Raw genomic sequence first — 57,671 nt, 5'->3', positions numbered from 1 at the left:
ATCCGGCGTGCAAACCGGTAAGCCCGTGACAGAGCTGAAAGTAGGAAATCTCCCGGTCGGAGGTGCCGTCGCCGGCCCGCGGTCACCCTGTCCCCGGCCCCCGCCGCCCCTTGAAGTTGATCTTCATGGTGTCCATGTCCGTCGCGGTGGACCGCAGTTCGCCGTGCCCGTGACCGGCCTTCCGCAGCGCCGTCTCCGCGCGGTCCTCGGCGATCGCGGCAGCCATCTCCTCGCCGTCAGCGGCGTCCGACACCACCACGTACCGGAAGCTGAAGTGCTTGAGCACGCGGTCGTAGGTCAGCGAGCCCTCCTCGCTGAACTGCATCCCGGCCAGGCCGTGCTGCTCCACCTCGGCGAGCAGGCGCTCGCGGGCCGGGTCCGTGAGCCCCTCCCACGTGCCGCGCACGATCACTCGGTACGTGTGCTGCGTGCCCATCGCGTCCCGCCGTTCCTGTCGCATTCCGCATTCCGCAAACCGATCGAGGAGCAAGCCTACGGCGCGGAGGATGAGGCGCATACGGAATATCGTCGTGCTCGACGCCCCCTCCGACCTGGGGCTCCGGCCCCCGGTCCCGTGCCGGCTGCTACAAGCTCGCCGGGCTGAAGATCCCGGTGGCGACCGTCGGGGAGATCCGCGAGCAGGGTGCCGCCGAGCCGGCGGGCGCGATCGTGCAGAGCCTGGAGAGCCCGGTGCTCGACGGCTTCTGGGTGCAACTGGACGCCGATGTGCTCGATCCGTCGGTCATGCCCGCCGTCGACAGCCCCGACGGCGGCGGACCGTCCCCCGGCGAACTGGGCCCCTGCGGTGGATCCTGGTCCGCTCGCCCCTGCGTCGGCCTCGACGTCACGGTCTACGACCCCGATCACGACCCGGACGGCACGTCGGGCGCGCTGCTCACCGACCTGGTGGTCGCGGCTTTTGCCGAAGTCTGACGGCCGATCCCCTGGCCCGGGCGGCGTCCAGCGTGTTCCATGGTCATCGGGGGGCGCCCGGACCTGCGGCGGCCCGCGCGAGGGAGCGAGGTTGCCTTGGCCACCACCGTACGACGCACTGTACTGACCCTGCCCGTGGCGGCGACGGGACCGGAGAACCCGTTGCCCGCCCTGCGGCCCCTCGACGAGATGCATGTCGTCGAGGACCGGGACCGGGCGGGGCTGCCCCGCGACATGGCCCGTCAGCTCGGCCATGAACCTCTCGCCACCGTCCTTCCGGTACGGATCCTCGACGGTTACGGACGTGATCGCACGGCCACGGACCTCGACGCGATCGTCATCGAGAACGACCGGCTGCGGGCCACTGTGCTCCCCGGACTCGGCGGGCGCATCCACTCCCTCTTCCACAAGCCGACCGGCCGCGACCTCGTCTACACCAACCCCGTGCTACAGCCCGCCGACTTCGCGCTCAACGGCGCCTGGTTCTCCGGTGGCATCGAGTGGAACATCGGCGCGACGGGGCACACCACCCTGTCCTGCGCCCCGGTGCACGCCGCCCGTGTCCCGGCGCCCGACGGTGGCGAGATGGTCCGGCTGTGGGAGTGGGAGCGGCTGCGCGACCTGCCGTTCCAGGTCGATCTGTGGCTGCCGGAGGACTCCGACTTCCTTCATGTCGGCGTACGGATACGCAACCCGCACGAACACCCCGCACCCGTCTACTGGTGGTCCAACATCGCCGTCCCGGAGGGCGAACGCACCCGGGTGCTGGCGCCCGCCGACGAGGCCTGGCACTTCGGCTACGAACGGACGCTGACCCGGGTCCCGATGCCCGAGACCGGGGGAGTCGACCGTACGTACCCGCTGCGCAGCGACTTCCCCGCCGACTACTTCTACGAGGTGCCCGACGGAGCCCGCCGGTGGATCGCCTCCCTCGACGAGCACGGCCGCGGACTCGTCCAGACCTCCACCGACCTGCTGCGCGGCCGCAAGCTCTTCCTCTGGGGCAGCGGGCCCGGTGGCCGGCGCTGGCAGGAATGGCTCACCGAACCCGGCACGGTCGGCTACGCCGAGATCCAGGCCGGACTCGCCCGCACCCAGCTGGAGCACGTGCCGCTGGAGCCCGGCGGCGAGTTCAGCTGGCTGGAATCGTACGGGCCGCTGGCCACGGACCCCGTCACCGTGCACGGCGGCGACTGGGCGGCGGCCCGCGCCGAGGCCGAGCACCGGCTCGCCGAGGCGCTGCCGCGCGCCGATGTGGACGCCGCGTACGAGGCATGGCGCCGCTGCGCCGACACGGAGCCCGGCGAGATCCTCGCCACCGGATCGGGCTGGGGCGCGCTCGAAGTACGGCGTGCCGGGTACAAGCTGCCCGGCACTCCGTTCGCGGAGTCCACGCTCGGCGAACAGCAGGAACCCTGGCTCGAACTGCTGGAACAGGGCGCCTTCCCCGCACCGCGCCGCGTCACCCCGCCCGGGCCCACCCTCGTCTCCCCGCACTGGCGCGACATGCTGGAGACGGCCTCCGCCGAGCCGCTCACCGAGTACCACCTCGGCGTCGCCCAGTGGCACACCGACGACCGTGCGCAGGCGGTCCGCAGCTGGGAGCGCGGACTGGCCCTCGCCCCGTCCCGCTGGCCCCTGCTGCGCTGCCTCGCCGTCGCCGCCCAGGAGAGCGGTCAGCGGGACCGGGCGGCGGACCATTACGCCGAGGCGTTCGACGACCTGTGCGCCGAGCGCCGCGACGACGGCGAGGCATGGGCGGCGGCCACGGCGGCCCTCGGCAGGGAGACGGTCGAGGCGCTGCTGACGGCGGGCCGCACCACCGCGGCGCGCGCGGTCTGGGACGGTCTGCTCCCGGGGATCCGCTCCCGGGGCCGCTTCCGTCTCCTGGAGGCGCGCCTCCTGCTCGCGGAGGGCGAACGAGCGGCTGCCCGCGCCCTGTTCGACGAAGGCTTCGAGGTCGCCGATCTGCGCGAGGGTGCGGAGATCCTGGACGAGGTGTGGGCCGAACTCACCGAACGCACCGGTGAGCCGCTGCCGGACGCGTACAACTTCCGGATGCGGCCGCGGGCGTGATGCACGGGGCAGGCCTCAGACCGGCCGGTTGCGGTCGACGTACTCGAAGACCGAGCCGTCCGGATGCATGGCGATCAGGTTACGGCCGACCGGGGTGGGCACCGGGCCCGCGATGACGCGGGCGCCGACCCGGGTCAGGGAGGTGTGGGCCTCGTCCACGTCCTTCACGGCGATCGTCGCGGTCACCTTGCGCAGGATCTCCAGCTCGGACTCGGGGCCGCTCATCAGCAGGAAGCAGCTGATGGCGGCGACGGACACCCCGCCGCGTTCGAAGCGCAGCGCCGAACTCGCCGTGAGGTCCTCGTAGAAGGCCACCGCGGCCTCCAGGTCGTCGACGCAGATACGCAGCGTGGTTCCCAGGATTTCCATGCCGAACAGGGTAGTTGGCCGGTCAGCGCCGTGTGATCGATTCGGTGGACGGGGAGCGGAGGGCAGGGGTGGGGCGGTCCGGGGGCCGGTTCTTCCGGCCGGGCCCCCGGACCCGTGAGATCAGGCCCGGCAGAGGATCTCGCCGTGCGGGACCATGAACCAGCCGTCGCCCTGTCCGCCCCAGGTGCGCCAGGCCTCGGCGATCGCGGTGAGCTCCTCGGGCGTGGCGTGGCCGCCGTCGACCGCCAGCTTCGCGTAGACCGAGCCGACGGTACGGTCCGCCCACAGGCTGCTCCACCAGTCCCTGCTCTGCGGGGTGGCGAAACACCAGGAGGCGGCCGTCGGGGTGATGTCGGTGAAGCCCGCCTCGCGCGCCCAGGAGAGCAGCCGGCGGCCCGCGTCCGGCTCGCCGCCGTTGGCCCGCGCCACCCGGCGGTACAGCTGCAGCCAGCCGTCCATGACCGGCGACTCGGGGAACCAGCTCATGGCCGCGTAGTCGCTGTCGCGGGCCGCGACGATTCCACCGGGGCGGCAGACGCGTCGCATCTCGCGCAGTGCCTGGACGGGGTCGCCGACGTGCTGGAGCACCTGGTGAGCGTGGACCACGTCGAACGAGGCGTCGGGGAATTCCAGTGCGTGGACGTCGGCGACGGCGAACTCGACGTTGTCCAGGTCGCGTTCGGATGCGGCGTCGGCTGCCTGGCCGAGGATCTCCTGGGTGGTGTCGACGGCCGTCACCCGGCCCGGGGCGACCAGCGTGGCCAGGTCCGCGGTGATCGTGCCCGGCCCGCATCCGACGTCCAGCACGCTCATCCCGGAACGGAGTTCGCCGACGAGGTAGGCCGCCGAGTTGGCGGCGGTTCGCCAGCGGTGCGAGCGCAGTACCGACTCGTGGTGGCCGTGGGTGTAGACGGCGGTCTCCTTCGGCATGACCGTGCATCCTCTCTCGAACGCGAACCGCGAAACGCGGGCCGCAAAGCGCTGATCGGTACGGCCACCGTATGCCCTGATGCCGAATAATGAGATGGGCATCTTGCGATGTGGACGCTCAGTGGCCGCTCGGCGTGGGGTGCGGGCTCATGCGGAAGGGCGGCCGACTCGGCGTCGGCCGCCCTTCGTTCATCCGGCCCAGGCCGGCCCCGGGACGGTCCGAGGTGGCGGACCGTCAGTGCGTCAGACCGGCCTCGGGCAGTAGACCGTCAGCGCCTCGGTCAGCTTGTCGATCATCAAGTCGCCCTGGCTGTGTGCCACTTCGCCGTCGTATGCGTACGGGGTGCCCGGCTTCAGGCCGGAGATGCGGATGCGCCGGCGCCGCTCCGCCGCATGGATGGGGGATCGGGTCAGCGGACCGGCCACTGCGGCCGCCAGCAGCCTCAGTCCGGGGGTCCGGCCCCCGTGCACGACGCGTACGTCCAGTAGGCCATCGGCGAGATTGTGCCGTCGGCCGGGCGCCGGGCCGACCCGCTGGAACAGGCCGTTGCCGACGAACAGCAGCCACAAGGGCCGTCTGCGGCCCTCCAGTTCGGCCTCCAGCGGGCGTTGGCCCCGCAGCGCTTCCAGCGCCGCGAGGACACCGGCCGGCCAGCCGCCGATCCGCGGGGACCAGCGCTCGCGGGTCCGTACCAGTTCGGGATAGACGCCCAGGCTGAAGGCGTTGAGGAAGTAGCCGTGGGCGCCGCCGGGTCCGTCCGGTCCGGGCCGGAAGCGGCCCAGGTCCACCCGGACGGCGCTTCCCGTGCCGAGCGCGGCGCTGACGTCGGACACGGTCTCGATGCCCAGGTCGTACGCGAAGTGGTTCAGCGTCCCGCCGGGGAACACGGCGAGCGGCAGGCCGTGCACGGCGGCGACCGCCGCCGCCTGGTTGACCGTGCCGTCGCCGCCGCACACACCCAGCGCGCGGCCTCGGCCGGCCGCCTTCTCCAGTTCGGCCGCGAGTTCCGCCGGGGGGCACTCCACGACTTCCGCGTTCGGCAGCGCGTCCCGGACCAGCGACGCCGTGGCCGTCGCCGTCCCCGACTCCTGGTTGACGACGACCACCAGGTCCTGGCCGTCCGGCAGCGCGGGCGCGTCGGCGGGCGGACGGCCCGGCGCGGGCAACTGCCCCCGGGTCGGCACGATGCCGCGCAGGGCGAACGCCGCCCCTATGCCGAGCGCGGCACCGGCCAGCACATCGCTCGGGTAATGCACGCCGGTGTAGACGCGGGAGGCGGCCACCGACAGGGCGACGGGCGCGACGGCGGCCCCCCAGCCCTTCGACTCCAGCGCCACCCCGGTGGCGAACGCGGCAGCCGACGCGGCGTGCCCCGAGGGGAAGGACGTGGTGACCGGCTGACGCTTCAGCTGCCGTATCACCGGTACGGCGTCCAGTATCGGCCGCTCCCGGCGGACCGCCCCCTTGCCGACCGTGTTGATCGCGGCCGAGGCCACCGCCAGCGACGCGATCCCACGCAGTGCGGCGCGCCGGGCCCGGGCGCTGCCCCCGAAAGCGGCGATGCCCGCTGCGGCACCGACCCACAGCAGCCCGTGATTGGCGCTGCGGCTGAGGCGCGGCAGCACGGGCCCGGCGGCCGGCCAGTGCCGCTGGGCCAGGTTCTGGAACACGGCCAGGTCGCTCCGGTGCAGAACGCCCCGCAGTCCGGCGGGTCTCGGCAGAGGTGAAGGGAAGCTCGGTGAAGACATGGAACAGCGAATACCCTGCTCGCTCCCGCCGAACCGGCAGGCGCGCCCGAACCCGGCACGCGGGCGCCCGTGCGGCAGCGCGGTCTCCTCGTCATATGCGCAGATACCAGGGTGAAAGTGACACGTTTTGCCAGGTATCGGGTGCCGCACGTCACCCCGTCATTGCCCCGGCAAGTGCGCCACGCTTAGCCTGTGTTCGTGATGCCGGTCACTGGCCGGAATGTCGAACACGAGAGGGTGGTGCACGACCATGGGGCGACTCGTCCCCGCGGTGACCCGGGCGCTGGACGTACTCGAACTCTTCCTCCACGGCGACGGTACGCTCTCCGCGCCCGAGGTGACCCGCAAGCTCCAGCTCCCGCGCACCACCGTCCATGAACTGCTGACCACGCTCGCCGCCCGCTCGTACCTGGTCACGATCCCCGACCAGCCCGGCCGCTACCGCCTCGGTGTCCGCACCTACCAGCTCGGCAGCCGGTACGCCGAGCAGCTCGATCTCGCCGCCGAGGGGCAGCAGGTGGCCCGGCAGGTCGCGGAGACCTGCGACGAGACCGTCCACGTGGCGATCCTGGAGGGGACCGATGTCATCTACATCGCCAAGGTGGACTCCACCCACGCGGTCCGGATGGTGTCGGCGGCCGGCCGCAAGCTGCCCGCCCACTGCACGTCGGTCGGCAAGATGCTGCTCGCGGCCCTTCCCGCCCGGGAGCTCGACGCCCGCCTCGACGGGCTCGAACTGACCGGGATGACCCCCGACAGCATCACCGACGAAGAAGAGCTGCGAGCGGCGCTCGCCGCCGTACGGGAACGAGGTATCGCGGTGGAGCACCGCGAGTCCAACCCCGATGTGAGCTGTGTCGCCGCACCCGTACGGGACCGGTCCGGCCGGGTCGTCGCCGCGCTCTCCGTCTCCGTCCCGATGATCCGCTGGAGCGAGGAGCGCGAGGCGGAACTGGCCGCACTCGCGGCCGAGGGCGCCGACGCCCTCTCCGGCCGCCTCGGACACCACCGGAGGGAACTGTGAGCCGCCCGCACCTCGACATCGCCGTACGGGAGCACGCCGCACTCGGGGAGGGGCCGACCTGGGACCCCGTCGCCGAGCGGCTGATCTGGGTCGACATCCTCTCCGCCCGGATCCACACCTACGACCCCGCCGACGGCCGGCGGACCGTCATGGCCACCGAACAGCACGTCGGCGCGGCCAAGCCGCGAGTCGGCGGCGGCCTCGTCGTCAACCTGCGTGACGGCATCGGGCTCTACGACGCGGACGGCGCCTTCCGCTGGCTCGTCCACGACGCCGAGCCGGGACGGCGCGGGAACGACGCCGCGGTGGCGCCGGACGGGGCACTCTGGGCGGGCACCATGCGCTACGACGAGTCGGAGGTCGGCGGCAGTCTCACCCGTGTCGCACCCGACGGCACGGCCACCCGGGTGCTGCCGCTGGTGGCCTGCAGCAACGGCACCGGGTGGAGCCCCGACGGCCGGCTGATGTACTACAACGACACGCCGACCCGCCGGATCGACGTGTTCGACGTGGACGGTGAACAGGTCACCGGCCGCCGTCCGTTCGCCACCCTGGAGGAGGGTGCGGGCTACCCCGACGGTCTCACGGTCGACGCGGAGGGGGCCGTCTGGGTCGCGTTGTGGGACGGCGCCGCGGTGCGCCGCTACACGGCCGACGGCAGGCTGGACCGCGTCGTCGAACTGCCGGTGCGGCGGCCCACGGCCTGCGCCTTCGGCGGCCGGGACCTGCGCGACCTGTACATCTCCACCGCCCGCACCGGTCTCGACGCACCGCACCCGCTCTCGGGTTCGCTGCTGGTCCTGCCGGACGCCGGCCGGGGCCTGCCCGGTACGGCCTTCGCGGGCTGAGCGGCAGTCGGGCGGGTCCGGGCCATGGACCCGCCCGGCTCCGGTTCACCGCGCCGGGAAGCGCCGCAGAGTGCCCGGAAGGCGGGAGCCCAGCGGCGACATGTTCCCGTCGGCGCCGTGCCGGGCCAGCAGATCCAGGACCAGCCGGCCGCGCCGGACCCGCTCGCGCGCCGTCTCCAGGGCGAGATCGCGCAGATGGGCGCCGTACGGGTAGATGCCCGGCGCCTTGGACAGGCCGAACTTGAGGTAGAGCGGGGCGCCGCGCCGGATCAGCTCGGCCGCCTCGTACATCCGCACATAGCCGCCGAGGTCGTCCGGGGCCTCGATGTACAGGTCCATCGGAGCGGCCGACGCCCGCCGGATCTCGGTGAAGTGAGCGAGCGTCAGGTCTGACGGAATGTTGACGGAGTCCGCCCCGAGCTGCTCGTACACGGCGAACGAGGCGGGGTTCACCGGACCGACCAGGGCCGACACCTTGAACATCGTGTCGGCGGGCAGCACGCCCTGTTCGCGCAGCCGGTGCAGGGTCCAGAGCACCCCCTCGTCCGCCACCAGCAGGCACTTCACGCCCAGCGCGGAGGCCCGCAGGGCGTCCTCCACGCACCCGGCCAGGGCGTCGTGGCCGCGGGCGCGCAGCCCGGCGCCGCCCGAATCGGTTCGGAACGAGGCCCCGGTGTCCCAGCTGCCGCGCGGACCGGTGAACAGACAGAGCTCGATGCCGCGTTCGGCGCAGCCCTCGACCATGTCGGTGATCTCGGTGTCACTGAGCATCCAGACGCCGCTGCCCTGGCTGATCCGGTGGACGGGGACATCGAGCCGCGCACTCTCCTTCAGTACGACGGACAGTGCTTCGGGGCCCTCCACGGACGGGATCTCGGTCCGCCACGTGCCGCCGTCGGGAAAGGCGTGCGGGGACGCGTCGGCCGGGACTGCCGCGGGCGCGCCGAGCCCGAGCGCGGTGAGCGCGGGCTCGCCAGGGCGGCGGACGCCGGTACGGGATCCGGACGGGGCGGAGGATACGGAGGTCATGAGCGACCTTTCGTGTTCGGTGGGTCGGACGAGGTTCGGGTAAAGGGGCGGCGGGCGGGACAGGACCGCGAGCCCGGCGTGATCCGGACGGGACAGCCCTCAGGGGCGCATCAGCACCTTGCCCGTCCCCGCGCCGCCGCCCCCGACCAGCGCCACGGCCTCCGCGAACCGCTCCAGCGGGAACTCGTGGGTGATCAGCGCCGCCGGATCGAGCAGCCCCGCGGTGAACGCCCGTACCGCGTACGACCAGGACGCGGAGGACGCCCCGAAGACGCTGCGCACCGTGAGCTGGCTCAGCGACAGGTGCACGGGGTCGATGCCGACCGCCCCCGGCGCGAACATCCCCGTGAGCACGACCCGGCCGCCGCGCCGCGCGAGCAGGCAGGCATCGGCCGCGGTGGTCGCGGCCCCGGCGGTCTCCACCACCAGGTCGTACCGGCCGTGCACCTCGGCGGCCTCCTTGGGAGCCAGGGCCTCGCCCGCCCCGAACAGCAGTGCCTGGCGGGCTCGTTCGTCCCGCGGGTCGATCACCGTCAGCTCCCCGGGAGACACCGCGGCGAGCAACTGGACCGCGAGCAGCCCGAGCGTTCCGGCGCCCACGACCGCGACCCGCTCGCCCGGCTCCGGTGACCCGGCCCGCACGGCTGCGGCAACCACGGCCGCGGGCTCCAGGAGCGCGGCGGCGCGCAGGTCCGCGTCGTCGGCCAGCGGGTGCAACAGTCGTGCGGGCAGCACGACATGGTCGGCGAAGGCCCCGGGCCGGGTGAAGCCCGTCTCGTCGTACCCCGAGGTGCACAGCGAGGTCTCACCACTGCGGCACCGCTCGCAGCTCCCGCAGGAACGGAACCCCTCGGCGACCGTGCGCCGGCCGGTCAGGGCGGGATCGACGCCGGCACCCACGGCCTCGACGGTGCCCGACCACTCGTGACCGGGCACCACGGGGTAGCGCACGTAACCCGGGTCGCGATGGCCGTCGTACACCTCACGGTCGCTCATGCAGATCCCGGCCGCGGCCACCCGCACCCGGACCTCTCCCGGGCCGGGCTCCGGAACCGGCCCGTCCGTCAGCCGGTGCTCGCCCGGCCGGTCGATCGTGATCGCCCGCGAGCGGGCGGGTCCGTCGCTCACTTGGGCTGCCTCTTCTCCCAGCCGTCGGCCCACAGGTCGAACCGGGCCTGCTGCTGCGGGAATTCGGCGGCCGCGTCCACATCGAGCTCGACACCGAGACCGGGGGCGTCGGAGAGCTCGAAGCAGCCGGTCTCCGGGTCGACCTGCGGGGCGCCGCGTACGACCTTCTTGATGTCGGCGTCCGCGAAGTCGTTGAAGTGCTCGAGGATCTTGAAGTTGGGAGTGCAGCCCGCCACCTGGAGGCTGGCCGCCGTCAGCACCGAACCACCGACGTTGTGCGGGGCGATCAGCGTGTAGTGGGTCTCGGCGGTCGCGGCGAGCTTCCGGGTCTCCAGGATGCCGCCGATGTGGCCGACGTCCGGCTGGATGATGTCGGCGGCCTGCGACTCGAAGAGCTCGCGGAACTCGATGCGGTCGTGGATGCGTTCACCCGTCGCGATCGGCACGTCGACCTTGCCCGCCACCTTCGCGAGCGCCTTGAGGTTCTCCGGCGGCACCGGCTCCTCCAGCCAGGCGGGCCGGAACGGGGCCATCTCGTGGGCGATCCGCACCGCGGTCGAGGGGCTGAAACGGCCGTGCATCTCCAGCATCAGCTCGGTGTCCGGGCCGATGGCATCCCGGACCGCCTCGATGAGCGAAACCGAGTACCGGGTCTCCTCCTGGCCCAGCTCGAAGTGACCCGTCCCGAACGGGTCGATCTTCAGTGCCCGGTAGCCGCGCGCGACGACCACCGACGCGGCCTTGTGATACGCCTCCGGGGTCCGCTCGGTGGTGTACCAGCCGTTGGCGTACGCCTTGACGCGGTCGGTGACCTTCCCGCCCAGCAGCTGCCAGACCGGGACGCCGAGCGCCTTGCCCTTGATGTCCCAGCAGGCCATCTCGACACAGGCGATGCCGGACATCACGATCTCACCGGCCCGCCCGTAGTCGCCGTACTTCATCCGGCGTACCAGGTCCTCGACGGCGAACGGGTCCGAACCGGAGATGTGGTTGGCCTCCGCCTCGCGCAGATAGCCGATGAGCGCGTCGGTGCGGCCGAGCATCCGGGTCTCGCCCACGCCGGTCAGGCCCTCGTCGGTATGGACCTGCACATAGGTGAGGTTGCGCCAGGGTGTTCCGACCACATGTGTGCTGATTCCGGTGATACGCACGGGAGTCGCCCCTCGACTTGTTCGATATTTCGGCACTCGTTCGAAATCCTGGCGTGACCGTAATAACGCGGCGGGGCGAGTGTCAATGGGGCCGTCGCGGTGCGGTGCGGTTCCCGAAGCAGCCGGGCGCCCGTGTCGAGGCGGCCCTACGGCCCCCGGGACGGCTTCGCGGTAGCGCAGGCGCCCCGCTCCATTCCCTCGTATAAAGGGCCCGAGAGCCAGTGACCGAGCGGCGGCGAAGGAGGCCCGGATGGGCCGGGAGCGGACCGGACGTCAGGGGCGCGGCACGCCCGGGGTCCGGGAGGACCGCGGGCCCGTACGGTACGGACCGCCCGCGCCGGGCCCCGGACTGCCGGTCCTGCCCGAGCTGGCCGAGGTGCTGGCGGCTGCGGCGGGCGGCGGCGAACCCGAACCGGCCGGCGGCTCGGCGGACCTGCGCGAGGCGGCCCGCGCCTACTGGGACCGGCGCGGACTGCATGGCGGTCCCGAGCACATCGCCGCCGCACCCGGAACCTCCCCGCTGGTGCTCGCCCTGATCGCCGCGCACGGCGGCGACGTACTCGTGCCGCGCCCCTGCCCCGCCTCCTGGATCCCGCAGGCCCGGCTGCTGGGCAGGCCCGCCTACCAGGTGCCCACCCCCGCCGAGTGCGGCGGCGTGCCCGATCCGTACGCGCTGCTGGAGACCGTGCGCCGGGTGCGCGCCGAGGGCGGCAGACCGCGGCTGCTGCTGATCTCGGTGGTGGACGACCCCACCGCCACGGTCGCCCCGCCGGAACTGGTGCGTGAGGCGTGCGAGGCGGCCGTCGCCGAGGGGCTGCACATCGTCAGCGACGAGACGTGGCGCGACACCCTGCACCGGCCGCACGACACGGTGCTGCTCAGCCCGGCCGAGATGTGCCCCGACGACGTGACGGTCGTCTCCGACCTGGCGGGCGCGCTGACCCCGGCGGCCTGGCCGGTCGCCGTCGCCCGGTTCCCGGACACCCGGCGGTCGGCGGTGCGCCACGCCCGTACGCTCGACATCCTCACCGCACTCGGCGCCCTCGTCGCGGGCCCGGTCGCGGCGGCCGCCGCGCACGCCCTGCGCGAACCCGACGCCGTCACCGAACGTGTCCGCAGGGCCGCGGCCCTCCAGGCCCGGGTCGCCGCGGAGGCCCACCGGGCGGTCCTTGCCTCCGGTGCGCTGGCCAGACCCCCGCAGGCGGGCCGCCACCTGTACGCGGACCTCGGCCCGCTCCGCTCGCAGCTCGCCGCCCGCGGGGTCACGGACTCGCTGGAACTCGAGGAGTACCTGACGGACCGGCTGGGCGCCCCGGTGCCCGGCGGCCACCGCTTCGGCGACGAACTGGGCGCACTGCGGGTGCGGCTGGGCACCGGATCGCTGCTCGGGTCGACCGCACAGCAGCAGACGGAGTCCCTCACCGCGGCCGAACCTCTCGAATTGCCGCATGTCGCGGCAGCGCTGAGCATGTTCCGGGCAGCCCTCGACGAACTCCGCTGACGCGCTGCGCCGACGCTCTTGGAGACGGGAGTCCTCGATGACGGACCAGACAGAGCGCTCCCTCACCCGGGCCCCGCGCCCCGTGACCTGCGGCGAGGTGGTCGCCCCGCGCCCCCTCGGAGAGGTGCGGTCCTGGCCCGGCAGCTTCGCCGACCGGCTCACCGCGCCCCTCCCCGGCGTGACGGGCATGTCCCGGCTGGCCCGTGAACACTCCATCCGGCCCAACGCCGAGGGACTGCGCGGCATCCACCGGCTGCCGTACGCCCCCGTGCCGCTGCCCGCCACCCCGGCCGGAACCACCTGCGTCACCTGGGCCGGGCACGCCAGCTGGATCATCCGCACCGGCGGACTGACCGTGCTCGCCGACCCCGTCTGGTCCCGCCGCATCCTCGGCACCCCGGCCCGGATCACCCCCGTCGGCGTCCGCTGGGAGGACCTCCCACGCGTCGACGCCGTCGTCATCAGCCACAACCACTACGACCACCTCGACGCGCCCACCCTGCGCCGGCTGCCCCGGCACACCCCGCTGTTCGTCCCGGCCGGGCTCGGCCGCTGGTGCCGCCGCCGCGGCTTCGGCTGCGTCACCGAGCTCGACTGGTGGGAGACGGCACAACTGGACGGTGTCCGCTTCGACTTCGTTCCCTCGCACCACTGGTCCAAGCGCACCCTCACCGACACCTGCCGCTCCCTCTGGGGCGGCTGGGTGATCGAGGACACCGCCGGCCCCGGCCGGGGACAGCGGATCTACTTTGCCGGGGACACCGGCTACGGCCACTGGTTCACGGAGATCGGCCGCCGCCACCCCGGCATCGACCTCGCGCTGCTCCCGATCGGGGCGTACGAGCCGCGCTGGTGGCTCGCCGACGTGCACGCCGACCCTGAGGAGGCCGTGCAGGCGTACGAGGATCTCGGAGCCCGCGCCATGGCGCCCATGCACTGGGCGACGTTCCTGCTCTCCGCGGAGCCCGTACTCGAACCGCTCACCCGGCTGCGCACCGCCTGGCGACGGGCCGGCCATCCGCGCGAGCGGCTCTGGGACCTGCCGATCGGTGGCTCGCGCATCCTCGACCGGGCGAGTGAACCGCGTACGGTCAGCGGCTGACCGGGACCCCGGCGGTCACCGGCCGGACCACGCCCGCAGCCGGTGCCACACCCGGGTGCCCCGCTGATCAGCAGCGTCAGGCCCGGGCGGTCACCGGCCGGACCATGCCCGCAGCCGGTGCCACACCGCCGGCGCCCCGCTGATCAGCAGTGTCAGGCCGACCGCCGCCACCACGCCCTGCCACGGCTCCGGGAACAGCGATCCGCCGAGGATCCCGATCAGCTGATACGTGGCGGCCCAGGCCAGACAGGCCGGCACATCGCCCCGGGCGAACCGCCTGAGCGGCATCCGGCCCAGCAGGCACGCCAGCATCACCGGGATCCGCCCTGCAGGCACCAGCCGGGAGAGCACCAGCACCATCGCCCCGTGCTCGTCGAGCTTGTGCTGCGCCTGCGCGAGCCGCTCCGGCGCGGCCCGGTCGCTGATAGCCCGCAGCCACTTGGAACCGTTCTTCGACCGCACCCCGCGCTGCCCCAGCCAGTACAGGCAGATGTCCCCGAGGAACGCGGCGGCCGAGGCCACCACGAAGACGATCAGAAGCGCGAACGGCGACGACTGGTGGAACGCAACCACGGCCGCCGAGCTCACCAGCGCCCCCGTCGGCACCACCGGCACCAGGGCGCCCAGCGCCACCAGCAGGAACAGTGAGGGGTAGCCGACGGCCTGCTGCGTCGACTCCGGAGGCAGCTGCGTCGTCTGCCTGAGGAACTCGTGTATCACCCGGTGGCTCCCGGCCGCACGTGCTCGCCGTGGCCCAGCCGGTGCACCGCCACCTGGGGCGCCCGCAGCGCCGCCTGGCGGACGAACTCGTCACCCGGCGAGTGGAACTCGTGCGGCCGGATCCCGTCCATCCCGATGGGCCAGTACGTGCCGTAGTGCACCGGCACCGCCGCGCGCGGCGCGATCCGGGCCAGCGCCTCGGCGGCGCGGGCCGCGTCGAGATGGCTGTGACCCAGATACGGTCCCCAGCCGCCGACGGGCAGCAGGGCCACGTCCACCGGACCGACCGCGTGCGCCATGTCGTCGAAGAGCCCGGTGTCCCCGGCGAAGTACGTGCGCGCCTCGCCCTCCACGACGTATCCGAGCGCGGGGGAGCGGTGCGGGCCGACCGGGAGGCGCCGCCCGTCGTGCAGCGCCGGCACGGCCCTGATGCGTACCGCGCCGACGCGCACCTCGTCGCCCGCCGCCACCTCGGTGATCCGCAGCCCGCGCATCCTGCGCAGCACCCGGAGCCCCGGCACCGCCCGGACCGCGCCCAGCGGGACGACCAGCCGGGCGCCCGGGGCGATACGGGCCAGGGACGGCAGATGCAGATGGTCGGAGTGCAGATGGGAGATCAGCACGACGTCGGCGACCGCGGCCGCCGGGCCGGGCAGTGCACCGCGACGCCGCCGCAGATGCGCGAAGCGCCGTACGAAGAGGGGATCGGTCAGGACCCGCACCCCGGAGTCCTCGATCGTGCAGGTGGCATGACCCCACCAGGTGATCTCCACCGGCACGTGCCGCCTCCTGCTCGTAGGACCTGCCGACGAGCCTACGGGGCGGACGGCACCTCAGAGACTGCCGGGCGCGCCCGTGCGCCCCCTTCCCGCCCTGAGTGCGCCTTCTGGTGCGCGAATCCGGCCGGTAGGGTCGGGGAACGCCTAGCAGGGGACGGTCATGGGGGACGTACGGGTGGCGGCCATCGCCAGTCTCACGCCGCTGGAGGAACTCGACAGCGATCCGTTCCTCGTGGACACCCGCAGCCAGCACGCGATGTGCGCCCGCTGGGCCGCCGACCGGGGCTACGTCGTCACCCGGCAGCTGCGCTTCTACGGACTGCGCCCCGACCACCAGGCGCTCTGGGCCGACATCGAAGGGGGCGAGGTCGAACTCTTCGTCGCCCCCACCGACCGGGTGCTCGCCCGCGCCGTCGCCTCGGTACCGCAGTTCGCCGCAGAGTGCGAGCGACGCGGCGTACGCCTGGAGATCGCCGATCTCGACGAACCGCGGTACAGCGCCCGTACGAAAGCCGGCGTGCACCGCAGGCTCTCCATGCCGACCGCCGGATACGACGGCTGCTGAGCGCCGGACCGCACCCGCGGACGGCCTCGCGGGCCGCCGCCCCCGCTGTGAAAGGCTGGGGCGGGGTCCGGAACGGCGGGACCCGGACGTGAGGTGGCGGCGGCGTGGGTGACGGGCGATGGCGAACAGCCGGCAGCGCCCTGATGCGAGTGATCGTGGTGTGGGCGGTATCGACCCTCACCTTGCTGGTGCTCGCCGGAATTCTGCCGGACTTCCAGCTCCAGTCGGACGACGGCGACAGCGTGACCAAGACCGCGTTCACCGCGGCCTGGGGCGCGGGCGCGTTCGGTCTGCTCTCGGCACTGGTCTGGCCGGTGCTCGTACGGGCCCTGCTCATCGTGCCGGCCCTCGTCCTCGGCATGCTGGTCTTCTTCCTCAACGGCTCGCTGCTCCTGATCGCGCTTCGGCTCATCCCGGACGGGCGCGGCGCCGCCGCCCCGGAGACGGCCGTCGTCGTCGCGGCCGTCATGTCCGCCGTCGCCTCCGCGACCTCCACGGCCCTCGCCGTCCGTGACGACAACGCCTACCGCCGCAGGCTCTCGCGCCTGGCCCAACGGCGCCGCCGCCGCAGCGGCACGCGCGGTACGGACGGCGAGGTGCCGCCCGGCACCGTCTTCATCCAGCTCGACGGCGTCGGCCACGACGTCCTCGCGCAGGCCGCCGCCGAAGGCCTCATGCCGACCGTCGCACACTGGCTGGCAGACACCGAGGGCCACCGGCTCACCCCGTGGCGCACGGACTGGTCCAGCCAGACCGGTGCCAGCCAGCTCGGCATCCTGCACGGCAGCAACCACGACGTCCCCGCCTTCCGCTGGTACGAGAAGGAGACCGGCGACGTGATGGTCTCCAGCAGACCGGCGAGTGCGCTCGAACTCCAGCGCCGCGCCATCGTGCGCACCCGCGACGGCGGACTGCTCACCCTCGACGGCGCCAGCCGCGGCAACCTCTTCAGCGGCGGCGCCGACCAGCTCGCCCTCGTCCTGTCGATGGCCGCCCGGCGGGGCAAGGGCCGTCGCTCCAGGGCCGGATACTTCGCCTACTTCTCCGACCCCGCCAACGCCGTCCGTACCGCGCTCTCCTTCGTCGCAGAGGTCGGACGCGAGATCGGACAGTCGACCCTGGCCCGGGTCCGCAAGGAGACACCCCGGATCAAGCGCGGCGGGCTCTACCCCTTCATCCGGGCCTTCGCGACCGTCGTCGAACGCGATGTGGTGGTCTCCGCCGTCATCGGGGACATGTTCGGCGGACGGACCGCCGTCTACGCCGACCTCGTCGCCTACGACGAGGTGGCCCACCACTCGGGTCCGCGCAGCCGGGACGCCGAGAAGGTCCTCGCCCGGCTGGACCGCTCGCTCGCCCTGATCGTCAAGGTCGCCGAACACACTCCGCGCGACTACCGCATCGTGCTCCTGTCCGATCACGGACAGAGCCCCGGGGAGACCTTCGCCGGGACGTACGGGCTGACGCTCAAGGACCTGGTGCGGGCGGGCAGCGGCCTCCCGGTGCCGCGCAGGGCCCAGCGCACCCGGAGCGGATCCGAGGCACGCGACGCGGTCCGGATCGCGCTCCACCGCCCGGTCGCCGAGGGCGAGGAAATGCAGGTGGCGAAGGCCTCCGACCCGGTCGTCCTGGCCTCCGGCAACCTCGGACTCATCTCCTTCCCCGACATCGACGGCCGCGCCTCGCAGGAACAGCTCGACCGTCGCCACCCCGCCCTGCTCGGCACGCTCGCCAACCACCCCGGCATCGGTTTCCTGCTCGTCCGCAGCGAGAGCGACGGATCGGTGGTGCTGGGGCGGGACGGCGCGCGGATCCCCGTGGCGGAACTGAAGGACGGGCAGGGACCGCTGGCCCCCTTCGGCCCGGGCGCGGCCGACGCCATCCGGCGTACCGACACCTTCCCGCACGTCGCCGATGTGATGGTCAACTCGATGTACGACCCCGAGGCCGGCACGGTGCACGCCTTCGAGGAACAGATCGGCTCCCATGGCGGGCTGGGCGGGGAGCAGGCCCGGCCGTTCCTGCTGTCGCCGCGCGGCATGACGGACCCGCTGGACGCGGCCGCCGCCGAAGGCGGTGAACGGGGGGCCGAACTGGTCGGCGCGGAAGCCGTGCACCGGGTCCTGAGGTACTGGTTGCGCGAGGTCTCTGGACCGCAGGTGCCGGTGGAGCGCGACTGACGCCGTCCGGCTGCCGACCAGGGCGTTGTCAGTGGTGGACGGCAGGATGGGGGCATGACGAACTCAGCTGTTGTGCTCGCCGATACCGCCGCCTACGCCGCCGCGGTCGAAGAAGCGTCGCAGGCCGCCGCCGCGTACTACGCCACGGGCGAGAGCGTGCTCGACGACGACGCGTACGACCGGCTGGCGCGCGGGATCGCCGCATACGAGCAGGACCACCCGCAGGACGTGCTGGCCGAGTCGCCGACCGGAAAGGTCGCCGGTGGCGTCGCGGTCGGGGACGTACCGCACACCGTCCCGATGCTCTCCCTGGACAACGTCTTCTCGGCCGAGCAGTTCGCCACCTGGACCGCCTCGCTGGAGCGCAGGATCGGCCGGCCGGTCGCCGCCTGGAGCGTCGAGCCGAAGCTCGACGGCCTCGCGGTCGCGGCCCGTTACCGCGCCGGCCGGCTGGAGCAGCTGATCACGCGGGGCGACGGCACAGCGGGCGAGGACGTCTCGCACGCGATCGGCACCGTCGTCGGCCTGCCCCGGCAGCTCACCGAGCCGGTCACCATCGAGATGCGCGGCGAGATCCTGATGACGGCCGAGCAGTTCGAGCAGGCCAACACGCTGCGCACCGAACACGGCGGCGCGCCCTTCGCCAACGCGCGCAACGGCGCGGCAGGCACCCTGCGCGCCAAGGACCGCCCTTACACGGTGGAGATGACGTTCTTCGCGTACGGCGTCCTGGCGCTGCCCGAATCGGGGGAACTCACCGCCAAGCTGGCCGAACTGCCCCACAGCGAGACCCTCGGATACGCGGCGGAGCTCGGTGTGCACACCGCGGCGGACACGGAGGTCGCGCCGCGCACCGTCACCACCGTCGAGGACGTCCAGGCTCGGGTCGAGGAAGTCGCGGCGCTGCGCGCCTCGTTGCCCTTCGGCATCGACGGCATCGTCATCAAGGCGGACCTCGCCGCCGACCAGCGCGACGCGGGCTCAGGCACCCGGGCACCGCGCTGGGCCATCGCGTACAAGCTGCCGGCCGTCGAGAAGGTCACCCGCCTGCTCGGCGTCGAGTGGAACGTGGGCCGTACCGGCATCATCGCGCCGCGCGCCGTGCTGGAGCCAGTCGAGATCGACGGATCGACCGTCGGTTACGCCACCCTGCACAACCCGGCCGACATCACCCGCCGCGACCTGCGGATCGGCGACCACGTGATGGTCTACAAGGCGGGCGACATCATCCCCCGCATCGAGGCCCCCGTCGCCCACCTGCGGACCGGTGACGAGCGGCCGGTCGTCTTCCCCGAGGCGTGTCCGCAGTGCGGTTCCGAGATCGACGCCAGCGAGCAGCGCTGGCGCTGCGTCCGGGGCCGCGACTGCCGCCTGGTGGCCTCCATCTCGTACGCGGCGGGGCGCGACCAGCTCGACATCGAGGGCCTCGGCGCGACCCGGGTGGTCCAGCTCGTCGACGCCGGACTGGTCGCGGACTTCGCCGATCTGTTCACCCTGGAGCGCGAGCAGTTGCTCGCCCTGGAGCGCATGGGCGAGACCAGCACCGACAACCTGCTGGCCGCGATCGACGCGGCACGCGCACAGCCGCTCTCCCGGGTCTTCTGCGCCCTGGGGGTGCGTGGCACCGGGCGTTCCATGTCCCGGCGGATCGCCCGCTACTTCGCGGACATGGACCGGATCAGAGCCGCTGACGTCGAGACGCTCCAGCGGGTGGACGGCATCGGCAAGGAGAAGGCCGCCGGCGTCGTCGCGGAGCTGGTGGAGCTCGCCCCGCTCATCGAGAAGCTCGTCGCCGCCGGGCTCACCATGACCGAACCGGGCGCGACGCCGCCGCCGGAGCCGGGCGAGGAGGACGACGCGGCGGCCGGGGGCGAGGGCGGAGACGGGAAGCCGCTGGACGGGATGACCGTGGTGGTCACCGGAGCGATGACAGGGGCCCTGGAGAAGCTCTCGCGCAACCAGATGAACGAGCTGATCGAGCGTGCAGGCGGGAAGTCCTCCTCCAGCGTCTCCAAGCGCACGACCCTCCTGGTGGCCGGCGAGAAGGCGGGCTCCAAGCGCACCAAGGCGGAGGACCTGGGCGTGCGGATCGCCGAGCCGGAGGAGTTCGCCGAACTGATCGCGGAGTTCCTGCCGTCCGAGGTGTGACGGCGTGGCCGCCGGACGCGCGGGTCGTCCGGCGGCCACGGACCCCGTCGCCCGCGGGTGTGTCTCGGGGACGCGGAACCGCTTCTGCCCGGCGCAAGGTTCCCCTGCTCCACGGAGTCCTTCGATGTGGTGGGGGAGTGGCTTTCTTTGCCTCCCTATTGCATAGTGATGGTTCGGCCATGCCTCGCTATCAGCGGGTCACTGGGTGTGTGAACGGCCGCGGTAGCGTGCCGGGGGTGAGGGGCGATGCGTTCTTTGCGCGACGGACAGCCACAGGCTCGCTCCGTTCACCGGCAGCACCGCCCGCATCCGCAGCACCGGGGTCTCACCCGCGGACTCGCACTCGACCTCGGCAGTTCGCGAACGCGCGCCTGGATTCCCGGCCAGGGTGTCGTCGCGGACACCGGATCCGACCCGGCCGGTGACTACGGGCACGGCGGCCGTCCGGTCCGGCGCGGACGCATCGTCGACGCGGATTCCTGCGGCCGGATGCTCGGCCGCATCGCCGACACGGCCCTGGGCGCCGACCGCAGCGACACGGTGATCGTCCTCAGCCACCCCGTCCTCGCCGGATCCGGACACCGCGCCGCCGCGCGGGACCTCCTCACCGCGCTCGGCCCGTCGAGCGTCATCGTCCTGGACAGTGCCAGGGCCGCGGCGGCCTGCGCCGGACCGCAGGACGGCGGCCCGCTCCTCGTCGTCGACATCGGTGCCGAGCTGACCGAGGCGACCCTCCTCGTCGACGGGAGGGTCCGCGACGCCCGCCTGGCCGAGACGGGGACCAGCGACCTGGAGCCCGGCGAGGCACCCACCCTCGTCGTCCGCGCCGTCCTGGACATGGTCATGGGGATGTGGCACCAGGACCGGCACGGCGCGCTGCTCGGAGCCCTGCGCAGGGGCCCGTTGCTCGCCGGAGGCGGTGCGCTGCGCCCGGACATCACCAACCGGATCGCGCTCCGCCTCGGCGCCCCCGTCCTGCTCACGGACGACCCGGCGACCACGGTCGTGCGCGGAGCCGGACTGATCCTCAGCTCCGTGCTCCGCCACGCCTCGGCCGCACCGGCCCTGCCCGGCCGATCGGGGTGACCCCCCTCCCGGGGCCGCCCCTGGGGAACGCGCCTCCCGGGAGCAGGCAGGACGGCCCGGCGGACCACGGACGCACGGCGGCGGCACGGCGGTTCCTCGCCGCGCTGCTCCTCGCCGTCCTCGCCGTCGCGGGCGGCGCACCCGCCGCTGCCGGAGCCGGTCTCCCGGCCCGCTCGTCGGGCGGTCCGGCGCCCACCGCCGAAGGCCCGGCCGGGATCAGGCCGGCCGGCCCCCCTGCCGGCCGCTCCCTCCGCACGGACCGCACCGTGCGCACCCACACCCACCCGGGCGGCCGGGCACCGGGCGACCGCGATGCCCGCGACGCTCTCCGTCGCGCCGGTGCGGTCACCGCAGCAGGCGTCCATCGCTCCGGGCCGGTCACGGCACCCCACCCGTGGGCCGCCGCGGAGCATCCCCGTACCCCGCAGCACCTGCCTCCGCCCGGTCCCGGCACCCTGCCACCGCTCCCGCCCGGAATCCCGGCCCCACACCCCGTCCCCGGTTCCGCGCCCGCCGCACCCACCGCGGCCGGCGACCGATTCCGCGCCGCGCTTCCCGGCGTGCGCGGACCTCCGAGGGCTGCCGTCCACCGGCCCGGGGACCTGCCACCGGCGGTCCCGAACCTCATCACCGCTGTGCCGTTCCCGCCGTCCTAGCGCCCCTCGGGGCGACCGGGGAGGTGCGGCGCGGCCACCCCTCGGAGGAAACACGCATGACCCGCGCCACCATGGTGCGGGCGGTTCTGGCTGCGGCCGTACTGCTCGTCTCCGTGCTCATCACGCTGACCATGTCCCCCAGACTCGGCCTGGATCTCCAGGGCGGCACCCGCATGGTGCTCCAGGCCAAGGACTCCGACACCGCGAAGGCCGACCGGGAGAGCACCGATCGCACCCTTGAGGTGCTGCGCAAGCGCATCGACTCGCTCGGCGTCACCGAGCCGACCCTGACCCGTTCCGGCGAGGACCGGATCATCGTCGAACTCCCGGACGTCCAGGACCCGCGAAAGGCCGCCGACGTCATCGGCAAGACCGCCCAGCTCACCTTCCACGCGGTACAGGGCCCCGGTTCCCCGTCCGGCGACGGACTCGCCCTCCCCGACGAGGAGGGCCGCACCCTCGCGCTCGGCCCCGCCGCGATCTCGGGCGCAGGGGTCAAGGAGGCATCCGCCGCGTTCGACGCCCAGCAGGGTGCGGGATGGACCGTCTCCCTCGGCTTCCACAAGGACGCCGGCCGGGACTGGACCCGGCTGACGGGGGAAGCGGCCTGCCACCCCGTCCAGGACGAGCGGCGCCGCGTCGCCATCGTCCTCGACCAGAAGGTGATCTCCTCGCCGCAGGTCTCCCCGTCCGTCGCCTGCAACACCGGACTGCCCTCCGGATCCACCCAGATCACCGGCTCCTTCAGCGCCGACGAGGCCCGTGAACTCGCCCTGCTGATCCAGGGCGGAGCCCTGCCCGTACCCGTCGAGATCGTCGAGCAGCGGACGGTCGGCCCGACGCTCGGCGCCGACGCGATCGACGCCAGCGCCCGCGCCGCGCTCATCGGCGCCGCGGCCACGGCTCTGTTCATCACCGTCATCTACCGGCTCTTCGGCGCCCTCGCCGCCGTGGCCCTCGGCGCCTACGGGGTGATCTCGTACGCCGCACTGGTCGCGCTCGGCGTCACCCTCACCCTGCCCGGACTCGCCGGGTTCGTCCTGGCCATCGGGATGGCGGTCGACGCGAACGTGCTGGTCTTCGAACGGGCCAGAGAGGAATACGCGCTCCGCCCGGGCAAGTCCCTGCGCTCCTCGCTCACCGCCGGGTTCCGCCACGCCTGGAGCGCCGTCGCCGACTCCAACGTCACGACGCTCATCGCGGCCGGCCTGCTCTTCTTCCTCGGCTCCGGCCCGGTCAAGGGCTTCGGCGTCACGCTCGGCATCGGCGTCCTCGCGTCGATGTTCTCCGCACTCGTCATCGCCCGCGCCCTCACCGAGACGGCAGCCCGATCCCGGTTCGTCAGCGACTACCGGGGCGTCAACGGCATCGCGAGCCCCGGCCGGGTACGCACCTGGATCGCCCGCCGCGACCCGCAGCTGATGCGCTCCCCCCGGCGCTGGCTGCTGATCTCCACCGTCCTGATCGCGGTCGCGGTGGCGGGCATCCTGGTGCGGGGCGTCAACCTGGGCGTCGAGTTCACCGGCGGCCGGCTCGTCGAGTACTCCACCAGCCGCCCCGTCGACGTGGAGAGCGCCCGCACCGCGCTGGCCGGCGCCGGCTTCGGCGACGCCGAGGTCACCACGGCGGGCGCCGGGGACATCTCGGTGCGCACCGGCGACCTCGACAACGACGGCGAACACGCCTTGCGCGCCGCCCTTGCCGAGGAGGGCGGCGAGACCACGAAGGTCCGCGACGAGCTCATCGGCCCCAGCCTGGGTGACGAACTGCGGCGCAACGCCCTGATCGCCCTGGCGATCGCCGTGCTCGTCCAGCTGGGCTACCTGGCGATCCGGTTCCGCTGGACGTTCGCCGTGGCCTCCGTCGGGGCGCTCGTCCACGACGTGATCATCCTCGTCGGGGCCTTCGCCTGGCTGGGGCGCACCGTCGACGGCATCTTCCTGGCGGCGCTCCTCACCGTCATCGGGTACTCCGTCAACGACTCGGTCGTGGTCTTCGACCGGGTCCGGGAGCTGTGGGCGAAGGCCCGCAAAAAGCCTCTCTCCGACGTGGCGAACCAGGCCGTCCTGCAGACCGTCCCCAGAACCGTCAACACCGGGATGGGAGCCCTGTTCATCCTCGTCGCGCTCGCGGTGCTGGGCGGCGACTCCCTCGCGGACTTCGCCCTCGCCCTGCTGATCGGCATCGTCGTCGGGACGTACTCGTCGGTCATGACCGCCGTCCCGGCCGCCCTCCTCCTGGAGCGCGGCAGCAAGGCGCCACCGCCCGCACCCGGCCCGCGCAAGAAGTCCGGGGCCGCACGCCGGGACCCGCTGGACAACGGGGCACGCGTGTAGAGCGCCTTCGTCGCCGGTACGGCCGGCTGCCTGCCCGTCGCCCCTGCGCCGTTCGAGCGGCACAGGGGCGACGCGCACGGGTCCGGGCATGCGGCAGCGGGCATGAAGGCACCATCCTGATCACCCAACCCGTGATCGGAGCGTGCCCGTGTCCATGCCCGTGCCCGTAGTGCTGCGTGAGGCATGGACCACCCTCGTGCCGGACATGAGCGACCGGCACGGACCGCTGCCGCCGTTGATGCTCGCCCTGACCGTCGTCACCGGGCTGGTCGACGCCGTCAGCTATCTGGAACTGGGCCGGGTCTTCGTCGCGAACATGACCGGCAACGTGGTCTTCGCCGGGTTCGCGTTCGCCGGAGCGCCCGGATTCTCGCTGGCCGCCTCGTTCGTCGCCCTCGGCGGGTTCGTGGCCGGGGCGATGACCGGGGGGCGGATCGTCCACCGGTCCCACGACCATCGCGGCCGCATGCTGCTGCACGCCCTGTGCGCGGAAACGGTGTGCGTCCTCGCGGCTCTGGTCGTCACGCTCTTCTCGGGCAGCCCGTACACCGGCGGCGTGCGCTTCACCCTCGTCGCGCTGCTCGCCCTGGGCCTCGGCCTGCAGAACGCCGTCGCCCGGGCGCTCGCCGTACCCGACCTCAAGACGACCGTGCTGACCCTGACCATCACCGGGATCGCCTCCGACGGCCGGCTCGCCGGGGGACCGGGCAGCAAGGCGGGCCGCCGGGTCCTCTCGGCGGCCGCGATGATGGCCGGAGCCCTCGTCGGGGCCGTCTGCGTCCTCCACGGGCATCCGGTCCTGCCGCTCCTGCTGACCGTGGTGATCCTCGGGGTGGTGTCCCTGGCCGCTTACGTCCTGGCCCGGGCCGAGGCCCCGTGGACCCGGCCCGTCGTCAACAAATGAGTGACCGCAGATACGCGGCGGTGGCCGCGTCGGCCGGCAGCAGCGTCTCGATGGCCAGCTCCGCGACCGTCACGTCCATCGGGGTGTTGAACGTGGCGATCGACGCGACGAAGGAGAGCAGCTGCCCGCTGTGCTCGATCACCAGGGGCAGGGCGAAGGGCACCGAGGACGAGGGCGCGGCCCGGTCCGCGTCGCCCGCCGCCTCAGCCGGTACGGGATAGCCCGCGACCTCCTCGTACAGCGCACGCAACTCCGCCGACCGGACCAGCGCGATCTGACGCTCCATCTGGGCCAGCAGATCGGCCCGCCACTCCCGCAGGTTGCGGATCCGCGGGGCCAGCCCCTCCGGATGCAGCGTGAGCCGCATCGCGTTCAGCGGAGGGGCGAGCAGATGCTCCGCCACCCCGTCCAGCATCCGGGTCATCCCCTGATTGGCCGCCACCACGGTGTACAGGCCGTCGACGACGAAGGCGGGATACGGGTCGTACCCCTGGAGCAGCCGGTCCATGCCCTCGCGCAGCGCGCCCATCGCCGGGTCGTCGAGGGCCGTCTCCGTGTAGCGCGGGGCGTAACCGGCGACCACCAGCAGGGCGTTGCGCTCCCGCACCGGCACGTCCAGATGGCCGGCCAGCCGCAGGACCATCTCCTCGCTGGGGCGGGAGCGGCCCGTCTCGATGAAGGAGATGTGCCGGGCCGAGGAGTCGGCGCGCAGCGCCAGCTCCAGCTGGCTGATCCGGCGTCGCTCCCGCCAGCTGCGCAGCAGCGGCCCTACCCCCGTGTCAAGCGCGACAGTTGTCATACCGAGACCGTAACGTCACCGGCATCGCCGCCCCACATTCCCCCAGGAGGAGCCACCGCATGCCCGCCGCACCGCTGCCCAAGGACGAGATCGAGAGCCGGCTGCGCGAACTGCCCGGCTGGACGCTGGAGGGGGACCGGATCAGCCGCACCTACCGGCTCCCGTCGCACTTCGCCGCCGCCGCACTCACGCTGCACGTCGCCCGGATCCAGGACGAGCTGAACCACCACTCCGACCTGACGCTCGGCTACAACACGGTCGCCCTGTCCGTGAACTCCCACGACGCCGGCGGAAAGGTCACCGAGAAGGACCTGGCCCTGGCCGCCAGGGTCGAGGCCGTCGCCCCAGGACACGGCGCGGAGTAGGGCCTGTCCGGCGCATCAGGACGCGGCACCGAAGCGGGGATGCGCGGCGAGCCAGCGCGTGTAGCTGTCGCTGCGCTCCACCGCCTGGGCGTACGCGGCCCGGGTGTGCCCGCTCACCGCTCCGGCCGCCGCCGCCGCGGCCGCGGACCGGGGGTGCCACCCCAGCAGATGGCGCCAGCTGAGCGGCGAGCCGGTCACGGGGCGGGTGACCAGGCCCGGCGTCGGCGGGAACGTCGCCCGGCACAGTCCGACCGCCCGCCCCACCTGCACCAGATGGACCACGGACGCGGTGTCCGTCTCGTACACCGACACCGGGCTGAATCCGGCCCGCGCACAGGCGGCCACGAAGCAGTCCGCGAAGCAGCCGTCGCCCGGCACGTCCGCCCAGCACTCGTCCGCCAGCGCGGAGAGCTCCAGCTCCGCCTCCCCGGCCAGCGGATGGGTCTCCGGCAGCATCACGAAGACCGGGTCGACCCCGATGACCTGCCACTCCAACCGGTCGGCGACCGGCGGCGGACTCTCGCCGCACGCCCCGATCAGCACGAAGTCCAGCCTGCCGTCCACCAGCTGGGCGGCCAGCTCGGCCACCGACCACGAGGTGTACGTGGAGACCGGCGCGGCCGGATGCGCCGTGGCGAGCCGGTCGACGAGCCCGCCGAGCAGCGGGCCGTGCGTGCCGCCCAGCCGGAACCGTTCCATCGCGCCCCAGGCGTTGGCGAACCGCACCGCCTCCTCCTGGAGCTCGCTGACGGCCGGCAGCACCACCCGCGCACGCTCCAGTACCAGTTCGCCCAGGAGCGTCGGCCGCGCACCCGTGTGGTCCCGGTCGAACAACGGCCCGCCCAGCGCCTTCTCGATCCGCCGCAGCTGTGCGCTCAAGGCAGGCTGGGCGAGGCCGAGAGCGGCGGCGGCCTTGGTGAGACTTCCGGTGTCGGCGATGGCACGTACGGTTCGCAGATGGCGCAACTCCAGCTCCATAGCCGCAAGTTATGGCCCCGGTGGCCCACCGGCAATACGGGCGCCGCTTCCACGCCGCCGGCCGCCGCCGTGTCGTACAGTCGGCCGGATGCTGAATTACGACGACGAGGCCGCCACCTACGACGCCACACGCGGTGGCGTGCCGCGGGCGGAGGCCGCCGCCGCTGCGGTGCTCGGCCTGGTCCCGCCCGCCGCCCGCACCCTGCTGGACATCGGCTGCGGCACGGGGCTGGTCACCGAGCGGATCGCCGCCGGCCGCCCCGGCCTTCGGGTGTTCGGCTCCGACGCCGCCCCCGGCATGGCCCGCGTCGCCGGACAGCGCGTCGGTGGCGTGGTCCTCGCCGACGCGCGCCGGCTGCCGCTGCCCGACGCGGCGGTCGACGCGGTGACGGCCGTCTGGCTGCTGCACCTGCTGCGCGAGGAGGGCGCCGTGCGTACGGTAGTGGCCCAGGCGGCCCGGGTACTGCGGCCCGGCGGCGTGTTCGTGACCACTGCGGACAAGGACGCGGGACACGATGTGGGCAGCGACATCGACGAGGCGTTCGCCCCGTATCAGGCGCTCGGCCCGTCCGACGGGACGGAGCGGATCATCGAGTACGGCGCCGCGCACGGCCTCGACGTGGTGGGCAGTGCGGTGTTCCGCGGCCACGGACAGGGCCGTACCCCGCTGAGCGCCGCACACGGGGTGCGGCGCGGCTACTACGCGTCACGTCTCGCCCTGCCCGGGGCGGCGGCCGAACAGCTCGCCCAGGTCCTGAGCGCGCTGCCCGAGCCCGACCGCCGCCGCGCGGACCCGCAGTACCGGCTGCTGGCGTTCCGCCGCCGGTAGGGCGGCCCTCACGCAGCGACTACGCGTCCCAGGCGCCGTCCCGCGCCGCCTCGGCGGCGAAGACGGCGAACGGCTTCGGGTCGCGGCCCAGCGCCTGCTTCACCCCGTCGGTCACCGCCGCGTTGTGCCCGTCCAGCAGGAACGTGAACAGCCCGGCCAGGAAGCCGGCTTCGGCCTCCGGAACACCGTACTGCGTCAGCATCGCCGCGTACTGAGGGCCCGTCACCGCGACGTAGCGCACCTCGCGCCCCGTCGCCCCGGCGAGCTCGGCGGCCGCCTCGGCGAACGTCAGAGCCCGGGGACCGGTCAGTTCGTGGACCGTGCCCGCGCCGCCGTCCCCGCAGAGCGCCGCGACCACCACATCGGCCAGGTCGTCGACGTCCACGAACGGCTCGGCGCTCCCGCCCGCCGGGAACACCACCTCGCCGCCGAGCACCCCGTCGATCAGGGCCCCCTCGCTGAAGTTCTGCGCGAAGAACGCCGAGCGCACCACCGTGAGTTCGGCATCACCCGCCGCCGCTCGCAGCGCCTCCTCCGCCACCACGGCCTGCGGCTCGCCCCGCCCCGAGAGCAGCACCAGCCGCCGCACCCCGCACCGTCGGGAGATCTCCCCGAAGGCGGCCATCGCCTCCGGGGCGCCGGGCGCCGCCAGATCCGGGTAGTACGCGACGTACGCCGAGTCCGCACCGCTCAGCGCGGCCTCCCACCTCGACGGATCGGTCCAGTCGAAGGCGATCTCGCCGCTGCGCGATCCGGCACGCACCGGCACGCCGCGCGCCGCCAGCCGGTCGACCACCCGGCGGCCCGTCTTGCCCGTCCCGCTCGTCACCAGCACCGGGCGCGCGTCGGGGAATTCCTGCTTCTGGTTCTCCGTGTTCCGTGTCATGGCCCAAGACTCTCCGCCCTGCCCCGCCCGCTCCATCCCCGAGCCGCTCAGCTCCCTACGCGTGCGTCTACGCTGCCTCGCATGGACGTACTCGCCGGACTGCTGGACGGGCCGCGGGCCCGGGGCGCCTTTCTGCTGCGGATGGTGATGGAACCGCCCTGGTCCGTACGGATCGAGGACCGGGCCCCGCTCTGCCTGATGTCCGTGACCGCCGGCGAGGCGTGGATCGTTCCCGCCGGAGGAAGCGCACCCGTGCTGCTGCGTCCCGGAGACCTGGCTGTCGCGCGCGGTCCGGAGCCGTACACCGTCGCGGACCTGCCGGGCACCGAACCGCAGGCACGCATCGGCCCCGGCGGCACCTGCACCACTTTGCGCGGGGAGCCGTTGTCCCAGTCCATGGACCTGGGCGTACGGACCTGGGGCAACGCACCGGACGGGTCGGCGACCGTGCTCGTCGGCACGTACCTGCTGGACGGCGAGATCGGTGGACGGCTCCTCGACGCGCTGCCCCCGCTGATCGTCCTGCCCTCCGGCGGCCGGAGCAGACCGTTGCCGGCGCTGCTCGACGAGGAGATCGCGCGGGACGAGCCGGGGCAGAGCGTGGTGCTGGACCGGTTGCTGGACCTGCTCCTGATCGACGCCCTGCGCACCTGGTTCTCCCGGCCGGGCGCGGAGGCTCCTGCCTGGTACCGGGCCATGGGCGACCCCGTCGTCGGACAGGCGCTGAGGCTGCTCCAGGACGAACCCGCCCACCCCTGGACGGTGGCGGCGCTGGCCGGCCGGACCGGGGTCTCCCGGGCCGGGCTCGCCCGGCGCTTCACCGAGCTGGTGGGCGAGCCCCCGATGGCTTATCTGACCGGCTGGCGGCTCGCCGTCGCGGCGGATCTGCTGCGGGAGACGGACGCGACGGTCGAGGCGGTGGCCCACCAGGTGGGCTACAGCCAGGCGTTCGCGTTCAGCACCGCCTTCAAACGGGTCCGCGGGGTGAGCCCGCACGAGTACCGCAAGGGAAGCGGCTTGCCGTAACAGCAACAAAGTTTGCCTGCTGGTCGAGGTGTGGTGAGGCTGTTCCCATGAGCAACCACAGCGGGCACGGTCACCACCACGACGGCAACCACGGGCACGAGCACGGGCACGGCGGTGCGCACGGTGCGCACGGGAACCACCAGGACCCCTTCGACCTCGACTGGGACGTCATGGGCCCGCTGCTGGAGCAGAACGCCGAACTCAGCAGCGAGCAGTACACGGAGGCGGCCCGCTGGATCGCCGGTCTGCCCGACGCCCCGAAGGTGCGCCGGGTCCTGGACATCGGCAGTGGCCCCGGCGTGATCTCCTGCCTGCTCGCCGAGTCGTTCCCCGAGGCGGAGGTCGTCGCCGTCGACGGCACCCCGGCCCTCCTGGAGCGCACCCGTGACCGTGCGCAGCGGCTCGGGCTCGGAGACCGGGTCACCACCCTGCACGCCGAGATTCCGGACGGTCTCGCCGGCCTGGGGCGGGCGGATCTGGTGTGGGCGGGCAACACGCTGCACCACATGGGCGACCAGCGTGCCGTGCTGGCGGGCTTCGCCGCGCTGCTGAACCCGGGCGGCACCGTCGCGCTCGTCGAGGGCGGACTGCAGCCGCGCCAGCTCCCGCGCGACCTCGGCTTCGGCCGGCCCGGTCTGGAGGCCCGGATGGAGGCGGCGCACGCCGAGGCGTTCGAGGAGATGCGCGCGGGCCTGCCCGACGCCCGGCGGGAGAACGAGGACTGGGCCGCCCTGTTCACCGCTGTGGGCCTCGCCCCGCAGGGCACCCGCAGTTTCCTGCTCGACCTGCCCGCACCCCTCGGCGACGTGGCACGCGATCACGTCATCGCCGAGTTCACCCGCCGCCGCGACGGGCTGGGCGACCGGCTCGGCGCCGAGGACGTCGCGGTGCTCGACCGGCTGCTCGACCCCGAGGACCCGGCCGGACTGCACCGGCGCCGCGATACCTACCTGCTGATGGGCCGTACGGTCCATCTGGGCCGCCGCGCCTGAGCGCGACGTCTCAGGAAGTGCCGGACACCGGCTCCAGCCGCCACCACTGGCCGGGGGAGTCGGTGTCTTCCCACTGCTGGACGGACGCCCCCTTCGCCGTGCTTCCGTCGGCGACCTCCAGGACCAGTCCGCTGACGAAGCTCACCAGCGTCACCGTGCCCGGCGCCTCCAGGTGCCGTTCGACCAGCCACTCCTGGGCGCCGAAGTTGTTCGCCCGCCACTGTTGGATCACGGCTCCGTTCTCTGTGGAGGCGCCGCGTACGTCCAGCCGTTTGCCGCTGTGGGCGTTGACCACGTGGTGCAGGGCTGCGCCCTCGTGGACAGGCGTGAACTCCCAGTGCTGGGCGGCCGATCCGTCGGCGGCCTCCTCGTTCTGCTGCACCGGTGCGCCGCCGCCCTTCGCGGCGTCCCGCACCTCCAGCACCAGCCCGCTGCCCACGTTGCGCAGCCGGTACAGACCCGCCCCGACGACGGGCGCGGTGTCCCCGGTCATGTCCGGTCCCTCCCTAGGACGCGTACGGCTTGCGTGGTTTAGGCGGCTCGTACGGCGAAACCGCCGCCCGGCTCCGGGCCGGACGGCGGTCACATGTCTGTCAGCGGCGGTATGTCACGCCATGCGCACCAGCGTTGAACTGCCCACCGGTGTTGAACCACGCACCGGTGTTGAACTACGACGCTGAACTACGCACCGGCGTTGAACTCACCCGGGTTCGGGCCGAGCCGCTTGCCCTCGTCCAGCGCCGCGAACGCGGCCAGGTCGTCGGCGTCCAGTTCGAAGTCGAACACGTCGATGTTCTCCGCGATCCGCGACGGCGTCACGGACTTGGGGATCACCACGTTGCCCGTCTGGAGGTGCCAGCGGAGCACCGCCTGGGCGGGGGTGCGGCCGTGCTTCTGCGCGACCGCGACGACCGTCGGGACCTCCAGGAGGCCCTTGCCCGAACCCAGCGGGGACCAGGCCTCGGTCGCGATGCCGTGCCGGGCGTGCAGCGCGCGCGACTCGGCCTGCTGGAGCTGCGGGTGCAGCTCGATCTGGTTCAGCGCCGGCACCACGGAGGTCTCGCCCAGCAGGCGCTCCAGGTGCTCGGGGAGGAAGTTCGAGACACCGATGGCCTTCGCGCGGCCGTCGGCGTAGATCTTCTCGAACGCCCGGTACGTGTCGACGTACGCGTCCTTGGCCGGCACCGGCCAGTGGATCAGGTACAGGTCGACGTAGTCGAGGCCCAGCTTGTCGAGGGAGGCATCGAAGGCGCGCAGCGTCGCGTCGTACCCCTGATCCGAGTTCCACAGCTTCGTCGTGACGAAGAGCTCCTCGCGGGCGACACCGGAGGCCGCGAGCGCCTTTCCGGTGCCCACCTCGTTCTGGTAGATCGCGGCGGTGTCGATGCTGCGGTACCCGGACTCGATGGCTGTGGCGACCGCTGCCGTGGCCTCGTCGTCCGGCACCTGCCAGACTCCGAAACCGAGCTGCGGCATCTCGACGCCGTTGTTGAGAGTGAGGGAGGGGACCTGGCTCACGAGCGGTCGATCCTAACGTTGTGGAGTGGGACTCCCAGGGAGAACGATCAGCACGGCCCGCACATTCCCGTCCGCGCGCCGTTTTCACCGGAACGGTACTCCCGGGGCGTCCCGCCGGAGCGGTACACGCGGAAGCCGCGCACGGGCCGGGGCCGGTCAGCGGTACAGCGCGTCCACCTCGGAGGCGTACGCCGTCTCGATCGCCTTGCGCTTCAGCTTGAGCGACGGTGTCAGCAGGCCGTGCTCCTCGGTGAACTGGTGGGCCAGGATCCGGAACGTACGGATCGACTCGGCCTGGGAGACCGCCGTGTTCGCGGCCACCACCGCGCGCCGGACCTCCATCTCCAGATCCGGGTCCCGCACCAGTTCCCCCGGGGACAGGGCCTGCCGTCCCTGCATCGCGAGCCAGTGTTCCACGGACTCCTGGTCGACGGTGACGAGCGCCGCGATGTACGGCCGGTCGTTGCCGACCACGATGCACTGCGCCACCAGCGGATGGGCCCGCACCCGCTCCTCCAGACCGGCCGGCGAGACGCTCTTGCCGCCGGACGTCACCAGGATCTCCTTCTTGCGCCCGGTGATCGTCAGATAGCCGTCGTCGTCCAGCGCTCCCAGGTCGCCGGTGGACAGCCAGCCGTCGTTGAGCACGGCGTCGGTGGCCTTCGGGTCGCCCAGGTACCCGCCGAACACGTTGGCGCCGTACACCCATATCTCGCCGTCGTCGGCGATGTGCACCGACGTGCCGGGGATCGGCTGCCCCACCGTGCCGTACCGGGTGCGCTCCGGGGGGTTGGCCGTGGCCGCGGCCGTCGTCTCGGTCAGTCCGTACCCCTCGTACACGGTGACGCCCGCCCCCGCGAAGAAGAGCCCGAGCTGCCGTTCCATCCCCGAGCCGCCCGACATGGCGTGCCGGATCCGGCCGCCCATCGCCTCGCGCACCTTCTTGTACACGACCTTGTCGAAGAACTGGTGCTGCATCCGCAGCCCTGCGGACGGCCCGGGACCGGTGCCGAACGCCCGCGCCTCCATCGCCTCCGCGTACTTCACCGCGATGTCGACGGCCTTGTCGAACGGCCCGATCCGGCCCTCCGTCTCCGCCTTGCGCCGGGCACCGTTGAACACCTTCTCGAAGATGTACGGCACCGCGAGGATGAACGTGGGACGGAACGACACCAGGTCCGGCATCAGCGCCTTCGCCGACAGCTCCGGCTGGTGGCCCAGCTTCACCCGGCCACGGATCGCCGTGACCTCCACCATCCGCCCGAAGACGTGCGCCAGCGGAAGGAAGAGCAGCGTCGCTGCCTCGTCACCCGGCTTGGAGTGGAAGACCGACTCCCAGCGGGACGCCATCGTCTCCGTCTCGAACATGAAGTTGGCGTGCGTGATCACACAGCCCTTCGGGCGTCCCGTGGTGCCGGAGGTGTAAATGACGGTGGCGATCGACTCGGGTGTCACCGCGCGCCGGTGCCGGTGCACGACCTCGTCGTCGATGTGGGCACCGTCCTCGACCAGTTCCGTCACCGCTTCGGAGTCCAGCTGCCACAGCCGCTTCAGCTGCGGCAGCCGGTCGATGACCGACGCGATCGTCATCGCGTGGTCCTCGTGCTCGACCATGACCGCCGACACCTCGGCGTCGTGCAGCATCCACAGGACCTGTTCGGCGGACGACGTCGGATAGACCGGCACGGACTGCGCGCCCACCGCCCACAGGGCGAAGTCGAAGAGGGTCCACTCGTAACGGGTGCGGGACATCAGGGCGACCCGGTCGCCGAACCGCACCCCGTGCGCGATCAGCCCCTTGGCCAACGCCAGCACCTCGTCGCGGAACGTCGCCGAGGTGACATCCCGCCAGCGTCCGTCCGCATCTTTCCGGCCGAGCGCGACCCGGTGCGGATCCTCCTCGGCGTAGTCGAACACGACATCGGCGAGCCCGCCTACGTGGGGCGCGGCCGCCATGGGTGGGACAGTGAACTCACGCAATGACCTGCTCCTTGTGGCGCTCCGCACAGCGCCGTGACGCTACCCCACAGGACGCCGCTGCGGGAGTGCGGTGAACGCTCCGTACCGGATGCCATATGCACTGGTCAGGTGGTGAAATCCGGCCAGAAGGGCAAGGCCCGGGCATCCTTCTGACCATGGAGTAAGTGGCTCGCGCGGGAATCTCCACCGAATCTGTACGCCGCGATCACGCGGTTGTGTACGGGTATGGGCGATCGGTCCGCATCCGCGCTGCCGACCGGGCCGGACCGTCCGGCAGGGCCCGCCGCGTCCCGTTCATTCTCCCCCTCCCCGCACCGCGTCATGCGCGGTCCCGCGCACCGATCGCACCCAGGCCGCCGCGCGGACGGATCAGACGGTCGCCGCCCGCCAGGATCGCCGCGGCCAGTGCGTCCGCCGCCTGCTGCGCACCACCGCGGCCCCGCCCGTGCAGCAGGACGAAGTCCACGTCACCGAGGTCCGGCAGCCCGGCACGGGCCGCCACCGGGGCCAGTCCCGGCGGGACCAGACCGCGACTGTGCGCCATCACTCCGAGCCCCGCGTGGGCGGCCGCGATCAGCCCGCTGAGGCTGCCGCTCGTGCACGCGATCCGCCAAGGACGGCCCTGCTCCTCCAGGACCTCCAGCGCCCTCGCCCGGGTGATGCCCGGCGGCGGGAAGACGATCAGCGGCACCGGCCGGTCCGGGTCGATCCGCAGCTTCGGCGCACCGATCCAGACCAGCGCGTCCTGCCAGACCAGCTCCCCGTGCGTGTCCCCGTTCCGCCGCTTGGCGAGCACCAGATCGAGACGGCCCGCGGCCAACTGCTGGTGCAGCGTCCCCGACAGCTCGACGGTCAGCTCCAGCTCGACCTCCGGATGGTCGCGGCGGAACGACTGGAGGATCTCCGGCAGCCGGGACAGCACGAAGTCCTCCGAGGCCCCGAAGCGCAGCCGCCCGCGCAGCCGGGTGCCGGTGAAGAACGCCGACGCCCGTTCGTGGGCCTCCAGGATCGTCCGCGCGAAGCCCAGCATCGCCTCGCCGTCCACGGTGAGGTCGACCCGGTGCGTGTCCCGGGTGAACAGCTGACGCCCGGTCGCGTCCTCCAGCCGCCGTACGTGCTGGCTCACCGTGGACTGCCGTACTCCGAGCCGGCGGGCGGCCGCGGTGAAGCTGAGCGTCTGGGCGACGGCGAGGAAGGTGCGCAGCTGCGCGGGGTCGTACATGACACCACGCTATCGCGAACCGTGATCACAGTCAGAGCGGTATACGGGATTCCCGATGCCGGTGATCACGAGCAGGATGGGGAGGGCACGATCCCGACCGAGAGACACGTGGAGCACATGAGCCGCCGCACCCCGCAGTTGCCGTCCTGGCTGCCGGTCGACCCGTACATCCTGGCGTTGATCGGCACCGTCGCACTCGCGGCGCTCCTGCCGGCCTCCGGCGCCGCCGCCGACGTGGCGGGCGGGGCCTCCACCGGGGCGGTCGCGTTCCTGTTCTTCCTCTACGGCGCCCGGCTGTCCACCGCCGAGGCCCTCGACGGACTCAAGCACTGGCGGCTCCACCTCACCGTCCTGGCCTGCACGTTCGTCGCCTTCCCGTTGCTGGGCCTGGCGAGCAAGGGGCTCGTGCCGTACGTCCTGACACCCCAGCTGCAGAGCGGCCTTCTCTTCCTCTGCCTCGTCCCCTCGACCATCCAGTCGTCGATCGCCTTCACCTCGATCGCCCGCGGCAACGTGCCCGCCGCGATCTGCGCCGGGTCCTTCTCCTCCCTCGCGGGCATCTTCGTCACCCCGCTGCTCGCGGCGGCACTCCTCGGCAACAGCGGCGGCGGGTTCTCGACGGACGCCCTGCTGAAGATCGGCGTCCAGCTGCTGCTGCCGTTCGTCGCGGGACAGCTGTTGCGCCGCTGGATCGGCGGCTTCCTCGCACGCCACAAGAAGGTCCTGGGCCATGTCGACCGGGGCTCGATCCTGCTGGTCGTCTACACCGCGTTCAGCGAGGGCATGGTCGCGGGCATCTGGCACCAGGTCACCCCGGCCCGGCTCGGGGCGCTGCTCGCCGCCGAGGCGGTGCTGCTCGCCCTGATGCTCACGGTGAGCTGGTACGGGGCGAAGCGCCTCGGCTTCGGCCACGAGGACCGCATCGCCATCCAGTTCGCCGGCTCCAAGAAGAGCCTCGCCTCGGGGCTTCCCATGGCCAGCGTCCTGTTCGGCGCGCAGGCGAGCCTCGCCGTGCTGCCGCTGATGCTCTTCCACCAGATGCAGCTCATGGTGTGCGCGGTGATCGCGAAGCGGCGCGCCCGCGACCCGCAGGAGCCGGTCCCGGCCGGCGAGGTGACGCGGGAGCCCGTCGCGGTGGGCTGAGGCCGGCCGGCGCAGGGGGCGCTCCCCGCCGGCCGGGCCCCTCAGGGGCTGCCGGGTGACTCTGACCGGGCGGGCCCGATGTCATCCGACAGCCCCTCACCCGTGCAGCGGGCGAGGCGCCTCAGCCCTGGACGGCCGTCGCCTCCAGGGCGATGCGGTGCTCTCCCGCGTACACGTTCATGGAAGGCCCCCGCAGGAAGCCGACCAGGGTCAGGCCGGTCTCGGCCGCCAGGTCGACCGCGAGGGACGACGGCGCCGACACGGCCGCCAGCATCGGGATGCCGGCCATCACCGCCTTCTGCGCCAGCTCGAACGAGGCCCGCCCCGAGACCAGCAGGACCGCCCGGGACAGTGGCAGCCGGCCGTCGGTCAGGGCCCGGCCGACCAGCTTGTCGACCGCGTTGTGCCGGCCGACGTCCTCCCGGATGTCGATCAGTTCACCCGTCTCGGAGAACAGTGCCGCCGCGTGCAGACCCCCGGTCCGGTCGAAGACCCGCTGCGAGGCGCGCAACCGGTCGGGGAGGGCGGCCAGCAGCTCGGGTTCCACCCGGACCGGGGGAGTGTCGGCGATCGGGTGCCGGGTCGTGGTGCGCACCGCGTCCAGACTGGCCTTGCCGCACAGACCGCAGGAGGACGTCGTGTAGACGTTGCGCTCCAGCGTGATGTCGGGGACCACGACGCCGGGCGCGAGCCGCACATCCACCACGTTGTACGTGTTCACCCCGTCGGCCGTCGCTCCGGCGCAGTACACGATCGACTGCACCTCGGAGCCCTCGCCGATCACGCCCTCGCTCACCAGGAAGCCGGCCGCGAGCGCGAAGTCGTCGCCCGGGGTGCGCATCGTGATGGCGAGTGGCTTGCCGTTCAGCCGGATCTCCAGGGGCTCCTCGGCGACGAGGGTGTCCGGGCGGGTGGAGACGACCCCGTCCCGGATGCGGATGGTGCGGCGGCGCTCGGTGACCCGTCCCATGAAGTCAGACCCGATTCTGTACGTGCTGGAAGCCGAAACGGCCCTTGATGCAGAGGTTGCCGTGGGTCACCGGGTTGTCGTGCGGCGAGGTGACCTTGACGATCTCATTGTCCTGCACATGGAGCGTGACGTTGCAGCCGACTCCGCAGTACGCGCAGACGGTGGTGGTCTCCGTCTGGGCCGGCTCGTCCCACGTCCCGGCCGCCCGCATGTCGAACTCGGTCCTGAAGGAGAGCGCCCCGGTCGGGCACACCTCGATGCAGTTGCCGCAGTAGACACACGCCGAATCGGTGAGCGGAACGTCGTGTTCCGTCGAGATACGGGCGTCGAAACCCCGGCCCGCGACCGCGATGGCGAACGTGTTCTGCCACTGCTCGCCGCACGCGTCGACGCACTTGTAGCACTGGATGCACTTGTCGTAGTCGCGGACGTACAGGTCGTTGTCGACCTTCGGCTCCTCGTTGACGCGTGCCGCGTCGGCGCCGAAGCGGGCGGGCTTCGCCTCGTACTCCTTGATCCATTCGGCGGCCCGCGGCGTCGTCGACAGGTCGGTGGCCGACGCGAGCAGTTCCAGCACCACCTTGCGGCTGTGCCGGGCCCGCTCGCTGTCGGTGAGCACCGTCATGCCCGCCTCGGCCCGGCGCGAGCACGCCGGGGCGAGGGTACGGGCCCCGGCCACCTCGACGACGCAGACCCGGCAGGCGTTCTTCGGGGTGAGCGTGTCGCCCTCGCACAGGGTCGGGATGTCCTTACCCGCGGCCCGGCAGGCGTCCAGGATCGTCGACCCTTCGGGGACGCGGGTCTCCTGGCCGTCGAGCGTGAACTCGATCAGCCGGCGCGGGAGTCGCAGCGGTACAGCGGTCACTTGTAGACCCCCAGACGGTCGATGGCGGACTCGACGGCATTCCACGCGGTCTGGCCCAGACCGCAGATCGACGCATCACGCATGGCCTGTCCGACCTCGCGCATCAGCGCGATGTCGTCGGCGGCCGCGGCGCCCGTACGGTCCATGATCCGGTGCAGCGCCTCCTCCTGCCGCACCGTCCCGATCCGGCACGGCACGCACTGCCCGCACGACTCGTCGCGGAAGAACTCGGCGATCCGGAGCAGGATGCGGGGCAGCTCGACCGATCCGTCCAGGACCAGGACGACGCCGGAGCCGAGCGTCGTGCCGGCGGCCCGCGTGCCCTCGAAGGTGAGCGGGATGTCCAGCTCGTCGGGGCGGACGAAGCCGCCCGCCGCGCCGCCGAGCAGGACCGCGCGCAGATCCTGCGGCGGGCCGGCGAGCTCCAGCAGTTCCCGAAGGGTCGCGCCGAACGGCAGCTCGTAGACGCCGGGCACGGTCACCTGCCCCGATACGCAGAACAGCTTGGTGCCGGTGGACGTGCCGGAGCCGGTGGCCGCGTAGGCGCCGGCGCCGTGCTCCAGGATCGGCAGCACGTTGACGAGCGTCTCGACGTTGTTGACGGCGGTCGGCTTGCCGAAGAGGCCCTTCTCCACCGGGAACGGGGGCTTGGACCGCGGTTCGCCGCGCTGCCCCTCGATCGAGTTGAAGATCGCGGTCTCCTCGCCGCAGATGTACGCGCCCGCGCCCCGCCGGATCTCGATGTCGAAGGCGTACCCCTGACCCAGGATGTCCGGGCCGAGCAGACCCCGGGTGCGGGCGGCAGCGAGGGCGTGGCTCAGGCGTGCGTACGCCCGGGGGTACTCGCCGCGCAGGTAGATGAACCCCTGCCGGGCGCCGGTGGCGTACCCGGCGACGGTCATCGCCTCGACGAGGGCGTACGGGTCGCCCTCCATCAGCACCCGGTCCTTGAAGGTGCCCGGCTCGCTCTCGTCCGCGTTGCAGACGAGGTAGTGCGGGGTGTCGGGCTGAGCGGCCGTGGCCTCCCACTTGCGGCCGGTCGGGAACGCGGCGCCGCCGCGGCCGACGAGGCCCGCGTCCAGCACCTCGCGGATGACACCCGCGGGGCCGAGGGCGAAGGCGCGGCGCAGGGCGGTGTAGCCGCCGCTCGCGCGGTAGTCGTCCAGGGAGGCGGGGTCGGTGGTGCCGATGCGTTTGAGGAGGACGAGGCCGGGGGCGCCGGCCTGGGGGACGGCGGATTCGGGTGGGGGTTCGGTGGGGGCCGCGTCGGGGGAGCGGGTTGCTGTGGCGAGGGCCTCGACCGAGGCGGGGGCGATGACCGCGGTGCGGTGGGGGGTGGGGGCGCCTGCGGCGGGCTGTTCCCCTACCCGCCCCTTCCCGGAACCGGGGGCTCCGCCCCCGCACCCCCGGTCCTCAAACGCCGGACGGGCTGGAGGGGACGGACAGGCGGGAGCGGACGCACGGGCTGGAGTGGACAGACGGGCAGGAGGGGACGGACAGGCTGGAGGCGGCTGCTCGCCCGCCTGGATCAGCAGCGCCGCCGGGGCCCTCTCGCACAGGCCCAGGCACGGGCTCTCCTGCCACGTTGCCCCGTCCGTCGCTGTTCCCGCCGGGGCGAAGCCCGTCGTCAGGTCCGCACAGAGGGCCGCCGCGCCGCGGGCCGCGCAGGCCAGGTCCGTGCAGACGTGGAGGACCTTCGCCGGTCGGGGACGTACCGAGAACATCGCGTAGAACGTCGCGACGCCGTACGCCTCCGCGGGTGCCACCGTCAGCCGGCGGCAGATGTAGCCGAGCGCCCCCTCGCTGATCCAGCCGATCCGGTCGTTCACCGCGTGCAGGGCGGGCAGCAACTGGTCGCGGCGGTCCTTCGCGGCCGAGGCGCCGCCCCGCGCCCAGCGCAGGTCCTCGTCACTACGGGTCGCGCCGCCTTCCCAGCCGGACGGCGGAGGTCCCAACAGGCCGTCCACCGCCTCCCGTTCGGCATCCGTCGCGACGGCATCCGGGTATTTCAGGTCCATGCGGGCACCAGCTTCTCGATCCGGATGGCGGAGGCCTTGAACTCGGCGGTACCGGCGATCGGGCAGTTCGCCTCGATCGTCAGCGCATTGGTGTCGACCTCGTCCGGGAAGTGCATCGTCATGAAGGCGAGCCCCGGCCGCAGCCCGGGATCGATCCACACCGGCGCGGTGACACTGCCCCGCCGGGACGACACCCGTACCTCCTCGCCGGTCGTGACGCCGTAAGCGACCGCGTCCTCGGGGCACAGCTCGATGTACTCACCGCGCCGCAGGGGTGAGGCGTAACCGCTGCTCTGCACACCGGTGTTGTACGAGTCGAGGCGACGGCCCGTCGTCAGGCGCAGCGGGTACGCCTCGTCGGTGAGGTCGACCGGTGGATCGTGCTGGACGAGGCCGAAGGCGGCGGCCGGGCCGCGGCGTACGGGATCGGTCTCCCAGAGTCGGCCGTGCAGGAAGCTCGATGGGAGCCTGTCCGTGTCGGGGCAGGGCCACTGGAGGCCCTGGTGCTCCTCCAGCCGGTCATACGTCATCCCGAAGTGGTCGGGGGAGAGCGAGCGCAGCTCGTTCCAGACCGTTTCGGCGTCGGCGAACTTCCAGTCGTGACCGAGGCGGCCGGCCAGGGCACAGATGATGTCGATGTCCTCCCGCGCCTCACCCGGGGGCGCCAGGGCCGCCCGTACGCGTTGCACCCGGCGCTCGCTGTTGGTCGTCGTGCCGTCCGTCTCGGCCCAGGCGGCCGTCGCGGGCAGGACGACGTCCGCGAGTTCGGCGGTCCTCGTCAGGAAGATGTCCTGGACGACCAGATGGTCCAGGGACCGCAGCCGCCGCACCGCCTGCTCGCTGTCGGCCTCCGACTGGGCCGGGTTCTCGCCGACGCAGTACACCGCGCGCAGCTCGCCGCTCTCCATGGACTCGAACATCTCGGTGAGCGTCTTGCCGTACCGGGGCGGGATGACGGCGTCCCAGGTCCGCTCGAACTTCGCCCGTGAGGTGTCGTCGAGGATGTCCTGGAAGCCGGGCAGCTTGTTGGGGATGGCGCCCATGTCGCCACCGCCCTGCACGTTGTTCTGGCCGCGGAGCGGCTGGACGCCGGAGCCGTACCGGCCGACGTGCCCGGTGAGCATCGACAGGTTGATCAGCGCGCGGACGTTGTCGGTGCCGTTGTGGTGCTCGGTGATGCCCAGCGTCCAGCACAGCTGGGCCCGTTCGGCGGTGGCGTAGGCATGGGCCAGGTCGCGGATGGCCTCGGCGGGCACTCCGGTGACCTGCTCGGCCGCCGAGAGCGTCCACGGTTCGACGAGCGCCGCGTACTCCTCGAAGCCCGTTGTCGCGCGGGCCACGAACGCCTCGTTGACCAGGCCGGCATGGATGATCTCGCGGCCGATGGCGTGGGCGAGGGGGATGTCCGTACCGACGTTCAGGCCGAGCCAGCTCTCCGCCCACTGGGCCGTCGAGGTGCGGCGCGGGTCGACGACGTGCATGCGCGCACCGTTGCGGATGCCCTTCAGCACGTGCTGGAAGAAGATCGGGTGTGCGAACCGGGCGTTGGAGCCCCACATCACGATGAGGTCCGTGTGCTCGACCTCCTCGTACGAGGAGGTGCCGCCGCCCGAACCGAAGGCGGCGGAGAGCCCGGCGACGCTGGGGGCGTGACAGGTGCGGTTGCAGGAGTCCACGTTGTTGGTGCCCATCACCACCCGGGTGAACTTCTGCGCCACGTAGTTCATCTCGTTCGTGGCGCGGGCGCAGGACAGCATCGCGAAGGCGTCGGGGCCGTACGCCCGGCGGCTCTGCCGGAACCCGGCAGCCGCGCGGTCCAGCGCCTCGTCCCAGCTCGCCCGTCGCAGGACGCCGTCCGTGTCCCGGACCAGCGGGTGTGTCAGCCGTTCGTACTGCTTGGGTTCACGTCGCTTGCGGTTGTTGCTCATGGTGCGCTCCCTGCTGGCGCCGCGGCGCCCGAGGAGGTGGAGGCGAGGAGGTCGGCGAGCGCGTGGACGGCGCGCAGCGTCGGGACGGGGGCCCCGGCCAGATCGGCCAGTTCGACGACGGCCGCGAGCAGCACGTCCAGTTCGAGGGGCTTGCCCTTCTCCAGGTCCTGGAGGGTGGAGGTCTTGTGGTCGCCGACCCGTTCGGCGCCCGCGATGCGCCGTTCCACGGAGATCTCGGGCCGGCAGCCGACCGCGGCCGCGACGTCGAGGGTCTCGCGCATCATCGACTCCACGAGCGCGCGGGTGTCCGGGTGGCGGCAGATCTGGCCCATCGTGGCCCGGGACAGGGCGCTGATGGGGTTGAACGAGATGTTGCCGATCAGCTTGATCCAGATGTCCTTGCGCAGATCCGCCTCGACGGGACACTTGAGCCCACCCGCGACCATGGCTTCGCTGAATTCGTGGCAGCGCCGCGAGAGGCTCAGGTCGGGCTCCCCGATGGCGAACCGCGTCCCTTCGAGATGACGGACGACGCCGGGCGCCTCGATCTCCGTCGCGGCGTAGACGACACAGCCGATGGCACGCTCGGGCGGCAGCGTGGAGCTGACCGTGCCCGCCGGGTCGACGCTGTTGATACGACGCCCGGAGTGCGGGCCCGCGAGGCCGTGGAAGTACCACCACGGGATGCCGTTCTGCGCCGCGACGACCGCCGTACGGTCGTGCAGCAGAGGGTGGACCAGGGGGCCGGAGGCCGCGTACGAGTTGGCCTTGAGCCCGAGGAACACGAAGTCGACGGGGCCGACCTCCGACGGGTCGTCGGTGGCCGAGGGATGTGCGGTGAAGTCACCGCGGGGGCTGAGGACGCGTACGCCGTCGCGCCGCATGGCGGCCAGGTGCGGCCCGCGGGCGATGAGATGGACGTCGGCGCCGGCGCGGTGGAGCGCGGCCCCGACATAGGCGCCGATCGCGCCGGCACCGACAACTGCGACTTTCACGGGGCTCTCCGTTCGGTAGCTGACCGAGCGAGGCGGGAGCGGGGAAGCAGCGGGATGTGCGGGAGGAGGGAGAGGAGCGTGGACGAGCGCGGGGGAGGAGCGGGAGACGAGCTGGAGACGAGCTGGAGACGCTGTCAAGTCGACAGAATATTGTCTACAGTATGCGGTCCGGAGGGTCAAGGCTGTTGCCAAGCCTCCAACCTCCGGCCGGTAATCCTGTGGGATCACGTGCCCCTGTACCGGGCGGTAGCGACCAAGACTGGATGGTTCCTGCCATATGTAGCGAGGGGAACCTGAATATGACCGGCTCACGTGTCGTGGCGCTCGGCCACTATCAGCCCGCCAAGGTGCTCACCAACCACGACCTGGCGGCCATGGTCGACACCAGCGACGAGTGGATCACCAGCCGTGTCGGCATCAAGACCCGACACCTCGGCGGCCCCGACGAGCCGGTGGACGAGCTGGCCGCGCACGCGGCGGCCAAGGCGCTCGCCGCCGCCGGTCTCCAGCCGGCCGACATCGATCTGGTCCTGGTCGCCACCTCCACCGCGATCGACCGCTCGCCGAGCATGTCGGCCCGGGTCGCCGCGCGCCTCGGCATGTCCTCGCCCGCGGTGATGGATATCAACGTGGTCTGTTCCGGTTTCACGCACGCCCTCGCCACCGCCGACCATGCCGTCCGGGCGGGCGCCGCCACGCGTGCGCTCGTGATCGGCGCCGACAAGATGGGTGACATCGTCGACTGGACCGACCGCTCCAGCTGCGTGCTCATGGGTGACGGCGCCGGTGCCGCGGTCGTGGTCGCCGACTCCGGGACGGAGGCGGACGGCCGGCCCGGAATCGGACCCGTGCTGTGGGGTTCCGTGCCGGGCATGGGTGACGCGGTACGGATCGAGGGCACGCCGCCGCGCTTCGCCCAGGAGGGGCAGTCCGTCTACCGCTGGGCCACCACCCAGTTGCCGCCCATCGCGCGCAAGGTGTGCGAGAAGGCGGGAATCACCCCCGAGGATCTGGCCGCGGTGGTGCTGCATCAGGCCAATCTGAGGATCATCGAACCCGTCGCCAGGAAGATCGGCGCGGTCAACGCGGTCATCGCCCGGGATGTCGTGGATTCCGGCAATACGTCCGCGGCCTCGATCCCGATGGCCCTGTCCAAGCTGGTGGAGCGGGGCGAGGTCGCCACCGGTGCTCCGGTGCTGCTTTTCGGCTTCGGCGGGAACCTCAGTTACGCGGGACAGGTGATCCGCTGCCCCTGAGGGGCGTTGTGCTCGGTAGACTGTAGACGATAAGCAATTGCTCGTCGCCCGGAGGGGGACCGCGATGTTGTCCACAGGACTGCCGCAAGGGGCTGTGCCGAGGCTGGAACGGCCCGGTCCGCTGCGCGAGCGCGTCTACGAGGCGCTGCTCGAACTCATCACCACCCGTGCGCTCCGCCCCGGCCAGCACCTGGTCGAGAGCGAGCTGGCCGGGCATCTCGGTGTGTCCCGGCAGCCGGTGCGCGAGGCGCTGCAGCGGCTCGACACCGAGGGCTGGGTCGATCTGCGCCCCGCCCAGGGTGCGTTCGTCCACGAACCCACGGAGGAGGAGGCGGACCAGCTCCTCTCGGTCCGTACGCTCCTGGAGGCCGAGGCGGCCCGTCTCGCCGCCGCCAACTCCGGCACAGCGGGCATCGCTGTCCTGGAGGAGCTCTGCGCCAAGGGCGAGCAGGCCGTCGCCGACGACGACGTGGATCTCGCGGTGGCGACCAACGCCGCCTTCCACGCCAAGGTCATGGAGCTGGCCGGCAACGTCGTCCTCTCCGAACTGGCCGGGCAGGTGGACCGCCGGGTCCGCTGGTACTACACCCCCGTCGCCCGGCAGCGCGGCAAGCAGTCCTGGATCGAGCACCGCTCCCTGATCGCCGCCATCTCCTCGCGCGACGAGCAGCGGGCGACGGCGATCATGCGGGCCCACACCGAGCACACCCGCCAGACGTACCACCAACGAGAAGAGGCGTAGGGCCTGTCCGGCGGATCAGGGTCGGACAGGCCCGAGGATCCCGTCGCTCACGTCCTCGATCGCCGGCGCGGCCGCGATCGGGGGCGTTTGTGCGTTCCGGCCAGGCGAGGCGGCACCCCATCACCCCTCTTTGTCCTCAGGGTGGAGAAAGTTGTGGTGGATTCCTGCGCAACTTCTTCCCACTCCCGGCAACCGCTGCTACGTTCCCCTCCAAAGCCCGACGGACAGGCCGATGTGGCGGGGAGGGGCGCGTGAGACGGATGACGGCACGACCCGCGAATGCGCATCAGGCGCGACTGCTCCGGCTGTTGCGCGACGGCGGGCCCAACTCACGGGCGCAGCTGGGGGATCAGGTCGATCTCTCCCGCTCCAAGCTCGCCGTCGAGGTGGACAGACTGCTGGAGACCGGCCTTGTCGTGGCCGACGGACTCGCCGCATCCCGCGGCGGGCGTCGCTCGCACAACATCCGGCTCGCCCCGGAGCTGCGCTTCCTCGGCGTCGACATCGGCGCCACATCGGTCGATGTGGCGGTCACCAACGCGGAGCTGGAGGTCCTGGGCCACCTCAACCACCCCATGGACGTACGCGAAGGCCCCGTAGTCATCTTCGAGCAGGTGCTGTCCATGGCGGCCAAGCTCCGGGCCTCCGGGCTCGCCGAAGGGTTCGACGGCGCGGGGATCGGCGTACCGGGACCGGTCCGCTTCCCCGAAGGCATTCCGGTCGCGCCGCCGATCATGCCCGGCTGGGACGGCTTCCCGGTCCGCGAGGCGCTCAGCCAGGAACTGGGCTGCCCCGTCATGGTCGACAACGACGTGAACCTGATGGCGATGGGGGAGCAGCACGCGGGGGTCGCCCGCTCCGTGGGCGACTTCCTCTGCGTCAAGATCGGTACCGGCATCGGCTGCGGCATCGTCGTCGGCGGGGAGGTCCACCGCGGTACGACGGGCAGCGCCGGCGACATCGGACACATCCAGGTCGAACCCGACGGCCGCCCCTGTGCCTGCGGCAACCGGGGCTGCCTGGAAGCACACTTCAGCGGCGCCGCACTGGCCCGTGACGCCGAGGACGCGGCCCGCGCCGGACGGTCCCCGGAGCTCGCGGCCCGGCTGGAGGCGTCCGGGAAACTCACCGCCGTCGACGTGGCGGCCGCCGCGGCCGCCGGTGACCCCACCTCGCTCGACCTGATCCGTGAAGGCGGCAACCGGGTCGGACAGGTCATCGCGGGACTCGTCAGCTTCTTCAACCCCGGTCTGGTGGTGATCGGCGGCGGGGTGACCGGACTGGGCCACACGCTGCTAGCCAGCGTCCGGACCCAGGTCTACCGGCAGTCCCTGCCGCTGGCCACCGGCAACCTCCCGATCGTGCTGGGCGAGCTCGGACCCGCGGCCGGAGTCATCGGCGCGGCCAGGCTCATCAGCGACCACCTCTTCTCACCCGCCTGATTTCCTTTCGCGCCTGCCCCTTCATCCGCCCCGCACCTGCCCCGCACCTGCCCCGCACCCGGCCCACCCCGCACCTGCCCCACCCTTCACCCGGCCCACCTTCACCGGCCCGTATCAAGGCCCGACGGCAACAAAGGCACCGCCCCGCGCACCGCCCCGCGCACCGTCCCGGGGTCCGGGGGACACCCCCGGGACCGCACTGCCCCCTGCCCGCTCACCGGCCCTTCCCCCTGCTTCCGGACTCGCCCGCGCAGGGGCACCCCATCCGCCGAGGGGATTCGTCATGGCTCCAGAAGCACCGCTGCTCACCATGTCCGGCATCACCAAGTCCTTCCCCGGCGTGCGCGCCCTCGACGGCGTGGACCTGGAGGTCCAGGCCGGCGAAGTCCACTGCCTCCTCGGCCAGAACGGCGCCGGCAAGTCCACCCTCATCAAGGTCCTCGCCGGGGCCCACCAGCCCGACGACGGCGAGATCACCTGGTGCGGCGCACCTGCCGTACTCAAGTCGCCGATCACCGCGATGCGCCTCGGGATCGCCACCATCTACCAGGAACTCGACCTGGTCGAGGGCCTGTCGGTCGCCGAGAACGTCTTCCTGGGTCACGAACCCACCAGCGCCGGGTTCGTCGTCCGCACCGGCGAGGGCCGCACCGCGGCCGCCGCCCTCCTGAAACGGCTCGGCCACCCGGAGATCGACCCCGCCCGCGCGGTCGGTGAACTCTCCGCGGCCCACCAGCAGATCGTCTCGATGGCCAGGGCGCTCTCCCACGACGTACGCCTCATCGTGATGGACGAGCCGTCCGCCGCCCTCGACCCCGACGAGGTCGACAACCTCTTCCGGATCGTCGCCTCGCTCACCGCCGACGGCGTCGCCGTCGTCTACATCTCGCACCGCCTGGAGGAGATCCGGAGGATAGGCGACCGGGTGACCGTGCTGAAGGACGGACGGGCGGTGGCGGTCGGACTCCCCGCCGAGTCCACACCCACGCGCGACATCGTTGCCATGATGACCGGCCGCAACGTCGAGTACGTCTTCCCGCCCCGGCCCGAAGCCGCACCCGAGGACGCCCGGCCCGCCCCCGACCCGGTCCTCACCGTCCAAGGGCTCACCAGGAAGGGCGAGTTCGAACCGGTGGACCTGGAGCTGAGGCCCGGCGAGATCGTCGGCCTGGCCGGGCTCGTCGGCTCCGGGCGCTCCGAGATCCTGGAGACGATCTACGGCGCCCGCAAGGCCACCGCAGGACGGGTCACGGTCGCGGGCAAGCCGCTGCGACCCGGCAGCGTACGCGCCGCCGTCGCCGCCGGTATCGGTCTCGCCCCCGAGGAACGCAAGGCGCAGGCCCTGCTGATGCTCGAATCCGTCACCCGCAACGTCTCGGTCTCCTCCATGTCCCGCTTCTCCAGGGCCGGTTGGATCGACCGGGGAGCCGAACGGAAGGCGGCCCGCGCCGCCACCCGCGAGCTCTCCCTGCGCCCCGACAACCCGGACACCCCCGTCCGCACCCTCTCCGGCGGCAACCAGCAGAAGGCGGTCCTCGCCCGCTGGCTGCTGCGCGGCTGCCGGGTGCTGCTGCTCGACGAACCGACCCGCGGGGTGGACGTCGGCGCCCGCGCCGAGCTCTACGCCGTGATCCGCCGGCTGGCCGACGAAGGCCTCGCCGTCCTGCTCGTCTCCAGCGAAGTGCCCGAAGTCCTGGGCCTCGCCGACCGGGTGCTCGTCCTGCGTGAGGGCCGCGTCGTCCATACGGCGGACGCCGGCGAGCTCGACGAACACCGCGTACTCGACCTCGTGATGGAAGGGAGCCCGACGTCATGACGCAGCCCGTCTCATCGGCACAGCAGAGCGGGCCGGACAAGGGCGCCACGCCCGTGTCGGCCCCCGCGTCCCCCAAGAAGGACGGATCCTCGCGCAGCTCGGGGCTGCGCGTGGACATCCGCAGCCTCTCCCTGCTCGGCGTCCTCGCCGCACTGATAGTGGTCGGCGGGATCACCGAACCCGACGCGTTCCTGGACACCGGGAACCTTCAGCTGATCCTGACCCAGGCGTCCGTCATCGGCGTCGTGACCGTCGGGGCGACCTTCGTCATCACCAGCGGCGGCATCGACCTGTCCGTCGGCGCCATGGTCGCCCTCGCCTCGGTCTGGGCGACCACACTCGCCACCCAGGAGTACGGCTTCGCGGGCATCCTGTTCACCGCGATGCTCGTCGGCCTCGGTGCCGGACTCGTCAACGGGCTGCTCATCGCGTACGGCCGGCTGGTGCCGTTCATCGCGACGCTGGCGATGCTCGCCTCCGCCCGCGGCATGGCCCTCTACATCACCGACGGCAAGACCCAGATCGTCACGGTCAAGTCCGTCCTCGACCTGGGTCTGCCCGGTTCCTACGTCCTCGGCGTCCCCCCGCTGGTCATGATGTTCGCCGTGGTCACCGTCGTCGGCTGGCTGCTGCTGAACCGTACGACCTTCGGCCGCCGTACGGTCGCCGTCGGCGGCAACGCGGAAGCGGCCCGGCTGGCAGGGATCGACGTACGGCGGCAGCGGCTCTACCTCTACCTGCTGTCCGGGCTGTGCTGCGGCATCGCCGCCTTCATGCTGATCATCCTGTCCGGCTCGGGACAGAACACCAACGGCAACCTGTACGAGCTCGACGCCATCGCCGCCGCGATCATCGGCGGCACCCTGCTCAGCGGCGGCCGCGGCACCATCGTCGGTTCCGTGCTGGGCGTCCTCGTCTTCACCACGATCACCAACATCTTCGCGCTCAACAACCTGCAGAGCGATGTCCAGCAGATCGCCAAGGGCGCGATCATCGTCGCCGCCGTCCTGGTCCAGGGCCGTACCTCGGCCCACCGCGAGACCTGACCAAGAGTCACCCTCCGTATCGCACCTGCCTGTTCCCTATCCCCACGCACCGGATGAAGGGTTTGACAGTCATGCCAGAAACCAGTCGCAGAGGACTGCTCTTCGGAACCGCCGCAGTCTCCGCGGGCGCCTTCCTGACCGCCTGCACCAGCAACGAGCCCAAGGAGAAGAACGCCGCGGCGCAGAGCAACGCGCCCGCCGCGGACGACAAGCCGGGCAAGCCCGTCACCATCGGCTTCGCGGGCCCGCAGGCCGACCACGGCTGGCTCAACGCCATCAACGAGAACGCCAGGTCGCGGGCGAAGAAGTACTCCGAGGTGACCCTGGAGACCACCGAGGGCTCCAACGACACGGCCGCCCAGATCGGCCAGGTCAAGACCCTGATCAACAAGAAGGTCGACGTCCTCATCATCCTCCCGGCAGACGGCAAGGCGCTGACGCAGGTCGGCCTGGAGGCCATGAGGGCGGGCATTCCCGTCATCAACCTGGACCGCATCTTCGCCTCCCCGCAGGCGTACCGCTGCTACGTCGGCGGAGACAGCTACGGCATGGGGCTCAACGCCGGTACGTACATCGGCGAGAAGCTCAAGGGCAAGTCGAACGCCAAAGTCGTCGAGCTGGCCGGCATCGACAGCCTGGAGCTCACCAAGCAGCGCAGCCAGGGCTTCTCGGACGCTCTGAAGAACTACTCCAACATCGAGCTGGTGGCCCGTCAGGCAGCCGACTTCACCGTCGAGTCCGGGCAGGCGAAGATGGCCCAGCTCCTCCAGGCACAGAAGAAGTTCGACGCTCTGTGGAATCACGACGACGACCAGGGCGTGGGCGCGCTGCGCGCCATCCAGCAGGCCGGCCGGGACGAGTTCCTGATGGTCGGCGGAGCCGGGGCGAAGTCCGCGATGGACGCCATCAAGGCCGACAACAGCGTGCTGAAGGCCACCGTCCTCTACCCGCCGACGATGGCGGCGTCGGCCGTCGACCTGGCCCGCGCACTGGGTCAGGGCAAGGGTCTCACCGGCCTCTCCGAGCTGGAGATCCCGACCAACCTCACGCTCTACTCGGCCGTGGTCACGAAGGAGAACGTCGACCAGTACCTGCCGACGGGCTTCAGCTGAGCCGACCCGCGGGAGGGTGCTGACCCTCCCGCCGCACCCACCGAACCACCGATGAGGAGGAAGCCCGGATGGCCCGTAGGGAAGAGACGGAGCAGGAGGCGGCCGCGCCGCCGACGTACCGGCCGATGGCGAGCGCACCGACGCTCGGGGTCGGCATGGTCGGATACGCGTTCATGGGCGCCGCCCACTCACAGGGGTGGCGCACCGCGGGCCATGTCTTCGAGCTGCCGATGAGGCCGGTGCTCGCCGCGATCTGCGGTCGCGACCGGACGGCGGTGGACGCCGCCGCCGACCGGCACGGCTGGGCGGCGGCCGAGACCGACTGGCGGGCCCTGGTCGCCCGGGACGACGTCCAGCTCGTCGACATCTGCACCCCCGGCGACAGCCATGCGGAGATCGCGATCGCGGCCCTGGAGGCGGGCAAGCACGTGCTGTGCGAGAAGCCGCTCGCCAACACGGTCGCGGAGGCGGAGGCCATGACCGAGGCGGCGGCGCGGGCCGCCGCCCGCGGTCAGGTCGCGATGGTCGGCTTCAACTACCGCAAGGTGCCGGCCATCACCTACGCCCGCACGCTGATCGCGGAGGGCCGGCTCGGCACCCTGCGGCACGTCCGGGCCACCTACCTCCAGGACTGGCTGGTCGACCCCGCCTCCCCGCTCACCTGGCGGCTCAAGAAGGAGCAGGCGGGCTCCGGCGCGCTCGGCGACCTCGGCGCGCACATCGTGGACCTCGCCCAGTACCTGACGGGGGAGCTGCTGGTGGGGGTCTCGGCCGTCAGCGAGACCTTCGTCCGCGAACGCCCGCTGCTCGCCGGCCCCTCGGGGGGCCTGGGCGGCGTGGCAGCCGCCGGGGAGTCCGGCACGGTGACGGTGGACGACGCGGCGCTGTTCACCGGGCGGCTCGCCTCGGGCGCCCTGGCCTCCTTCGAGGCGACCCGGATGGCGGCGGGACGCAAGAACGCGCTGCGTCTGGAGATCAACGGGGAGCTCGGTTCGCTCGCCTTCGATCTGGAGCGCCTCAACGAACTGTCCTTCCACGACCACACCGAGCCCGCCACCACGGCCGGCTTCCGGCGCATCCTGGTCACCGAGCCCGAGCATCCGTACCTGGAGGCCTGGTGGCCGCCGGGGCACGCGCTCGGCTACGAGCACACGTTCATCCACCAGGCCCGTGACGCGGTGCGCACGATCGCCGAAGGGGCGCCCCCCGTCCCGTCGTTCGCCGACGGGCTCCAGGTGCAGCGGGTGCTGGCGGCGGTGGAGGAGAGCGCCGCGAAGAACTCCGTACTCACCCCCGTACAGTTCTAGGAGGTCCTGCGCATGCCCCGTCCCTTTACCCTCTTCACCGGTCAGTGGGCCGATCTTCCCCTGGAGGACGTCTGCCGGTACGCCCGTGACTTCGGCTACGACGGTCTCGAACTGGCCTGCTGGGGCGACCACTTCGAGGTGGACAAGGCCCTGGCCGACCCCGGCTATCTGGACAGCCGGCACCAACTGCTCGACAAGTACGGGCTGAAGTGCTGGGCGATCTCCAACCACCTGGTCGGCCAGGCCGTCTGCGACAGCCCGATCGACGAGCGCCACCAGGGGATCCTGCCTGCCAGGATCTGGGGCGACGGCGAGCCCGAAGGGGTGCGCCGCCGGGCGGCCGAGGAGATCAAGAACACCGCGCGGGCGGCAGCCGCCTTCGGCGTGGACACGGTCATCGGCTTCACGGGCTCGTCCATCTGGCACCTGGTCGCGATGTTCCCGCCGGTCCCGCCGCACATGATCGAGCGGGGGTACGAGGACTTCGCGGAGCGCTGGAACCCGATCCTCGACGTCTTCGACGCGGAAGGTGTGCGGTTCGCCCACGAGGTGCATCCCAGCGAGATCGCGTACGACTACTGGACGACGCACCGCGCGCTGGAGGCGGTGGACCACCGGCCGGCGTTCGGGCTGAACTTCGACCCGAGCCACTTCGTCTGGCAGGACCTGGACCCGGTGGGGTTCCTGTACGACTTCCGGGACCGGATCTACCACGTGGACTGCAAGGAGGCCCGCAAGCGCCTCGACGGCCGCAACGGCCGGCTCGGCTCCCACCTGCCGTGGGGCGATCCGCGACGCGGTTGGGACTTCGTCTCGGCGGGGCACGGGGACGTGCCGTGGGAGGACGTGTTCCGGATGCTGCGGTCCATCGGGTACGAGGGGCCGGTGTCGGTGGAGTGGGAGGACGCGGGCATGGACCGGCTGGCGGGGGCGCCGGAGGCGCTGACGTCGCTGAAGCGGTTCGACTTCGACCCGCCGAGCGCGTCGTTCGACGCGGCGTTCGGCGGCAACGGCTGAGGCGCCGGGGCAGGGCCCTCCCGGGGGCCCTGCCCCCGGACCCCCGCTCCTCAATCGCCGGAGGGGCTTGATGTGCCCAGCGGCACCCGCACACGCCGCCGGGCCGGTCCCCCCTGCCCACACCCCTCTTTGTCCTGGCCAAGGAAAAAGTACAACAACGCCGCTGCACAAGGGCTTTCCGTCCGGGACGAACAGGTCTACCGTCCTAGACGTGTACATGACATAACGCACCGTCACCGGAGCCGCACAGGCCCCGACTGACCTGCGCGGCAGTCCCCGCGCGGAACGGCACGGCAACACCCGCCCGTACAACCGGCACTCTCCGGAGGACACTCGTGCACAGAACAAGAAGCGGGACCCGAACCGGGACCCCGGCAAGGCTCCGCGTCCGCAAATCCCTCGCCCTGTTCACCGGCGGCCTCCTCGCCGCCGCCACCCTCAGCCTGGGCGCCACGTCGGGCACGGCCGCCGCCCACACCGAGCCCACCGCCCCGGCCGCGGCCGCCGAGGACTTCCAGCAGGTCACCCTCGCCAAGGGCGCCGCCGAGACCGGCGAGCCGATGTCGCTGGCCGTGCTCCCCGACCGCAGCGTGCTGCACACCTCGCGCAGCGGCGAGCTGCGCATCACCGACAGTGCCGGCAACACCAGGATCTCCGGCGTCATCCCCGTCTACTCGCACGACGAGGAAGGCCTCCAGGGCATCGGGGTCGACCCGGACTTCAGTGAGAACCGGGCGATCTACCTCTACTACGCACCCCCGCTGGACACCCCCGCGGGCGACGCCCCCGAGACCGGCACCGCCGCCGACTTCGCCCCGTTCGACGGGGTCAACCGGCTCTCCCGCTTCGTCCTCAACGAGGACGGCACGCTCGACCTCGGCAGTGAGAAGAAGGTCCTCGACGTCAAGACGTCCCGCGGCATGTGCTGCCACGTCGGCGGCGACATCGACTTCGACGCAGACGGCAACCTGTACCTGTCGACCGGCGACGACACCAACCCCTTCGCCTCCGACGGGTTCACGCCCATCGACGAACGCCCCGACCGCAACCCGGCGTTCGACGCCCGCCGCTCCGCCGGCAACAGCAACGACCTGCGTGGCAAGATCCTTCGGGTCAAGGTCGCCGACGACGGCTCGTACACCGTGCCGGACGGCAACCTCTTCGCGCCGGGGACGGACAAGACCCGCCCCGAGATCTACGCGATGGGCTTCCGCAACCCGTTCCGCTTCTCCGTCGACAAGGCCACCGGCATCGTCTACGTGGGCGACTACGGCCCGGACGCGGGAGCGGCCGACCCCAAGCGCGGACCGGCCGGGCAGGTCGAGTTCGCCCGGGTCACCAAGGCCGGAAACTTCGGCTGGCCGTACTGCACCGGCGCCAACGACCCGTACCTGGACTACGACTTCGCCACCAAGACCTCCGGTGCCGCCTTCGACTGCGCGGCTCCGAAGAACACCTCGCCGCACAACACCGGCATCGTCGACCTGCCGCCGGCCCAGGCCGCCTGGATCCCGTACGACGGCGGGTCCGTCCCGGAGTTCGGCACCGGCTCGGAGTCCCCGATGGGCGGACCCGTCTACCACTACGACGCGGACCTCGACTCGCCCGTGAAGTTCCCCGAGGCGTACGACGGAGACTTCTTCGCCGGGGAGTTCGGCCGGCAGTGGATCAAGCGCATCGAGCAGGACGCCGATGGCAAGGTGCAGTCCATCAACGACATCCCGTGGTCCGGAACCCAGATCATGGACATGGCCTTCGGACCCGACGGTGCGCTGTACGTCCTGGACTACGGCCTCTCCTGGTTCGGTGGCGACGAGCACTCCGCGCTCTACCGCATCGAGAACGCCACAGGGGGGCGCTCCCCGATCGCCGAAGCCGCGGTCAACAAGACGTCGGGCATCGCACCGCTGAAGGTGCAGTTCTCCTCCGCCGGCACCGCCGACGGTGACGGCGACCCGCTCACGTACGCCTGGGACTTCGGCGACGGAGGAACCTCCACGGCCGCGAACCCCGCGTACACGTACAAGAAGAACGGCACCTACACCGCGACCGTCACCGCCGAGGACCCCTCCGGGCGCACCGGATCGGCCAGCGTGCACGTGACCGTCGGCAACACGGCGCCCACCGTGAAGCTGGAACTCCCCGGTGACGGGCAGCTGTTCACCTTCGGTGACGACATTCCGTTCAAGGTGACGGTGACCGATCCGGAGGACGGCGCGATCGACTGCTCCAAGGTCGAGGTCCGCTTCGTCCTCGGCCACGACAGCCACGGCCACCCCATCACCACGGAACACGGCTGCACCGGCACCATCGCGACCAAGATGGACGGCGGGCACGACCCCAACGCCAACATCTTCGGGGTCATCGACGCCTCGTACACCGACGGCGGAGGCGGCGGCCAGGCCGCGCTGAGCGGCCACGACCAGTCGCAGCTCCAGCCGCGCCACCGACAGGCCGAGCACTTCAACGCCTCGTCCGGCATCAACACCTTCGACAAGGCGAACGCCGAGGGCGGCAAGACCGTCGGCGACATCCACAACGACGACTGGATCTCCTTCAAGCCGTACATCCTGGGCGACTCCACCAAGCTCACCGCCCGGATCTCCTCCGGCGGCGTGGGCGGCTTCCTCGAAGTGCGCACCGGTTCGGCGACCGGGAAGATCCTCGGCTCCGCACCGGTACCGGTGACCGGCGGCTGGGAGACCTTCCAGGACATCGACGTCCCCCTGCGCGGCGCCCCGAAGAAGGCCACCGAACTCTTCCTGGTGTTCAAGGGCGGCGAAGGCGCGCTCTACGACATCGACGACTTCGAACTCTCCAACACCCCGCCCGACAAGACGGCCAAGCGCGTCCTCGTCTTCTCCAAGACCGCCGGCTTCCGCCACGACGCGATCCCCGAGGGCATCGCCGCACTGAAGGAACTCGGCAAGGGCAGCAACATCACGGTCGACGCCACGGAGGAGGCGGGCCAGTTCACCACGGCCAACCTCGCCCGCTACGACGCCGTCGTCTTCATGTCGACAACGGGTGACGTACTCAACGCCGACCAGCAGAAGGCCTTCGAGAACTACATCGCCACCGGTGGCGGCTACATGGGCGTCCACGCCGCCGCCGACACCGAGTACGACTGGGCGTTCTACGGCGGACTCGTCGGCGCCTACTTCTCCGGCCACCCCGCCATCCAGCCCGTCACCGTCCGGGTCGAGGACCACAAGCACCCGGCCACCGCCCACCTGGGCGACGCCTGGGAGCGGACCGACGAGCTGTACAACTACCGCACCAACCCGCGCGACAAGGTGAAGGTCCTCGCCACGCTCGACGAGACGACCTACACCGGCGGCACCATGAAGGGTGATCACCCGATCACCTGGTGCCAGACCTACGAGGGCGGCCGCTCCTTCTACACCGGTCTCGGCCACACCAAGGAGTCGTACGCCGACGCGGACTTCCGGCAGCTCCTCCTCGGCGGAGTGCGGTACGCCGCCGGCCAGGTCAAGGGCGACTGCAAGGCCGGCACCGGCTACCGGTCGATCTTCAACGGCAAGACCCTCGAAGGCTGGAAGCAGGCCGGGCCCGGGAAGTTCAACGTCGTCGACGGCGAGCTGCGCTCCGAAGGCGGCATGGGCCTGCTCACCTACCAGGCCAAGGAGCTGAAGTCGTACTCCCTGAAGCTCGACTGGAAGATGGCGGGCGACGACAACTCCGGTGTCTTCGTCGGCTTCCCCGAGTCCGACGACCCCTGGTCCGCGGTGAACAACGGCTACGAGGTCCAGATCGACGCCTCCGACGCCGTCGACCGCACCACCGGCTCCATCTACACCTTCAAGGCGGCCAACACCAAGGCACGCGACCAGGTGCTGAGGCCGCCGGGCCAGTGGAACAGCTACGAGATCAAGGTGCAGGGTGAGCGGCTCCAGATCTTCCTCAACGGAGTGAAGATCAACGACTTCACCAACACCGACCCGGTCCGCAGCCTCAAGGACGGCTACATCGGCCTCCAGAACCACGGGGCTGACGACCAGGTGTCCTTCCGCAACATCCAGCTGAAGGAACTGCCCTCGGCGTAGGGCGGTCACCCGTCCGGGGGGGGGGGGGGGGGGGGGGGGCGCCGCCCCCCCCCCCCCCCCCCCCCCCCCCCCCCCCCCCCCCCCCCACCCCCCCCCCACCCCCCCCCCCCCCCCCCCCCGCCTCCCGCGTCGGCGTCA

General features: G+C 72.1%; 47 protein-coding genes and 1 pseudogene. 27 read left to right on the top strand and 21 right to left on the bottom strand.

Going from position 1 to position 57,671, the window contains the following annotated elements:
* Window positions 1-82: 82 nt before the first annotated feature.
* Window positions 83-436 (bottom strand): DUF6204 family protein, encoded by a 354-nt coding sequence (locus tag ACIBJG_RS36560; RefSeq protein ID WP_399314363.1) that lies wholly within the window; start codon window positions 434-436, stop codon window positions 83-85.
* Window positions 437-588: 152 nt separating this feature from the next.
* Between ACIBJG_RS36560 and ACIBJG_RS36555 the strand changes: the two are divergent.
* Window positions 589-933: pseudogene (locus tag ACIBJG_RS36555) on the top strand (arginase family protein); the annotation flags it as partial.
* Window positions 934-1,029: 96 nt separating this feature from the next.
* Window positions 1,030-3,009, top strand: a complete 1,980-nt coding sequence (locus ACIBJG_RS36550) for a DUF5107 domain-containing protein (protein WP_399314358.1) — start codon at window positions 1,030-1,032, stop codon at window positions 3,007-3,009.
* Window positions 3,010-3,024: 15 nt separating this feature from the next.
* On the opposite strand, the gene ACIBJG_RS36545 is transcribed toward ACIBJG_RS36550, so the two are convergent.
* The 3 genes from ACIBJG_RS36545 to ACIBJG_RS36535 all read right to left on the bottom strand — a co-directional run bounded on the left by ACIBJG_RS36545 (window position 3,025) and on the right by ACIBJG_RS36535 (window position 6,057).
* Window positions 3,025-3,378, bottom strand: coding sequence for a VOC family protein (locus ACIBJG_RS36545; RefSeq protein ID WP_399314356.1), 354 nt, complete (start codon window positions 3,376-3,378; stop codon window positions 3,025-3,027).
* Window positions 3,379-3,498: 120 nt separating this feature from the next.
* Window positions 3,499-4,308 (bottom strand): methyltransferase domain-containing protein, encoded by an 810-nt coding sequence (locus ACIBJG_RS36540; protein WP_399314355.1) that lies wholly within the window; start codon window positions 4,306-4,308, stop codon window positions 3,499-3,501.
* Window positions 4,309-4,551: 243 nt separating this feature from the next.
* Complete coding sequence (locus tag ACIBJG_RS36535) at window positions 4,552-6,057, bottom strand: bifunctional phosphatase PAP2/diacylglycerol kinase family protein (RefSeq protein ID WP_399314352.1); 1,506 nt, start codon at window positions 6,055-6,057, stop codon at window positions 4,552-4,554.
* 250 nt (window positions 6,058-6,307) lie between these two features.
* Between ACIBJG_RS36535 and ACIBJG_RS36530 the strand changes: the two genes are divergently transcribed.
* A complete protein-coding gene (locus ACIBJG_RS36530) occupies window positions 6,308-7,081 on the top strand; it encodes an IclR family transcriptional regulator (protein ID WP_399314350.1) in 774 nt (257 codons plus the stop codon).
* Window positions 7,078-7,929 carry an SMP-30/gluconolactonase/LRE family protein gene (locus tag ACIBJG_RS36525; RefSeq protein ID WP_399314348.1) on the top strand — a complete coding sequence of 284 codons (852 nt, stop codon included), beginning with the start codon at window positions 7,078-7,080 and terminating at the stop codon, window positions 7,927-7,929. The genes ACIBJG_RS36530 and ACIBJG_RS36525 overlap by 4 nt, the downstream gene beginning before the upstream one ends.
* Before the next feature lie 45 nt (window positions 7,930-7,974).
* On the opposite strand, the gene ACIBJG_RS36520 is transcribed toward ACIBJG_RS36525, so the two are convergent.
* The 3 genes from ACIBJG_RS36520 to ACIBJG_RS36510 all read right to left on the bottom strand — a co-directional run bounded on the left by ACIBJG_RS36520 (window position 7,975) and on the right by ACIBJG_RS36510 (window position 11,237).
* Entirely contained in the window at window positions 7,975-8,958 is a 984-nt protein-coding gene (locus ACIBJG_RS36520; protein ID WP_399314346.1) for a hypothetical protein, read from the bottom strand.
* A gap of 99 nt (window positions 8,959-9,057) precedes the next feature.
* Window positions 9,058-10,086 (bottom strand): zinc-binding dehydrogenase, encoded by a 1,029-nt coding sequence (locus ACIBJG_RS36515; protein ID WP_399314345.1) that lies wholly within the window; start codon window positions 10,084-10,086, stop codon window positions 9,058-9,060.
* The gene (locus ACIBJG_RS36510; RefSeq protein WP_399314344.1) at window positions 10,083-11,237 is read right to left on the bottom strand and encodes a mandelate racemase/muconate lactonizing enzyme family protein; all 1,155 of its coding nucleotides are present in this window, start codon (window positions 11,235-11,237) and stop codon (window positions 10,083-10,085) included. Before ACIBJG_RS36510 ends, ACIBJG_RS36515 begins: the two co-directional genes overlap by 4 nt.
* 250 nt (window positions 11,238-11,487) lie before the next feature.
* Between ACIBJG_RS36510 and ACIBJG_RS36505 the strand changes: the two genes are divergently transcribed.
* Together ACIBJG_RS36505 and ACIBJG_RS36500 are read left to right on the top strand one after the other, a co-directional pair.
* The gene (locus ACIBJG_RS36505) at window positions 11,488-12,738 is read left to right on the top strand and encodes an aminotransferase class I/II-fold pyridoxal phosphate-dependent enzyme (protein ID WP_399314342.1); all 1,251 of its coding nucleotides are present in this window, start codon (window positions 11,488-11,490) and stop codon (window positions 12,736-12,738) included.
* 37 nt (window positions 12,739-12,775) lie between these two features.
* The gene (locus ACIBJG_RS36500) at window positions 12,776-13,840 is read left to right on the top strand and encodes an MBL fold metallo-hydrolase (protein WP_399314340.1); all 1,065 of its coding nucleotides are present in this window, start codon (window positions 12,776-12,778) and stop codon (window positions 13,838-13,840) included.
* Between the two features lie 90 nt (window positions 13,841-13,930).
* Here the strand turns inward: ACIBJG_RS36500 and ACIBJG_RS36495 are convergent, their stop codons facing one another.
* Entirely contained in the window at window positions 13,931-14,557 is a 627-nt protein-coding gene (locus tag ACIBJG_RS36495) for a DedA family protein (protein ID WP_399314362.1), read from the bottom strand.
* Window positions 14,557-15,339, bottom strand: coding sequence for an MBL fold metallo-hydrolase (locus ACIBJG_RS36490; protein WP_399314339.1), 783 nt, complete (start codon window positions 15,337-15,339; stop codon window positions 14,557-14,559). The genes ACIBJG_RS36495 and ACIBJG_RS36490 overlap by 1 nt, the downstream gene beginning before the upstream one ends.
* A gap of 160 nt (window positions 15,340-15,499) precedes the next feature.
* Here ACIBJG_RS36490 and ACIBJG_RS36485 point away from each other — a divergent pair, with 160 nt between their 5' ends.
* The 7 genes from ACIBJG_RS36485 (at window position 15,500) to ACIBJG_RS36455 (ending at window position 25,214) form a co-directional block, all read left to right on the top strand.
* Window positions 15,500-15,904, top strand: coding sequence for a hypothetical protein (locus tag ACIBJG_RS36485; RefSeq protein ID WP_399314337.1), 405 nt, complete (start codon window positions 15,500-15,502; stop codon window positions 15,902-15,904).
* A 104-nt stretch (window positions 15,905-16,008) separates the two neighbouring features.
* Complete coding sequence (locus ACIBJG_RS36480; RefSeq protein WP_399314334.1) at window positions 16,009-18,084, top strand: alkaline phosphatase family protein; 2,076 nt, start codon at window positions 16,009-16,011, stop codon at window positions 18,082-18,084.
* 54 nt (window positions 18,085-18,138) lie between these two features.
* Window positions 18,139-20,232 carry an NAD-dependent DNA ligase LigA gene (gene ligA / locus ACIBJG_RS36475; protein WP_399314332.1) on the top strand — a complete coding sequence of 698 codons (2,094 nt, stop codon included), beginning with the start codon at window positions 18,139-18,141 and terminating at the stop codon, window positions 20,230-20,232.
* A 246-nt stretch (window positions 20,233-20,478) separates the two neighbouring features.
* Window positions 20,479-21,318, top strand: coding sequence for a rod shape-determining protein (locus tag ACIBJG_RS36470; protein ID WP_399314330.1), 840 nt, complete (start codon window positions 20,479-20,481; stop codon window positions 21,316-21,318).
* Window positions 21,315-21,974: a hypothetical protein gene (locus ACIBJG_RS36465; RefSeq protein WP_399314328.1), complete on the top strand. Its 660-nt coding sequence runs from the start codon at window positions 21,315-21,317 to the stop codon at window positions 21,972-21,974. Before ACIBJG_RS36470 ends, ACIBJG_RS36465 begins: the two co-directional genes overlap by 4 nt.
* Before the next feature lie 56 nt (window positions 21,975-22,030).
* On the top strand, window positions 22,031-24,310 hold the full coding sequence (gene secD, locus ACIBJG_RS36460; protein ID WP_399314327.1) for a protein translocase subunit SecD: 2,280 nt from the start codon (window positions 22,031-22,033) through the stop codon (window positions 24,308-24,310).
* Window positions 24,311-24,470: 160 nt separating this feature from the next.
* Window positions 24,471-25,214 (top strand): YoaK family protein, encoded by a 744-nt coding sequence (locus ACIBJG_RS36455; RefSeq protein WP_399314360.1) that lies wholly within the window; start codon window positions 24,471-24,473, stop codon window positions 25,212-25,214.
* Here the strand turns inward: ACIBJG_RS36455 and ACIBJG_RS36450 are convergent.
* Window positions 25,204-26,013 (bottom strand): helix-turn-helix domain-containing protein, encoded by an 810-nt coding sequence (locus ACIBJG_RS36450; protein WP_399314325.1) that lies wholly within the window; start codon window positions 26,011-26,013, stop codon window positions 25,204-25,206. The two genes, ACIBJG_RS36455 and ACIBJG_RS36450, sit on opposite strands and share 11 nt — an antisense overlap.
* 59 nt (window positions 26,014-26,072) lie before the next feature.
* On the opposite strand from ACIBJG_RS36450, the gene ACIBJG_RS36445 reads away from it, so the two are divergent.
* A complete protein-coding gene (locus tag ACIBJG_RS36445; protein WP_399314322.1) occupies window positions 26,073-26,378 on the top strand; it encodes a 4a-hydroxytetrahydrobiopterin dehydratase in 306 nt (101 codons plus the stop codon).
* 15 nt (window positions 26,379-26,393) lie between these two features.
* On the opposite strand, the gene ACIBJG_RS36440 is transcribed toward ACIBJG_RS36445, so the two are convergent.
* Window positions 26,394-27,356, bottom strand: coding sequence for a LysR family transcriptional regulator (locus ACIBJG_RS36440; RefSeq protein WP_399314320.1), 963 nt, complete (start codon window positions 27,354-27,356; stop codon window positions 26,394-26,396).
* Window positions 27,357-27,444: 88 nt separating this feature from the next.
* On the opposite strand from ACIBJG_RS36440, the gene ACIBJG_RS36435 reads away from it, so the two are divergent.
* Window positions 27,445-28,185, top strand: coding sequence for a class I SAM-dependent methyltransferase (locus ACIBJG_RS36435; protein ID WP_399314318.1), 741 nt, complete (start codon window positions 27,445-27,447; stop codon window positions 28,183-28,185).
* A 19-nt stretch (window positions 28,186-28,204) separates the two neighbouring features.
* On the opposite strand, the gene ACIBJG_RS36430 is transcribed toward ACIBJG_RS36435, so the two are convergent.
* On the bottom strand, window positions 28,205-29,071 hold the full coding sequence (locus ACIBJG_RS36430; protein ID WP_399314316.1) for an NmrA family transcriptional regulator: 867 nt from the start codon (window positions 29,069-29,071) through the stop codon (window positions 28,205-28,207).
* Window positions 29,072-29,152: 81 nt separating this feature from the next.
* Here ACIBJG_RS36430 and ACIBJG_RS36425 point away from each other — a divergent pair, with 81 nt between their 5' ends.
* Both ACIBJG_RS36425 and ACIBJG_RS36420 read left to right on the top strand, forming a co-directional pair.
* Complete coding sequence (locus ACIBJG_RS36425) at window positions 29,153-30,097, top strand: AraC family transcriptional regulator (RefSeq protein WP_399314314.1); 945 nt, start codon at window positions 29,153-29,155, stop codon at window positions 30,095-30,097.
* A 47-nt stretch (window positions 30,098-30,144) separates the two neighbouring features.
* Window positions 30,145-31,089 (top strand): class I SAM-dependent methyltransferase, encoded by a 945-nt coding sequence (locus tag ACIBJG_RS36420; RefSeq protein WP_399314312.1) that lies wholly within the window; start codon window positions 30,145-30,147, stop codon window positions 31,087-31,089.
* A gap of 10 nt (window positions 31,090-31,099) precedes the next feature.
* Here the strand turns inward: ACIBJG_RS36420 and ACIBJG_RS36415 are convergent, their stop codons facing one another.
* The 4 genes from ACIBJG_RS36415 to ACIBJG_RS36400 form a co-directional block, all read right to left on the bottom strand.
* Window positions 31,100-31,582 carry an RICIN domain-containing protein gene (locus ACIBJG_RS36415; protein ID WP_399314310.1) on the bottom strand — a complete coding sequence of 161 codons (483 nt, stop codon included), beginning with the start codon at window positions 31,580-31,582 and terminating at the stop codon, window positions 31,100-31,102.
* A 188-nt stretch (window positions 31,583-31,770) separates the two neighbouring features.
* Entirely contained in the window at window positions 31,771-32,607 is an 837-nt protein-coding gene (locus tag ACIBJG_RS36410; protein ID WP_399314309.1) for an aldo/keto reductase, read from the bottom strand.
* A gap of 156 nt (window positions 32,608-32,763) precedes the next feature.
* A complete protein-coding gene (locus ACIBJG_RS36405) occupies window positions 32,764-34,563 on the bottom strand; it encodes an AMP-dependent synthetase/ligase (protein ID WP_399314307.1) in 1,800 nt (599 codons plus the stop codon).
* A gap of 343 nt (window positions 34,564-34,906) precedes the next feature.
* A complete protein-coding gene (locus ACIBJG_RS36400; protein ID WP_399314305.1) occupies window positions 34,907-35,809 on the bottom strand; it encodes a LysR substrate-binding domain-containing protein in 903 nt (300 codons plus the stop codon).
* 117 nt (window positions 35,810-35,926) lie between these two features.
* On the opposite strand from ACIBJG_RS36400, the gene ACIBJG_RS36395 reads away from it, so the two are divergent.
* Window positions 35,927-36,952, top strand: a complete 1,026-nt coding sequence (locus ACIBJG_RS36395; protein ID WP_399314303.1) for a bile acid:sodium symporter family protein — start codon at window positions 35,927-35,929, stop codon at window positions 36,950-36,952.
* A 121-nt stretch (window positions 36,953-37,073) separates the two neighbouring features.
* Here ACIBJG_RS36395 and fdhD read toward each other — a convergent pair whose 3' ends face one another.
* From fdhD to ACIBJG_RS36370, 5 genes are read right to left on the bottom strand one after another with little or no spacing between them, the layout of a single operon-like run.
* On the bottom strand, window positions 37,074-37,922 hold the full coding sequence (gene fdhD, locus ACIBJG_RS36390; RefSeq protein ID WP_399314302.1) for a formate dehydrogenase accessory sulfurtransferase FdhD: 849 nt from the start codon (window positions 37,920-37,922) through the stop codon (window positions 37,074-37,076).
* 4 nt (window positions 37,923-37,926) lie between these two features.
* On the bottom strand, window positions 37,927-38,787 hold the full coding sequence (locus tag ACIBJG_RS36385) for a 2Fe-2S iron-sulfur cluster-binding protein (RefSeq protein WP_399314300.1): 861 nt from the start codon (window positions 38,785-38,787) through the stop codon (window positions 37,927-37,929).
* On the bottom strand, window positions 38,784-40,805 hold the full coding sequence (locus tag ACIBJG_RS36380) for an NAD(P)H-dependent oxidoreductase subunit E (protein WP_399314298.1): 2,022 nt from the start codon (window positions 40,803-40,805) through the stop codon (window positions 38,784-38,786). Before ACIBJG_RS36380 ends, ACIBJG_RS36385 begins: the two co-directional genes overlap by 4 nt.
* Window positions 40,796-42,733 (bottom strand): molybdopterin oxidoreductase family protein, encoded by a 1,938-nt coding sequence (locus ACIBJG_RS36375; RefSeq protein WP_399314297.1) that lies wholly within the window; start codon window positions 42,731-42,733, stop codon window positions 40,796-40,798. The genes ACIBJG_RS36380 and ACIBJG_RS36375 overlap by 10 nt, the downstream gene beginning before the upstream one ends.
* A complete protein-coding gene (locus tag ACIBJG_RS36370; protein WP_399314295.1) occupies window positions 42,730-43,728 on the bottom strand; it encodes a 2-dehydropantoate 2-reductase in 999 nt (332 codons plus the stop codon). Before ACIBJG_RS36370 ends, ACIBJG_RS36375 begins: the two co-directional genes overlap by 4 nt.
* 299 nt (window positions 43,729-44,027) lie before the next feature.
* On the opposite strand from ACIBJG_RS36370, the gene ACIBJG_RS36365 reads away from it, so the two are divergent.
* From ACIBJG_RS36365 to ACIBJG_RS36325, 9 genes are all read left to right on the top strand, one after another.
* Window positions 44,028-44,984, top strand: a complete 957-nt coding sequence (locus tag ACIBJG_RS36365; RefSeq protein WP_399314293.1) for a beta-ketoacyl-ACP synthase III — start codon at window positions 44,028-44,030, stop codon at window positions 44,982-44,984.
* 64 nt (window positions 44,985-45,048) lie between these two features.
* A complete protein-coding gene (locus ACIBJG_RS36360) occupies window positions 45,049-45,726 on the top strand; it encodes a GntR family transcriptional regulator (protein ID WP_399314291.1) in 678 nt (225 codons plus the stop codon).
* A gap of 260 nt (window positions 45,727-45,986) precedes the next feature.
* On the top strand, window positions 45,987-47,168 hold the full coding sequence (locus ACIBJG_RS36355) for an ROK family protein (RefSeq protein ID WP_399314289.1): 1,182 nt from the start codon (window positions 45,987-45,989) through the stop codon (window positions 47,166-47,168).
* A gap of 283 nt (window positions 47,169-47,451) precedes the next feature.
* Window positions 47,452-48,984, top strand: a complete 1,533-nt coding sequence (locus ACIBJG_RS36350) for a sugar ABC transporter ATP-binding protein (RefSeq protein WP_399314287.1) — start codon at window positions 47,452-47,454, stop codon at window positions 48,982-48,984.
* Window positions 48,981-50,030 (top strand): ABC transporter permease, encoded by a 1,050-nt coding sequence (locus tag ACIBJG_RS36345; protein WP_399314285.1) that lies wholly within the window; start codon window positions 48,981-48,983, stop codon window positions 50,028-50,030. The genes ACIBJG_RS36350 and ACIBJG_RS36345 overlap by 4 nt, the downstream gene beginning before the upstream one ends.
* A gap of 71 nt (window positions 50,031-50,101) precedes the next feature.
* Window positions 50,102-51,142: a substrate-binding domain-containing protein gene (locus tag ACIBJG_RS36340; RefSeq protein WP_399314283.1), complete on the top strand. Its 1,041-nt coding sequence runs from the start codon at window positions 50,102-50,104 to the stop codon at window positions 51,140-51,142.
* Window positions 51,143-51,210: 68 nt separating this feature from the next.
* Complete coding sequence (locus ACIBJG_RS36335; protein WP_399314281.1) at window positions 51,211-52,449, top strand: Gfo/Idh/MocA family protein; 1,239 nt, start codon at window positions 51,211-51,213, stop codon at window positions 52,447-52,449.
* A gap of 12 nt (window positions 52,450-52,461) precedes the next feature.
* Complete coding sequence (locus ACIBJG_RS36330; protein ID WP_399314279.1) at window positions 52,462-53,466, top strand: sugar phosphate isomerase/epimerase family protein; 1,005 nt, start codon at window positions 52,462-52,464, stop codon at window positions 53,464-53,466.
* 335 nt (window positions 53,467-53,801) lie between these two features.
* Window positions 53,802-57,533, top strand: coding sequence for a ThuA domain-containing protein (locus ACIBJG_RS36325; protein ID WP_399314277.1), 3,732 nt, complete (start codon window positions 53,802-53,804; stop codon window positions 57,531-57,533).
* The last annotated feature ends 138 nt before the right edge of the window (window positions 57,534-57,671 follow it).

It is taken from the genome of Streptomyces sp. NPDC050422, from assembly GCF_044458665.1.
Lineage (GTDB): Bacteria > Actinomycetota > Actinomycetes > Streptomycetales > Streptomycetaceae > Streptomyces.
This window is presented reverse-complemented; position numbering and strand designations above follow the sequence as displayed.

Coding starts and splice junctions, on each gene's coding strand:
- ACIBJG_RS36345 (WP_399314285.1), top strand. CDS start 48,981: ATGACGCAGCCCGTCTCATCGGCACAGCAGAGCGGGCCGGACAAGGGC.
- ACIBJG_RS36450 (WP_399314325.1), bottom strand. CDS start 26,013: ATGACAACTGTCGCGCTTGACACGGGGGTAGGGCCGCTGCTGCGCAGC.
- ACIBJG_RS36545 (WP_399314356.1), bottom strand. CDS start 3,378: ATGGAAATCCTGGGAACCACGCTGCGTATCTGCGTCGACGACCTGGAG.
- ACIBJG_RS36530 (WP_399314350.1), top strand. CDS start 6,308: ATGGGGCGACTCGTCCCCGCGGTGACCCGGGCGCTGGACGTACTCGAA.
- ACIBJG_RS36360 (WP_399314291.1), top strand. CDS start 45,049: ATGTTGTCCACAGGACTGCCGCAAGGGGCTGTGCCGAGGCTGGAACGG.
- ACIBJG_RS36430 (WP_399314316.1), bottom strand. CDS start 29,071: ATGACACGGAACACGGAGAACCAGAAGCAGGAATTCCCCGACGCGCGC.
- secD (WP_399314327.1), top strand. CDS start 22,031: ATGACCCGCGCCACCATGGTGCGGGCGGTTCTGGCTGCGGCCGTACTG.
- ACIBJG_RS36400 (WP_399314305.1), bottom strand. CDS start 35,809: ATGTACGACCCCGCGCAGCTGCGCACCTTCCTCGCCGTCGCCCAGACG.
- ACIBJG_RS36445 (WP_399314322.1), top strand. CDS start 26,073: ATGCCCGCCGCACCGCTGCCCAAGGACGAGATCGAGAGCCGGCTGCGC.
- ACIBJG_RS36500 (WP_399314340.1), top strand. CDS start 12,776: ATGACGGACCAGACAGAGCGCTCCCTCACCCGGGCCCCGCGCCCCGTG.
- ACIBJG_RS36355 (WP_399314289.1), top strand. CDS start 45,987: ATGACGGCACGACCCGCGAATGCGCATCAGGCGCGACTGCTCCGGCTG.
- ACIBJG_RS36335 (WP_399314281.1), top strand. CDS start 51,211: ATGGCCCGTAGGGAAGAGACGGAGCAGGAGGCGGCCGCGCCGCCGACG.
- ACIBJG_RS36485 (WP_399314337.1), top strand. CDS start 15,500: ATGGGGGACGTACGGGTGGCGGCCATCGCCAGTCTCACGCCGCTGGAG.
- ACIBJG_RS36540 (WP_399314355.1), bottom strand. CDS start 4,308: ATGCCGAAGGAGACCGCCGTCTACACCCACGGCCACCACGAGTCGGTA.
- ACIBJG_RS36375 (WP_399314297.1), bottom strand. CDS start 42,733: ATGAGCAACAACCGCAAGCGACGTGAACCCAAGCAGTACGAACGGCTG.
- ACIBJG_RS36560 (WP_399314363.1), bottom strand. CDS start 436: ATGGGCACGCAGCACACGTACCGAGTGATCGTGCGCGGCACGTGGGAG.
- ACIBJG_RS36380 (WP_399314298.1), bottom strand. CDS start 40,805: ATGGACCTGAAATACCCGGATGCCGTCGCGACGGATGCCGAACGGGAG.
- ACIBJG_RS36440 (WP_399314320.1), bottom strand. CDS start 27,356: ATGGAGCTGGAGTTGCGCCATCTGCGAACCGTACGTGCCATCGCCGAC.
- ACIBJG_RS36330 (WP_399314279.1), top strand. CDS start 52,462: ATGCCCCGTCCCTTTACCCTCTTCACCGGTCAGTGGGCCGATCTTCCC.
- ligA (WP_399314332.1), top strand. CDS start 18,139: ATGACGAACTCAGCTGTTGTGCTCGCCGATACCGCCGCCTACGCCGCC.
- ACIBJG_RS36470 (WP_399314330.1), top strand. CDS start 20,479: ATGCGTTCTTTGCGCGACGGACAGCCACAGGCTCGCTCCGTTCACCGG.
- fdhD (WP_399314302.1), bottom strand. CDS start 37,922: ATGGGACGGGTCACCGAGCGCCGCCGCACCATCCGCATCCGGGACGGG.
- ACIBJG_RS36395 (WP_399314303.1), top strand. CDS start 35,927: ATGAGCCGCCGCACCCCGCAGTTGCCGTCCTGGCTGCCGGTCGACCCG.
- ACIBJG_RS36415 (WP_399314310.1), bottom strand. CDS start 31,582: ATGACCGGGGACACCGCGCCCGTCGTCGGGGCGGGTCTGTACCGGCTG.
- ACIBJG_RS36435 (WP_399314318.1), top strand. CDS start 27,445: ATGCTGAATTACGACGACGAGGCCGCCACCTACGACGCCACACGCGGT.
- ACIBJG_RS36405 (WP_399314307.1), bottom strand. CDS start 34,563: ATGGCGGCCGCGCCCCACGTAGGCGGGCTCGCCGATGTCGTGTTCGAC.
- ACIBJG_RS36340 (WP_399314283.1), top strand. CDS start 50,102: ATGCCAGAAACCAGTCGCAGAGGACTGCTCTTCGGAACCGCCGCAGTC.
- ACIBJG_RS36505 (WP_399314342.1), top strand. CDS start 11,488: ATGGGCCGGGAGCGGACCGGACGTCAGGGGCGCGGCACGCCCGGGGTC.
- ACIBJG_RS36425 (WP_399314314.1), top strand. CDS start 29,153: ATGGACGTACTCGCCGGACTGCTGGACGGGCCGCGGGCCCGGGGCGCC.
- ACIBJG_RS36520 (WP_399314346.1), bottom strand. CDS start 8,958: ATGACCTCCGTATCCTCCGCCCCGTCCGGATCCCGTACCGGCGTCCGC.
- ACIBJG_RS36350 (WP_399314287.1), top strand. CDS start 47,452: ATGGCTCCAGAAGCACCGCTGCTCACCATGTCCGGCATCACCAAGTCC.
- ACIBJG_RS36365 (WP_399314293.1), top strand. CDS start 44,028: ATGACCGGCTCACGTGTCGTGGCGCTCGGCCACTATCAGCCCGCCAAG.
- ACIBJG_RS36420 (WP_399314312.1), top strand. CDS start 30,145: ATGAGCAACCACAGCGGGCACGGTCACCACCACGACGGCAACCACGGG.
- ACIBJG_RS36535 (WP_399314352.1), bottom strand. CDS start 6,057: ATGTCTTCACCGAGCTTCCCTTCACCTCTGCCGAGACCCGCCGGACTG.